The following is a 57,671-nucleotide window of genomic DNA, read 5'->3' on the forward strand; positions in this document are numbered from 1 at the left end:
CCTCTATCAACTTGAAATTTAAATATTAGTATTTGGTTTTTTAAAACGGATTTTTGTGCAAAAAATTATCATATCTCTAAACATTTAAATTAATTTGAAGTAAGCCTAATGAATGTAATTGGAAAAATAAATTATCCACTCTCCTATGGTCAAGAAGCAATGTGGTTTGTTTCCCAAATTGCGACCGAGGGTATTGCCTATAATATTTTTATTACCGCAAAAATTAATTCATGTTTAAATATTGCTGCTGTCAATCGTGTATGGGAAAAAATTATTGAACACCATCCTATTCTCCGAACCACCTATACTATTCATGAAGGCAAACCCGTTCAGCAAGTTAATCAACAGCATAAATTTAATCTTGATGTAGCAAATGCCAGCGATTGGAGTGAAAACCAATTAAAAGAGAAAATATTTGCTATAACCGACCGTCCTTTTAATTTAGAAAAAGATTCAATTTTGAGGGTTAATTTATTTACTCGTTCAACAAAAGAACACATTCTCTTGCTGACAATGCACCACATTGCAGGTGATATGTGGTCTTTTGATTTACTGCTGAGTGAATTTCAAACTTTGTATGCTAAGGAAATTGAGCAAGTTAGTCAAGAGCAGATCCAAACCGCTCCAGATTCTTTGACTGAAAATAAATCTTATCTAGACTTTGTTCGCTGGCAGTCAGAAGTGCTATCTGCTTCTAGAGGAGAAAAACTGTGGCAATACTGGCAAAAACGATTAGCTGGCGAATTACCAATTTTAAATCTGTTTGCAGACAAACCCCGTCCCCCAGTACAGACTTATCAAGGAACAGGATATAGTTTAAAACTAGACGAACAGTTAATTCAAAAACTCAAATATCTAGCTCTAGCTTCTGGAACAAGCCTTTATCAGGTTTTGCTAGCAGCATTTTACGTGCTAATTTATCGCTACACGAATCAAACAGACATCCTCATAGGAAGCCCGATGAGAGGTAGGTGGGGTAGAGAGTTTAAAGAGATTGTTGGCTACTTCGTTAACCTGAACGTTTTACGAGTTTCTGTCCAGGAAAACGCCACGTTCAAAGAATTTCTTGCTCAAGTTAGTAAGACAGTTAGAGAAGCCCAAAAGCATCAAGATTACCCTTTTTCTCTGTTAGCAGAACAACTCCAGCCACAACGAGATATCAGTCGTTCTCCTTTATGTCAAGTTAGTTTTACTTGGCAAGCACACCGTTGGTGTGAACCAACAGAAAATTCTTTGCACAGTGGAGAACAACTGCTTGAGATAAAACCATACTTACTGGGACATCAACGTGGTGCAGACTTTGATCTGAATTTAATGGTGGTGGAAGCTCAGGGAGTATTACAACTCTGCTGGCAATACAATACTGACTTGTTTGAGGCTAGTACAATCACACGTATGGCAGGGCATTTTATGACCTTGCTTGAAGGCATTGTAGCTAATCCTCAAGAGCAGATTTGGCAATTACCTCTGCTGACAGAAATTGAACAACAGCAGTTATTAGTTGAGTGGAATGATACAGGTGTAGATTATCTCCAAAATAAATGTATCCATCAGTTATTTGAGGAGCAAGTAGATAGCACCCCCAATGCTGTAGCAGTGGTGTATGAAAATCAACAACTGACTTACCAGCAGTTGAATTATCGCGCTAACCAATTAGCCCATTACTTGCAATCTTTGGGTGTGGGTGAAAATGTGCTGGTGGGTTTGTGTGTAGAACGTTCCTTAGAGATGGTGGTGGGACTATTGGGGATTCTCAAGGCGGGTGGGGCTTATGTGCCACTTGACCCTGAGTATCCTGCTGAACGCTTAAGCTTCATGCTCACAGACACTCACGTAAAAGTGCTGTTGACTCAAGAGAAATTAGTTGAATCTCTTCCTCAACATCAAGCCCGTGTCGTTTGCTTAGATACCGACTGGCACAGCATTAGCCAAGCAAATCAGGATAATCTCAACAGCACAGTCAGTGCAGAAAACCTCTCTTATGTGATTTACACCTCCGGTTCTACAGGCACACCCAAGGGAGTCGCCGTCACTCATCAGGCCGTCAATCGACTGGTGTTAAACACCAACTATATACAGTTAACAGCTGATGAATGCGTTGCTCAAGCCGCAAATATTGCTTTTGATGCAGCCACCTTTGAGATTTGGGGAGCATTGCTTTCCGGAGCCAAGCTAGTCATTATCACTAAATCTGTATTGCTCATCCCAGAAGAATTTGCTGTCAATATCCGCGAGCATCAAGTCAGTGTCTTATTTTTAACTACAGCTTTATTCAATCAGTTAGCCAGTGTTGTCCCGCAAGTATTTAGTTCTCTACGATATCTATTATTTGGTGGTGAAGCGGTTGATCCCAAATGGGTGCTTGAAGTACTAGATAAAGGCGCTCCTCAACACTTGCTCCATGTCTATGGGCCAACAGAAAATACCACATTTTCTTCTTGGTATTTGGTAGAAGACTTAGCAACGACAGCCACAACTATTCCCATTGGTCGGGCGATCGCAAATACGCAAATCTACATCCTTGACCAAAGCTTACAGCCTGTACCAGTAGGTGTGCCAGGAGAAATATATCTTGGTGGAGCAGGATTAGCACAGGGCTACTTCAACCGCCCTGAATTGACAAAAGAGAAATTCATCCCCAATCCGTTTGAGAAGGCAGGAAGCAGGAGGCAGGATAGCGCAGCGGTAGCGAGTCCGCGAGCGTCGGCAGGAGGCAGAAGGCAGGATAGCGCAGCGTTAGCGAGTCCGCGAGCGTCGGCAGAAGGGAGTAAATTATATAAAACTGGGGATTTGGCACGCTATTTAGCAGATGGCAACATTGAATACTTAGGACGTATTGACAATCAAGTAAAAATACGTGGTTTCCGCATCGAGTTGAGCGAAATCGAAGCAGTCCTGAGCCAACATGGTGATGTGCAAGTATCTTGTGTCATTGTCCGGGAAGATACCCCTGGTGATAAACGTTTAGTCGCCTATGTGGTAGCACATCAGGATTGTAAACCCACAATCAGCGAACTACGGCAATTCCTCAAAGCAAAACTCCCAGATTACATGGTGCCAAATGCAATAGTTATCTTGGAGTCACTGCCGCTTACTCCCAACGGCAAAGTAGACCGTCGTGCCTTACCCACACCGGATTTACATAGCGAACAACAAGATAAATTTGTTGCACCTCGTAACCCAATAGAAGAAATGCTGGCACTCCTTTGGACACAAGTGCTGAGAGTAGAGCTTTTAGGCATTCATGACAACTTCTTTGAACTTGGTGGACACTCGCTACTAGCAACACAATTAGTTTCACGCATCCGCAACGTTTTTAAAGTGGAACTACCATTGCGTGAGTTGTTTGCAAGAGCAACAGTAGCCGAATTAGCACAATTAATTAGGCAGTTACAGCAACAGGACTTAGAACTCTCTGAAGCACCTATCTTACCAAAGGTGAGGGATGCAGAATTACCACTGTCTTATGCTCAACAGCGTCTATGGTTTTTAGATCAGTTAGAGCCGAACAGCGCCTTTTACAACATTCCTATGGCTTTGCGTCTAGTAGGAAATTTGAATCAACCAGCCCTAGAACAAAGCTTACTAGAGATTATTCATCGCCACGAAGCCTTACGCACCAACTTTATTACAGTTGATGGAAAACCTTCTCAAATTATTCAAACGAGAAGGGAACAGGGAACAGGGAACAGGGAACAGGGGACTGTATCAATTGTTGACTTCAAGGATTTATCTACAAACGAGCAAGAAATAGCTTCAAAGCAATTAGCGCGACAACAAGCTATTGAGCCTTTTGACCTGGCAAACGGAGCATTAATCAGGACAACATTACTAGTGCTGTCGGAGACAGAACACATATTGTTAGTGTGTATGCATCATGTTGTCAGTGATGGCTGGTCAATGGGTGTGTTTGTTCAAGAACTAGCAGCGCTGTACGATGCTTATGCTCAAGGTCAGCCGTCATCTTTAGCACCGCTACCAATTCAGTATGCAGATTTTGCTATCTGGCAAAGAGAGTGGTTGCAAGGAAATGTACTGCAAAACCAACTAACTTACTGGCAACAACAACTGGCAAACGCACCATCTCTATTGTCGCTGCCCACAGACCGGCCCAGACCTGCTGTGCAGACTTTTGCTGGTGCATATCAAAAGTTTGCCCTCTCTGCTGAACTCACTGGTAGGTTGACACAACTGAGTCAGAAACAAGGGGTGACTTTGTTCATGACACTTTTGGCAGCGTTTGATACCTTACTTTACCGTTACACAGGTGCAGAAGACATTTTGGTGGGGTCTCCCATTGCTAACCGCGATCGCAGTGAGATAGAAGGGTTAATTGGCTTTTTTGTCAATACTTTAGTCATGCGTACTGACTTAGCAGGCAACCCCAGTTTTAGCGAATTACTGACTCGTGTCCGCGAAATAGCAATGGAGGCATACTCGCATCAGCATTTGCCTTTTGAAATGCTAGTGGAAGCATTGCAGCCAGAACGGGATCTTAGCCATACACCGCTATTCCAGGTGATGTTTACACTTCAAAATGCACCCGTATCAACCGTGGAGTTAAATCAGTTAAGTGTCAGTTCAACGTTGATAGAAGGTACAACTGCCAAGTTTGATCTTACCTTGTCAATGGAAAATACTGTTACTGGAGTAGTGGGCGTGTGGGAATATAGCACTGACTTGTTTGATGCCAGCACAATTGAGCGAATGACGGGTCATTTTGTGACATTGCTTGAAAGTATTATTGCTAACCCACAACAGTCCATTTCTCAATTGCCCCTGTTGACAGAAGTTGAGCAACAACAGTTATTGGTTGAGTGGAACAATACTCAAGCGGATTATCCCCTTGATAAATGTCTCCATCAGTTGTTTGAGGAGCAAGTAGCGCTGACACCCGATGCTGTAGCGGTGGTGTTTGAAAACCAACAACTGACTTACCAGCAGTTAAATTGTCGCGCAAATGAGTTAGCACATTACTTGCAGTCTTTGGGAGTATCCGCAGATGTGCTGGTGGGTATTTGTGTGGAACGCTCCATAGAAATGGTTGTGGGATTACTGGGCATCCTCAAGGCAGGTGGAGCTTATGTACCACTTGATCCAGACTATCCTAGCGATCGCTTGAGCTTTATGCTAGAAGATGCTCAAGTGAGAGTGCTGCTGACACAACACCAACTCAAGGAAAAGTTACCTCAGCATCAAGGGCAGGTTGTATGTTTAGATACTGACTGGCAATTTATTTCTCAGTCAAGTCAGAAAAATCCAATTACTACAGTACAAGCTAGTAACTTGGCTTATGTGATTTACACATCTGGTTCCACTGGCAAGCCCAAAGGAGCAATGAACACGCACTTGGGAATTTGTAATCGCCTGCTATGGATGCAACAAGCTTATCAATTAACAGCACTAGATTGCATTTTACAGAAAACTCCTTTTAGCTTCGACGTTTCAGTTTGGGAGTTCTTCTGGCCATTAATCACAGGAGCGCGTTTAGTTGTAGCTAAACCAGGAGGACATAAAGATAGTGCTTACTTGGTCAACCTAATTTTAGAGCAGCAGGTTACTCATGTGCATTTTGTTCCTTCTATGCTCCAGGTTTTCTTAGAAGAACAAAATCTCGAAAATTGCCGTAGCTTGAAACGAGTGATCTGTAGTGGTGAAGCTTTGCCTGTAGAACTTCAGGAACGCTTTTTTGCTCGGTTAGAGTGTGAATTGCACAATCTGTATGGCCCAACAGAAGCGGCAATTGATGTCACCTATTGGCAATGCTTTCCAAATGGAAATCTTAGGACAGTACCGATTGGTCGTGCGATCGCCAACACACAAATTTACATTTTAGACGAGCATCTGCAACCTGTTCCTGTAGGTGTAGCCGGAGAATTGCATATTGCTGGTGTCGGGTTAGCAAAAGGCTATCTCAACCGTCCCGATCTGACAACCGATAAATTTATCCCCAATCCGTTTAGCAGAGAAGTAGGGGAGCAGGGGAGCAAAGGAGCAAAAATTCTTCCTAATTCCCAGTCCCTAGTCCCCAATCCCCAGCTTTATAAAACTGGAGATTTAGCGCGTTATTTACCAGATGGCACAATTGAATACATCGGGCGAATTGATAACCAAGTAAAAATACGAGGTTTCCGCATCGAATTGGGAGAAATTGAGGTATTACTGAACCAATGTGAGGACGTGCAGGCATCTTGTGTTATTGCCCGCGAAGGTACGACGGGGGATAAATGCTTAGTCGCCTATGTAGTGCCACATCAGCACTCTAAACCCACAACCAATGAACTGCGGCAATTCCTGAAAGCAAAGCTACCAGACTACATGGTGCCAAGTGCTTTTGTAATATTGGAATCAATGCCACTCACTTCTAACGGCAAAGTAGACCGTCGCGCTTTACCCGCACCGGATTTATCCAGCGAAATCAAAGATAAATATGTAGCCCCACGTACTCCAATTGAAGAAATACTGGCGCAAACTTGGTCACAAGTACTGCAACTGCCACAGGTAGGCATACATGATAACTTCTTTGAACTTGGGGGACACTCACTATTAGCAACACAATTAGTTTCACGCATCCGCAACATTTTCAAAGTGGAACTACCATTGCGAGAGTTGTTTGCCGCCGCCACACTAGCCGAATTAGCACGAGAAATTGAACAATTACAGCAACAAGACTTACAACTGTCTGCACCACCTATCTTACCAAGGGCGGAGAATGCACAATTAGCACTGTCTTATGCTCAACAGCGTCTGTGGTTTTTAGACCAATTCGAGCCAAACAGTCCTTTCTACAATATGTCCATAGCCTTGCGTTTAGCAGGAACTGTGGAAGTTGCCGCATTAGAACAAAGCTTCCAACAAATTATTCATCGCCACGAAGCGTTACGTACTAATTTCATTACAGTTGATGGACAGGCAACACAAATCATTCAAACAGAAACGAATTGGACAGTATCAATTGTTGATTTGAAGAATTTATCGACAACTAAGCAAGAAATAGCTTCACAGCAATTAGTGCAACAACAAGCTATTCAACCCTTTGAGTTGGCAACACAAGCATTGGTAAGAGCAACATTAGTAGTGCTATCCGAGACAGAACACATACTGTTAATGTGTATACACCACATAGTCTCAGATGGCTGGTCAATCGGTTTGTTTCTCCAAGAACTAGCAGCACTGTACAATGCTTATTCTCAAGGTAAAAGCTCGACCTTAGCGCCACTGCCGATTCAATATGCAGATTTTGCACTGTGGCAAAGACAGTGGTTGCAAGGAGAAGTACTACAAAGCCAATTGAGTTATTGGCAACAAAAATTGGCTTCGGCTCCAACCTTATTGTCGCTACCCACAGACCGACCAAGACCCTCTGTGCAAACTTACCAAGGGACACATCAAGAGTTTGCACTTTCTGAAGAACTAACTGGTAAGCTGGCAAAACTCAGCCAAGAGCAAGGGGTGACTCTGTTCATGACGCTGTTGGCAGCGTTTGATACTCTGCTTTACCGCTACACAGGTACAGAAGACATTCTGGTGGGTTCGCCAATTGCTAACCGCGATCGCAGTGAGATAGAAGGGTTAATTGGCTTTTTTGTCAATACTCTAGTTATGCGTACTGATTTATCAGGCAACCCCAGTTTTAGCGAATTACTGGGTCGTGTTCGAGAAATGGCAATGGAGGCTTACTCGCATCAGCATTTGCCTTTTGAAATGCTGGTAGAAGCATTGCAGCCAGAACGGGATCTCAGCCATTCACCACTGTTCCAAGTGATGTTTGTCCTCCAGAATGCACCGACATCTGGATTAGAACTAACTGGGTTAACTGTCAGCTCATTGCCAATAAAAGGTACAACTTCAAGGTTTGATTTAACCTTAATCATGCAAAACTCTCCTACTGGGCTGATAGGGGTGTGGGAATACAACACTGACTTGTTTGATGCTAGTACCATTGAGCGAATGACTGGTCATTTTGTGACCTTGCTTGAAGGTATTATCGCTAACCCAGAGGAGCGAATTTCCCAATTACCACTGCTGACACAACTGGAACAACAAAAGTTACTTGTCGAGTGGAACGATACTCAGGTAGATTATCCACAAGATTTGTGCATCCATCAGTTGTTTGAGAAACAGGTGGATAGTACACCCGATGCGATTGCGCTAATCGCACGCTCCGCGAACGCAGTTGTATTTGAAGATCAACAACTGACTTACTATGAATTAAACTACCGCGCTAACCAGTTGGCACACTACTTGCAGTCTTTGGGTGTAGGATCTGATGCCCTAGTTGGTCTGTGTGTAGAGCGTTCTTTAGAGATGGTCATAGGACTTCTGGGGATTCTCAAAGCGGGTGCTGCTTATGTGCCACTTGACCCAGAATATCCGCCTGAGCGTTTGAGCTTTATTTTAGAAGATGCTCAAGTTTCAGTATTGCTAACCCAGCAGTCAATTCTTGACAGATTGCCCCAGCATCAAGCAAACCAAGTTTGTTTGGATACTGACGCTCAACTGATTTCCCAGTGCAGTCAGGACAATCTCATCTCCGACGTACAAGCAAATAACTTAGCTTATATAATTTATACTTCTGGTTCTACAGGTCAACCTAAAGGTATAGCCATGAATCAGCTTGCCCTTAGCAATCTGATCTTGTGGCATCGGGAAAATCTGAAAATTCCTCGTGGAGCAAAAACCCTACAATTTGCTTCGATTAATTTTGATGTCTCCTTCCAAGAAATATTCACTACCTGGTGTTCTGGAGGTACATTGTTCTTAATTGGGGAGGAATTACGCAGAGATACATCAGCTTTGTTAGGTTTTCTCCAACAAAAAGCAATTGAAAGAATGTTTCTCCCCTTTGTTGCCTTACAGCAACTAGCTGAAGTTGCTATTGGTGGTGAATTAGTTAATAGTCATTTGCGGGAAATCATTACTGCTGGGGAACAGTTGCAGATTACTCCCGCTATTTCCCAATGGTTAAGCAAGCTAACTGATTGTACATTGCACAATCACTATGGGCCATCAGAGAGCCATTTAGCCACCAGTTTTACTCTGACTAATTCAGTAGAGACTTGGCCGCTACTTCCTCCCATTGGTCGTCCCATTGCCAACGCGCAAATTTACATCCTAGACAGGTTCTTACAGCCTGTACCCGTTGGTATACCAGGAGAATTGTACATTGCTGGTGTCCTTTTATCGCAAGGCTACTTCAACCGACCAGAGTTAACACTTGAGAAATTTATCCCTAACCCCTTTAAAAGAAGCAGGGGAGCAGGGGAGCAGGGGAGCAGAGGGGAAACCTTTAATTGCGATCGCCTTTATAAAACAGGGGACTTAGCACGCTATTTAAGTGATGGCAATATTGAATACTTGGGGCGTATTGACAATCAGGTGAAAATTCGGGGTTTCCGCATCGAGTTGGGAGAAATTGAAGCAGTACTGAGCCAACTTGATGTGCAGGCATCTTGTGCGATGGCTACGCCCGCCGCAGGCATCGCCCGTGAAGACATTCCTGGGAACAAACGCTTAGTGGCTTACATTGTGCCTCAAAAAGAGCAGAAACTCACAGTCAGCTTTGTGCGTAGCTTCCTAAAGTCAAAGTTACCAGAATATATGGTGCCAAGTGCGATCGTTATCTTAGATGCTTTACCGCTTACCCCCAACGGTAAACTAGACCGACGCGCATTACCCGCACCTGATTTACACAGCCAATTATTGGACAAATATGTTGCCCCACGTAACCCAATCGAAGAAATTCTGTCGCTAATTTGGGCGCAAGTTCTGAAAGTAGAGCAAGTGGGTATACATGATAACTTCTTTGAACTTGGAGGACACTCCCTACTAGCAACGCAACTCATCTCCCGCGTGCGTACTAGCTTGAAAGTAGAACTACCATTGCGTAGCTTATTTGCTGCACCAACCGTTGCGGAATTGTCCCAAAACATTCAGCGATCGCAGCAACAGGATTTAGAACTAATAGCATCACCCATCTTACCAAGGGCAGAGAATGCAGAATTACCACTGTCTTATGCCCAAACACGGCTATGGTTTTTAGACAAGTTAAACCCGAACAGCGCCTTCTACAACTTCCCCATAGCTTTGCGTTTAGTCGGAACTCTTAATCGAACTGCCTTAGAACAAAGCTTACAAGAAATTATTCATCGCCACGAAGCCTTACGCACCAACTTTGTCATCGTTGATGGAAAACCTTCTCAAATTATTCAAACACAAATAAATTGCACACTCTCAGTTGTTGACTTCAAACATTTATCTACAACCGAGCAAGAAATAGCTTCACAGCAATTAGTGAAACAACCCTTTGACTTGGCAAATGAAGCATTAGTCAGAGCAACATTAGTAGTGCTGTCCGAGACAGAACACGCCTTATTAGTGTGTATGCATCACATAGTCAGTGATGGCTGGTCAATGGGTGTGTTTGTTCAAGAGCTAGCAGCCTTGTACAATGCTTATTCTCAAGGTGAGCCGTCACCTTTAACACCACTGCCGATACAGTACGCAGATTTCGCAATTTGGCAGCGAAACTGGTTGCAAGGAGATGTCTTACAAAGTCAATTGAGTTACTGGCAACAACAACTGGCAAACGCACCAGCTTTGTTGTCACTACCCACTGACAGACCTAGACCATCTATGCAGACTTTCGCCGGAGCATATCAACAGTTTGCGCTCTCCAAGGAACTAACTGATAAACTCACGCAACTAAGCCAGCAACAAGGAGTTACTTTGTTTATGACGCTGTTAGCAGCGTTTGATACCTTACTTTACCGCTACACAGGTACAGAAGACATTTTGGTGGGTTCGCCAATTGCCAACCGCGATCGCAGTGAGATAGAAGGGTTAATTGGCTTTTTTCTCAACACTTTAGTCATGCGTACCAATTTGGCTGGCAATCCTAGCTTTAGCGAATTACTAGGTCGTGTTCGTGAAATGGCGATGGATGCATACTCTCATCAGAATTTGCCTTTTGAAATGCTAGTAGAAGCATTGCAGCCAGAACGGGATCTCAGTCACACACCACTGTTCCAAGTAATGTTTGTCCTCCAAAATGCTCCTATATCTCAACAATTGGAGTTGACTGGGTTAACTGTCAGTCCACTGGTGGTAAAAAGTACAACTACCAAGTTTGATCTGACTTTAGGAATGGAAAACACTGCTACCGGACTGGTTGGGATATGGGAATACAACACTGATTTGTTTGATGCATCCACCATTGAACGAATGACGGGTCATTTTCTGACATTACTTGAAGGTATTATTGCTAACCCAGAGGAACGAATTTCTCAACTGCCACTGTTAACAGAAGTTGAGCAACATCAACTATTAGTAGAGTGGACTGATACTCAGGTAGATTATCCGCTAGATAAGTGTATCCATCAGTTGTTTGAAGAGCAGGTTCAGCGTACACCTGATGCTGTGGCAGTTGTTTTTGAAGACCAACAACTTACTTACCACGAGTTGAATAGTCGTGCTAACCAGTTGGCGCACTATCTCAAGTCTTTGGGAGTGTCCACAGATATGCTGGTGGGCATTTGTGTGGAACGCTCAATAGAAATGGTGGTGGGACTACTAGGTATTCTTAAGGCGGGTGGGGCATACTTGCCGCTTGACCCTGAGTATCCGACTGAGCGTTTGCACTTTATGCTAGAAGATGCTCAAGTTTCGGTGTTGCTGACTCAGCAGAAACTCCTTGATAGACTGGCCCAACATCAAGCCAAACTGGTTTGTTTGGATACTGACTGGCAGCTTATTTCTCAGTCAAGTCAGGATAATCTCATCACTGAGACACAAGCAGCTAATTTGGCTTACGTGATTTATACCTCCGGTTCTACAGGTCAACCCAAGGGAGTGCTGATTGCCCATCAAGGATTGCTAAATTTGGTGTTCTGGCATCAAAACACTTTTAAAATCACGACCTTAGACAAAGCCACTCAGCTAGCAGGAACAGCATTTGACGCTGCGGTATGGGAATTATGGCCTTACCTGACCGCAGGAGCAAGTATCTACTTAGTCAAATCTGAGTTCCTTAGCTCGTTAGTGAAGCTACGAGACTGGTTGATTTCCAAGAAGATTACTATCAGTTTTCTGCCAACACCACTGGCACAGGAATTATTGTCTTTGGAATGGCCAACTGAAAGTTTGGCTTTGCGAACCATACTGACTGGAGGAGATAAGCTTCATCAGTATCCATCAGATTTAGTCCCCTTCCAACTAGTGAATAATTATGGCCCAACTGAAAATACTGTTGTTACAACTTCTGGGCTGGTAGTTGCCAAGGAGCAAGATCAGATATCACCGAGTATTGGCAGAGCGATCGCCAACACTCAAATCTATATTCTAGATAGTAATCTGCAACCAGTTCCCATTGGTATCCCAGGAGAGTTACATATTGCTGGTGTTGGATTGGCAAAAGGCTACCTTAACCGCCCCGAACTGACAACTGAGAAATTTATCCCCAATCCGTTTAAAAGAAGCAGGGAAGCAGGGGAGCAGGGGAGCAGAGGAGCAAAAATTCTTCCTAATTCCCAGTCCCTAGTCCCCAGTCCCCGGCTTTATAAAACTGGAGATTTGGCACGTTATTTACCCGATGGCAACATTGAATACCTGGGACGCATTGACAATCAAGTAAAAATTCGGGGCTTCCGCATCGAGTTGGCAGAAATTGAAGCATTACTGGGACAACATGATGATGTGCAGATATGTTGTGTCATTGCTCGTGAAGAAACTCCAGGTAATAAGCGCTTAGTCGCCTATGTAGTGCCACAAAAAGAGGTGACACCCACAACGGACGAACTGCGTCAGTTTCTTGACGATAAACTGCCTGGATATATGGTGCCAAGTGTTTTTGTGATGCTGGAGTCCTTACCCCTGACACCCAACGGCAAAGTAGACCGTCGCGCTTTGCCTGCTCCAGATTTACAACAGGAACTATCAAATTATGTAATGCCAAATACTGAAGTAGAAAGAATCATTGCTGGCATTTGGCAAAAAACACTGGAAGTAGAAAAAGTCGGAATTTACAATAATTTCTTTGAATTAGGAGGTCATTCGTTACTACTGGTACGAATTAATCAGCAATTGCAGGAAAAATTTGGTTTGGAAGTGTCAATAGTTGATATGTTTAATTACCCAACTATACATAGATTAAGCCAATATTTAAGCACTAAACTTAACAAAGAAGATACATTAATAAAACAAAATAATTCTCGCCCTCAATCTTCAATTGAAACTAAAGCTTTCAGAAATCAACAATTACAGCTTAGGCAACAGTATCTTTCTCAAAGGAAGGGTAAAAAATTATGATAAATTCCCTTAATACTAATGATTTCAATAACTCTGAAATAGCAATAATTTCTCTTGCTGGTCGGTTCCCAGAAGCAAAAGATATTGACTCATTTTGGCAGAATTTGCGTGATGGCGTAGAATCTATCTCCAGGTTGACAGATGAAGAATTGATAAGTTATGGCGTTTCTTTAGATATACTGAACAATCCTAATTATGTAAAAGCTAGTGCTGTTTTATCAGATATTGAATTGTTTGATGCAAACTTTTTCGCTTATAGTGCGAAAGAAGCTGAATTAATAGATCCTCAACAACGCTTATTTTTAGAATTGGCGTGGGAGGCAATAGAAAAGGCTGGTTATGATCCGCATACCTATAATGGGTTAATAGGGGTTTATGCTGGTGTTGGAATGAACAGGTATCTTGTCAACAATCTCTACCCTCATCATCAATTATTAGAGACAGTTGATCCACTGCAATTAACAATCTCCAACGATAAAGATTTCTTGCCAACACGAGTTGCATATAAACTCAACTTGACTGGGACAGCAGTGAATGTGCAAACAGCCTGTTCGACTTCTTTAGTTGCTGTTCACTTAGCTTGCCAAAGTCTATTAAATTGTGAATGTGACATGGCTTTAGCTGGGGGAGTTACTCTCAGCATTCCTCAAAAAATAGGTTATTTGCATCAAGAAGGAATGATTCTTTCTCCTGATGGACACTGCCGTGCTTTTGATGCTAAGGCACAAGGAACAATTGCTAGTAGCGGTGCTGGGATTGTGGTATTGAAAAGATTAAAGGATGCGATCGCAGACCGCGACCACATCCATGCAATCATTAAAGGTTCGGCAATTAATAATGATGGTGCGATGAAAGTGGGCTTCACTGCTCCTAGTGTTAGCGGTCAAGCAGCAGTCATTGCCGAGGCTCAAGCTATAGCTGGTGTAGATGCCGAAACAATTTCCTACATCGAAGCTCATGGTACTGCAACACCTTTAGGAGATCCCATTGAAATTGCCGCTTTAACTCAAGCTTTTAATCAAAGTACTGATAAAAAAGGTTTTTGCGCTATTGGTTCGTTAAAAACCAACTTAGGACATTTAGATACAGCAGCAGGTGTGGCAGGTTTGATTAAAACTGTATTAGCACTGCAAAATAAAATGCTGCCTCCTAGTTTGCACTTCGAGACACCAAATCCCAAAATTGATTTTGCCAACAGTCCTTTTTACGTCAATACAACCCTGACGGAATGGAGAACAAATACCACTCCTCGCCGTGCTGGAGTTAGTTCTTTTGGTATCGGGGGTACTAATGCTCATGTAATTTTAGAAGAAGCCCCTATGTTTGAGCAGGGGAGCAGGGGAGCAGGGGAGCAGGGGAGAAATTATCAATTATTGGTACTTTCAGCTAAAACTGCGAGTGCGCTTGAAAAGGCAACAGCTAATTTAATCACGCATTTAAAAGAGCATCCAGAACTGGACTTAGGCGATGTAGCTTATACCCTCAATAGTGGTCGGCGGGGTTTTAATTACCGACGGATGTTGATTTGTCAAGACTTAGAAGATGCTGTCAAAACTCTCAGTAGTTTAGAGGCACAACAAGTTTTTAGCAATTATACAGAGATTACAGAACAGTCTGTTGTCTTTATGTTTCCCGGTCAGGGTTCACAGTACGTCAATATGGCGCGGGAAATTTACGAAACTGAGACAGTATTTAAAGAACAAGTTGATTATTGCTCAGAAGTTCTTAAACCCTTACTAGGGCTAGATTTACGTCACATACTTTACCCCAGTGAAGAAAAGATTGATGAGGCATCAAAGCAACTTCAACAAACAGCGATGTCTGACGACAAGCTGCTTCGCATCTACGCTCAACCTGCTATTTTTGTAATTGAATACGCCCTAGCTAAATTATGGCAGTCTTATGGAGTGGAGCCACAAGCTGCGATCGGTCATAGTATTGGCGAGTATGTAGCAGCAACTCTAGCAGAAGTTTTTTCCCTAGAAGATGCCTTATCTCTGGTAGCAGCACGCGGACAGATGATGCAGCAACTGCCTACTGGAGCAATGCTTTCAATTCCACTACCCGCAGAGAAGATAAAATCCCTACTAGGGCAAGAACTTTCTGTTGCAGCGATTAATCAACCCTCCCAGTGTGTAGTTTCCGGTTCCACAGCAGCAGTAGATACACTACAAAATCAGCTTGCTGCTCAAGGGATTGAATGTCGCCGACTGCATACTTCCCATGCCTTCCATTCTCAAATGATGGAACCAATATTAAAGGCATTTGCCGAACGAGTCAAAAAAGTTACTTTAAATCCCCCAAAACTTCCTTATATCTCCAACCTGACTGGTAATTGGATTACAGTTACCCAAGCCACAAATCCTGACTACTACGCTCAACATCTGCGTTCCACAGTGCTGTTTGCCCAAGGTGTCGAGAAATTATTGGCAACACCAGAGCAAGTCTTACTAGAGGTAGGCCCAGGACACACATTGACTACATTAGTCAAAAGACATCCAGATAAAGCAGCCGCACAAACTGTCTTGACTTCGGTACGCCATCCTCAAGAAAAACAATCTGATAATCATGTTTTATTCAGTACATTAGGTCAACTCTGGCTAGCTGGAGTCAATATAAATTGGTTTGGATTCTATAGTCACCAGGAGCATTACCGCCTTCCCTTACCGACTTATCCCTTTGAGCGCCAACGTTATTGGATTGACCCCCCACAAAAAGCGGCTTTGGGACAGTTAGAAACCTTACCCACAACATCACAATTATGGACATTACTTACACAAGCAGGGCAAAAACAAGCAAATACTAGAAATGCAGAACTCAACGACTTAACATATCAGGAAAACAAACAGTGGTTGGCTCGTTTATGTACAGCCTACATCAACTCTGCATTCAGGCAATTAGGGGCTTTTAGCAATACCGAAGAAAAGTATTCTTTGGAGAATTTATTGGCGCAATGCCATATTTCTCCTCGTTATCAGCAATTGTTTTCTAGATGGTTGCAAATATTAGTTGAGCAAGGACAATTACAGGAACATGAGGGGTTATTTACTGGGCTACTGCCATGTTCACAAGATTATATTAATGAACATTTAGAAGAAGTTAGAGTGAGGTTTGCTACTTCATCTTTAGTAGATTTAGATTTAGTGCAACGCTGTGGTGAAAATTTAGCTGCTATTGTTGTTGAACAAGAACCCTTAGAGATTTTCAATGAACTGGTTTACCCAAAAGAAAACAACGGTTCATATTCAGAATCTCCCTTAAATACTTACTACAACTCTATTTTGCACTCAAGTTTGGGACAGGTGGTCAAATTATTGCCATTGCCTCAAGCTTCTGCATCAGCCGCATTTAGCATAAAATCTAGGCTAGAACAGAATAATCAGAAATCAGAGATTTCATTACAAAGAAAGCCGGATATTTTTCAGCCAGAAAAATTATCTGCACTCCACTCCAGACCTGATTTGCCTAATTCTTATCTAGCTCCCCGTAATGAGATTGAGCAAAGACTTGCCGATATATGGGAAGAATTATTGGGAATTAAACAGGTGGGAATCCATGACAATTTTTTTAAATTAGGAGGAGATTCTTTAATAGCCGTTCAAGTTTTATCCCGAATACGAAATATTTTTTCTATCCGATTATCTGTAGCAAACTTATTTGAGTCACCCACAATAGCTGAAATAGCACCAAAGCTAGAAAAACAAATAGATCCAGATACAAGCTTTGGCGCAAGTGAGAGAGAAGAAATAACAATCTGAGTAACAAATAATTTTAAATTACGAATTACGAATTACGAATTACGAATTAGGCGAATAGAGGTAATGTTTCTGTGAATATCGCACAATTGGTCGTTGATCTTAGTAAACAGGGTGTAAAGTTGTGGGTTGAAGGTGAGCAGTTGCGTGTTAATGCTCCAAAAGGGGTATTGACACTAGAAACTCGTGACTTATTAACTAAAAATAAAGCAGAACTTATCTTCTTGCTGCACGAGAAAAATGCGGACAGCGATACAGATTTCCCCCCGATCAAAGCCGAGCGTCCTCAGAACTTACCTCTGTCTTTTGCCCAAGAACGACTCTGGTTATTAAACCAGTTGGAACCAGATAACCCCTCCTATAATGAACAAGCCGCTTTAAAACTTCACGGTAAATTAAACGTCGTGGCGCTAGAGCAAAGCCTCAACAAAATTATCGATCGCCACGAAGCTTTACGTACTAACTTCCGCACCATCAACGAGCAGCCAGTCCAGGTAATTACTGACAGCTTAAACTTAAATGTGCCAATAGTAGACTTATCAGAATTACCTGAAAGTGAAAGAGAAATCGCTTGCCAACAATTAGCCACAACTGAAGCTAATCGACCCTTTGACCTTGCTAGTTCTCCTTTAATCCGAGCTTCTGTGGTTAAACTCACAGAAGTAGAACACGCTTTGGTACTAACAATACACCACATTGTAGTGGATGGTTGGTCAATAGGCGTATTGATGCGCGAGTTAGCAACCATTTACTCAGCCTTCTGCAATAACTTGTCCCCACAGCTACCTGAGCTACCAATTCAGTATGCCGACTTTGCGATTTGGCAACGGCAATGGTTGCAAACAGAAGTACTCCAAACACAGCTTGATTACTGGAAGCAACTACTCAAAAACGCTCCTACCTTACTAGAATTACCCACAGACAGACCAAGACCAGCGATTCAAACTTTTCGGGGCGAAATTCAATATGGAAAATTTTCAGTTGAACTGAGTGAAGCGATCGCTAATTTCACTAGGCAAGAGGGAGCCACTCTATTCATGACGCTGTTTGCGGCTTATGTCACCTTGCTTTATCGCTATACAGACTCCGATGACATTGTAGTGGGTACGCCCATTGCTAACCGCGATCGCTTGGAACTTGAAGGGTTAATTGGCTTTTTTGTCAACACTTTAGTGCTACGTACCGATTTGTCGGGCAACCCCAGTTTTCAGCAATTGCTAAGTCGAGTGCGGCAACTGACACTGCAAGCTTACGCTCATCCAGACCTGCCCTTTGAGGAGTTGGTAAAAGCATTGCAGCCACAACGCGACCTCAGCCATACACCACTGTTTCAGGTGATGTTTGTCCTCCAGAATGCGCCCATATCTGAAATAGAGCTTGCTGGCTTAACTATCAGTTCCTTGCCAGCCCAAAGCGCAACTGCCAAGTTTGATTTAACTTTATCAATGCAGAATACTGCAACTGGATTGGTGAGTGTGTGGGAGTACAATGCTGACTTGTTTGATGCCAGCACAATCGAGCGGATGAGGGGGCATTTCCAAACATTGCTCGAAGGAATTGTTGCTAATCCTCAAAAGCAGATTTCACAATTGCCTCTGCTAACAGAAATTGAGCAACAGCAGTTATTACTAAAGTGGAATGATACAGGGGTAGATTATCCCCAAGATAAATGTATTCATCTGTTATTTGAGGAGCAGGTTGAACTTACTCCCGATGCTGTAGCAGTGGTGTATGAAAATCAACATCTTACATACCACGAATTAAACTGTCGCGCTAACCAGTTGGCGCACTACCTCAAGTCTTTGGGTGTAAAAGCCGATGTGCTAGTGGGTATTTGTGTCGAGCGTTCCTTAGAAATGGTGGTGGGACTGCTAGGGATTCTGAAGGCGGGTGGCGCTTATTTGCCACTTGCTTCAGACTATCCTACCGAGCGTTTGCGCTTGATGTTAGAAGATGCTCAAGTTTCGGTGTTGCTGACTCAGCAGAAACTCATTGACAGATTACCTGAACATACTGCACAGCGTGTTTGTTTAGATGCTGACTGGCAGGTTATTTCTCAGTTAAGTCAGGATAATTTAATACCTGAGACACAAGCAACTAATTTGGCTTATGTGATTTACACCTCTGGTTCTACAGGTCAACCCAAGGGAGTGCTGATTGCCCATCAAGGATTGCTAAATTTGGTGTTCTGGCATCAACGTACTTTTAAAATCACGACCTTAGACAAAGCTACTCAGCTAGCAGGAACAGCATTTGATGCTGCTGTATGGGAGTTGTGGCCTTACCTGACCGCAGGAGCAAGTATCTATTTAGTCAAACCTGAAATTCTTCTATCCCCAGTAGATTTGCAAGATTGGTTGGAATCGAAAAAGATCACTATCAGTTTTCTGCCAACACCAATGGCAGAGCAATTATTGTCTCTGGAATGGCCAGAAAGTACAACTTTGCGAACTATGCTAACTGGGGGGGATAAGCTTCATCGATATCCATCAGGTTTACTCCCTTTCCAGGTAGTGAATAATTATGGCCCAACTGAAAATACTGTTGTCTCAACTTCAGGACTAGTAGTTTCTAATGGCCGGGATAATAATATCTCACCACCCATCGGTCGCCCTATAGCCAATGTTGAAATCTATATATTGGACTCTTATTTACAGCCAGTACCTGTAGGTGTACCAGGAGAATTGCATATTGGTGGTGCAGGATTAGCAAGAGGCTACCTTAACCGCCCACAATTGACACAAGAGAAATTTATCTCTAACCCCTTCAAAAGAAGCAGAGGAGCAGGGGAGCAGAGGAGCAGAGGGGAAACCTTTAATTCTAATCGGCTCTACAAAACAGGGGATTTAGCCCGCTATTTACCAGATGGCACAATTGAATACCTGGGACGAATTGACAATCAAGTAAAAATACGTGGTTTCCGCATCGAGTTGAGCGAAATTGAAGCAGTATTGAGCCAACATAGTGATGTGCAGTTATCTTGTGTCATCGCCCGTGAGGATACTCCTGGTGATAAACGTTTAGTCGCCTACGTGGTAGCACATCAGGATTGTAAACCCGCAATCAGCGAACTACGGCAAATCCTCAAAGCAAAGTTGCCAGACTACATGGTGCCAAGTGCTTTTGTAATCTTGAAATCCTTACCCCTGACTCCAAATGGCAAAGTAGACCGCCGCGCCCTACCAAAACCAGACTTAGACACCACAATACTAGAAAAATATGTCGCCCCACGCACACCCATTGAGGAGATGCTGGCACTCCTTTGGGCGCAAGTGCTGAAACTAGAGCTTGTAGGCATATATGATAATTTCTTTGAACTTGGAGGACACTCACTACTAGCAACACAACTGGTTTCACGTATCCGCACCTGGTTCAAAGTGGAACTACCATTGCGTGAATTGTTTGCCTCAGCAACAGTTGTCGAATTGGCGCAATCGATTGGGCGATTGCAGCAACAGGACTTAGAACTTTCTACACCATTCATCACACAAAGGGCAGAGAATGCTCAATTACTACTGTCTTATGCTCAACAGCGTCTGTGGTTTTTAGACCAGTTCGAGCCTAACAGTGCCTTATACAACATCCCTTTAGCTTTACGTCTAGTCGGAACTCTTAATCAAGTTGCCCTAGAACAGAGCTTGCATGAAATTATTGCTCGCCACGAAGCATTACGCACCAATTTTGTAACCGTTAATGGAAAACCTTCTCAAATTATTCAAACACAAACGAATTGGACAGTTTCAGTTGTTGGCTTAAAACATTTATCAACAACTGAACAAGAAATCGCTACACAGCAATTAGTGCGACAACAAGCTATTGAGCCTTTTGACCTGGCAAATCAAGTATTAGTTAGGGCGACATTACTAGTGCTGTCCGAGACAGAACACATCTTGTTAGTGTGTATGCACCATATTGTCTCTGATGGCTGGTCAATGGGTGTGTTTCTTCAAGAACTAGCAGCACTGTACAACGCTTACTCTCAAGCTCAACCGTCTCTACGAGACGCTACGCGTAGCTTGCTTCCCCGAAGGGGTACACCTTTAGCACCACTGCCGATTCAGTATGCAGATTTTGCACTGTGGCAAAGACAATGGTTGCAAGGAGGCGTATTACAAAGCCAACTGAATTACTGGCAACAGCAACTCAAAGATGCACCAGCCTTGTTGTCCCTACCCACAGACCGACCAAGACCTGCTGTGCAGACTTTCGCTGGCGCACATCAAGAGTTTGCACTCTCACAGAAGCTCACTCAAGGATTGATACAACTAAGTCAAAAGCAAGGAGTAACCTTGTTTATGACGCTGTTGGCAGCTTATGATACTCTGCTTTATCGCTACACAGGTACAGAAGACATTTTGGTGGGATCTCCCATTGCCAACCGCGATCGCAGTGAGATAGAAGGGTTGATTGGCTTTTTTGTCAACACCTTAGTGATGCGTACTAACTTGGCAGGTAATCCGAGCTTTAGTGAATTACTGACTCGTGTTCGAGAAATGGCAATGGAGGCATACACTTATCAAAATTTGCCTTTTGAAATGCTGGTGGAAGCATTGCAACCACAAAGAGACCTCAGTCATACACCATTGTTCCAAGTCATGTTTGCACTTCAGAATGTGCCTTTGTCTGGAGTAGAGTTGGTTGGGTTACGTGTCACTCCATTGATGCCAGAAAGCAGAACTGCCAAGTTTGATTTAAATTTATTCATGCAGAATACTGCTGATGGACTGGTGGGTGTATGGGAATATAACACTGACTTATTTGATGCCAGCACAATTGAGCGCATGACGGGCCATTTTGTGGCATTGCTTGAAGGTATTATTGCTAACCCAGAACAGCAAATCTCACAATTGCCCCTGCTGACAGAAGTTGAACAGCATCAATTATTAGTGGAGTGGAACGATACAGGAGTAGATTATCCACAAGATTTGTGCATCTATCAGTTATTTGAGGAGCAAGTTCAGCGCACCCCCGATGCTGTAGCGGTTATATTTGAAAACCAACAACTTACTTATTACCAATTAAACTGTCGCGCTAACCAGTTGGCAAATTACTTGCAGTCTTTGGGAGTGTCCGCAGATGTGCTGGTGGGTATTTGTGTGGAGCGCTCCATAGAAATGGTTGTGGGATTACTGGGCATCCTCAAGGCGGGTGGGGCTTATGTGCCACTTGACCCAGACTATCCCCAACAACGTTTGAGTTTCATATTAGATGATGCGGCGCTGCCAGTGTTGTTAACTCAGCAATCATTATTGGAATCTTTGCCAGAGCATACCGCACAGGTAGTATGTTTGGATAGCGATCGCCAACTCATTGAGCAACACAGTCGAGAAAATCCACTCACTGGCAGCAAACCAGAAAACTTGGCTTATGTAATTTATACTTCAGGTTCCACAGGCCAGCCAAAAGGAGTTCAAGTTAGCCACAACTGTGTAGTCAACTTTTTAGCTTCCATGAGTCATTGTCCAGGATTAACTGACTCTGATACTTTCTGTGCCGTTACTACCATATCCTTTGACATTGCGGCTTTGGAACTATATCTGCCACTCATAGTAGGAGCAAAGGTAGTAGTAGTTGGGCGTGAAGTCGCCAGTGATGGCGCTAGGCTGTTACTAGAGTTACAGCACTCAAGCACAACGGTGATGCAAGCGACTCCAGCGACTTGGCAAATGCTGGTAGCTTCCGGCTTATCTACTCAACAGTTGGGAATGAAACTCTTGTGTGGGGGAGAAGCCTTACCACCTCAATTAGCCCATCAATTACTAGAAACTGGTGCCCAAGTATGGAATCTCTATGGGCCGACAGAAACAACAATTTGGTCGAGTATTTGCCAACTTAGGAATGAGTCAACGCAACTAGAAGCTAGAAGTGCGATCGCCTCTGGTGCTGCGCTCCGCGCGATCGCACCCATTGGTCGTCCCATAGCTAACACTCAGTTTTACATTTTAGATTCACACTTACAACCAGTTCCTGTAGGTGTAGCAGGAGAATTGCATATCGGTGGTTTAGGTTTAGCAAAAGGCTACCTCAACCGCCCCCAATTGACACAAGAGAAATTTATCTCTAACCCCTTCAAGAGAAGCAGAGGAGCAGAGGAGCAGGGGAGCAGAGGGGAAACCTTTAATTCTGATCGCCTCTACAAAACAGGGGATTTAGCCCGCTACTTACCAGACGGCAACATCGAATACCTGGGACGAATTGACAATCAAGTAAAAATACGTGGTTTCCGCATTGAGTTGGGAGAAATAGAAGCAGTCCTGAGCCAACATGAGGATGTGCAAGCATCTTGTGTTATTGCTCGTCAAGATAATCCTGGTGATAAACGTTTAGTTGCTTACTTGGTAGCACATCAGGACTGTAAACCCGCAATCAGCGAACTACGGCAATTCCTCAAAGCAAAGTTGCCAGAGTACATGGTGCCAAGTGCTTTTGTCATCTTGGAATCCTTACCCCTGACTCCCAACGGCAAAGTAGACCGCCGCGCCCTACCAAAACCAGACTTAGACACCACAATACTAGAAAAATATGTCGCCCCACGCACACCCATTGAGGAGATGCTGGCACTCCTTTGGGCGCAAGTGCTGAAACTAGAGCTTGTAGGCATATATGATAATTTCTTTGAACTTGGAGGACACTCACTACTAGCAACACAACTGGTTTCACGTATCCGCACCTGGTTCAAAGTGGAACTACCATTGCGTGAATTGTTTACCTCAGCAACAGTTTTTGAATTGGCGCGTTCGATTGAGCAATTTCAGCAACAAGACTTAGAATTAGTTTCTCCACCCATCTTACCAAGGGCAGAGAATGCAGAATTACCACTGTCTTATGCTCAACAGCGTCTTTGGTTTTTAGACCAGTTCGAGCCAAACAGTGCCATATACAACATTCCTATGGCTTTGCGTCTAGTTGGAACACTTAATCAAGTTGCTTTAGAACAAAGCTTGTATGAAATCATTAATCGCCACGAAGCCTTACGCACCAATTTTGTAACCGTTAATGGAAAACCTTCTCAAATTATTCAAACACAAACGAATTGGAAAGTTTCAGTTGTTGGCTTAAAGCATTTATCAACAACTGAACAAGAAATCGCTACACAGCAATTAGCGCAACAACAAGCGATTCAGCCTTTTGATCTGGCAAATCAAGCATTAGTTAGGGCGACATTAGTAGTCCTGTCCGAGACAAAACACATCTTGTTAGTGTGTATGCACCATATTGTCTCTGATGGTTGGTCAATGAGTGTGTTTCTTCAAGAACTGGCAGCACTGTACAACGCTTGTTCTCAAGCTCAAACGTCACCTTTAGCACCACTGCCGATTCAGTATGCAGATTTTGCACTGTGGCAAAGACAATGGTTGCAAGGAGACGTACTGCAAAGCCAACTGAGTTACTGGCAACAGCAACTCAAAGATGCACCAGCCTTGTTGTCCCTACCAACAGATCGACCCAGAGGATCTGTGCAGACTTTCGCGGGTGGACATCAAGAGTTTGCACTCTCAGTTGAGTTAAGCAATAAGCTGACAAAACTGAGCCAGGAGCAAGGTTGTACTCTCTTTATGACGTTGTTGGCAGCGTTTGATACGCTACTTTACCGCTACACAGGTACGGAAGATATTTTGGTGGGTTCGCCAATTGCTAACCGCGATCGCAGTGAGATAGAAGGGTTGATTGGCTTTTTTGTCAATACCTTAGTTATGCGTACCAACTTGGCAGGTAATCCGAGCTTTAGTGAATTACTCACTCGCGTTCGAGAAATGGCAATGGAGGCATACACTTATCAGAATTTGCCTTTTGAAATGCTGGTGGAAGCATTGCAACCACAAAGAGACCTCAGTCATACACCATTGTTCCAAGTGATGTTTGCCCTCCAGAATGTGCCTTTGTCTGAAGTAGAGTTGGCTGGATTGAGTGTCACTCCATTGATGGCAGAAAGCATAACTGCCAAGTTTGATCTTACCTTACTAATGCAGAACACTGGTAATGGACTGGTGGGTGTATGGGAATATAACACTGACTTATTTGATGCCAGCACAATTGAGCGGATGAGTGGGCATTTTGTGACATTGCTCGAAGGAATTGTTGCTAACCCAGAACAGCAAATCTCACAATTGCCCCTGCTGACAGAAGTCGAACAGCATCAATTATTAGTGGAATGGAACGATACTCAGGCAGATTATCCCCTTGATAAGTGCATCCATCAGTTGTTTGAGGAGCAGGTTGATAGCACACCCGATGCAGTAGCAGTTGTATTTGAAAATCAACAACTCACTTACCAGCAGTTGAATAGTCGCGCTAACCAGTTGGCGCACTACCTCAAGTCTTTGGGAGTATCCGCAGACGTGCTTGTGGGTATTTGTGTGGAACGCTCAATAGAAATGGTGGTGGGATTGTTAGGCATTCTTAAGGCGGGTGGGGCTTATGTGCCAATTGACCCGAACTACCCACAAGAGCGGATTCGTTTCATACTGCAAGATTGTGGGGCAAAGGTTTTGCTCACCCATAGTCAACTTAAATTGGGGGCTGGGGATTGGGGATCAGGGACTGGGAATAAAGAAACTTTTCCGCAATCCCCTTCGATACTGTATTTAGATCGCGATAACTTTGCCAACCAATCTACAGAGAACCCCAGTCGGCAAAGTCAACCTGATGATTTAGCTTATGTAATCTACACATCAGGCTCTACAGGGCAACCCAAAGGGGTACAACTACCGCACCGAGGTTTAAGTAATTATTTACATTGGGCTAAAGACTACTACGCAGTAGCACAAGGACAAGGTACGCCTGTGCAGTCTTCTCTGAGCTTTGATGCAACCATTACATCACTGTACCTGCCGCTAATTTGTGGGCGTACCACAATCTTGGTAAGAGAAAAACAAGAGTTGCAGCTTCTAGCAGACATTGTTAAACAAAATAATCATCTATCCCTGGTCAAAATCACACCTTCGCATCTGGAAATCCTGAATCAGCAAATTGAGCCTGAGACCATGCCGAATCGGGTCAATGCCTTTGTTTTAGGCGGTGAGGCATTACACGCTAACCAAATAATTCCCTGGTTGACTCATGCTCCTGATACCCGCTTGATTAACGAATATGGGCCGACAGAAGCGGTTGTCGGGTGTTGTGTCTACGAAGCAACTGGAAAAAGGGATCTGGCGAGTGATTTATTAATCGGACAGCCAATTGCCAATGTACGTATTTACATTTTAGACAACCAAAACCAACTCCTACCTGTCGGCATTCCTGGGGAACTTTGTATTGCAGGTGCTGGTTTAGCCCGTGGCTATCTCAACCGTCCCGAACTCACAGCTGAAAAATTCATCGAACTCGATTTATTTGGTAAAAAAGAACGAATCTACAAAACTGGCGATTTAGCCAGATGGTTGCCTGATGGTAATCTTGAATACCTGGGACGCATTGACAACCAAATAAAAATTCGCGGTTTCCGCATCGAGTTGGGAGAAATTGAGGCATTACTCAACCAACATGATGATGTGCAGGCATCTGTAGTCACTGCCCGTGAAGATACCCCAGGTGATAAACGCTTAGTTGCCTACGTGGTTCTGCATCAGCACTGTACACCTACAATCAATGAACTACGGCAATTTCTGAAAGCAAAGCTACCAGACTACATGGTGCCAAACGCTTTTGTGATGTTGGAATCAATGCCACTCACTCCCAACGGCAAAGTAGACCGTCGCGCCCTACCTGCACCAGATTTACATAGTGAAGGCACAGAAAAATATGTAGCCCCGCGCACTCCGATTGAAGAAATACTGGCACAAATTTGGTCACAAGTGCTGAAAGTAGAGCAAGTAGGCATACACGATAACTTCTTTGAACTTGGGGGACACTCGCTACTAGCAACACAAGTACTTTCACGCATCCGCGATCGCTTTAAAGTCCAACTCCCTTTACACGAATTGTTTAATGCCCCGACCATCGTTGAATTAGCGCCATTAATCGGCAAGTTACAGCAACAAAACTTAGACCTAACTGTTCCACGCATTCTACCAAGGAGCAAAAGATGATGACTGAAGAATTACCCCTATCTTATGCTCAACAGCGTTTGTGGTTTTTAGACCAGTTAGAGCCGAACAGTGCTATATACAACATCCCTTTAGCTTTGCGTCTAGTGGGAAATCTCAATCGGGCTGCCTTAGAACAAAGCTTTCAAGAAATTATCGATCGCCATGAAGCGTTACGCACTAATTTCATTACGGTTGATGGAAAACCTTCTCAAATTATTCAAACACAAATTAATTGGACAGTTTCAGTTGTTGAGTGCGAACATCTGCCACCAAGCCAACAAGAAATCACTACACAGCAACTGGTGCAACAACAAGCGATTCAGCCTTTTGACTTGGCAGAGGGAGCATTAATCAGAGCGACATTAATTGTGCTGTCTAAGACAGAACACATATTGTTACTGTGTATGCACCATATTGTCTCTGATGCCTGGTCATTGGGTGTATTTGTCCAAGAACTAGCAGCACTATACAACGCTTATTCTCAAGGGGAACCGTCACCTTTAACACCACTGCCGATTCAGTACGCAGATTTTGGCATTTGGCAAAGAGAGTGGTTGCAAGGAGAGGTACTACAAAATCAAATCTCGTACTGGCAACAACAGCTAAAAGATGCACCAGCCTTGTTGTCCCTACCTACAGACCGACCAAGACCTGCTGTACAGACTTTCGCTGGCGCAATTCAAGAGTTTGCCCTCTCAGTTGAGTTAAGTAATCAGCTGACACAACTGAGCCAGAAACAAGGGGTGACTTTGTTCATGACGTTATTGGCAGCCTTTGATACCCTACTTTACCGCTACACAGGACAATTAGACATTTTGGTAGGGTCTGCGATCGCAAACCGCGAACACAGCGAAATTGAAGGGTTAATTGGCTTTTTTGTCAATACTTTAGTGTTGCGTACTGACTTATCAGGCAACCCCAGTTTTAGCGAATTACTCTCTCGCGTTCGGCAAATAGCTCTAGGAGCATACTCTCATCAAGAGTTGCCATTTGAAATGCTAGTTGAGGCATTACAACCAGAACGGGATCTCAGCCATCCACCACTATTCCAGGTGATGTTTGTACTTCAGAATACGCCCATGTCTGGAGTAGAACTTGCTGGCTTAACTATCAGTTCTTTGCCACCCCAAAGCACAATTGCTAAGTTTGATTTAACTTTATCAATGCACAACTCAGCTGCTGGACTAGTGGGGATATGGGAATATAACACTGACTTATTTGATGCCAGCACAATTGAGCGGATGAGTGGGCATTTTGTGACATTACTCTCAGGTATTATTGCTAACCCAGAGGAACGGATTTCGCAATTGCCTTTGCTGTCACAGACAGAGCAACAGCAGTTATTAGTTGAATGGAACGATACTCAAGCAGATTATCCTGTTGATAAGTGTATTCATCAGTTGTTTGAGGAGCAGGTAGAGCTTACACCTGATGCTATAGCTGTAGTATTTGAAAATCAACAACTGACTTACCGCCAATTGAATTGTTGCGCTAATCATTTAGCTCATTACTTGCAGTCTTTGGGTATAAAACCAGATACGCTGGTGGGTATTTGTGTGGAACGCTCAATAGAAATGGTAGTGGGACTGTTGGGGATTCTCAAGGCAGGCGGAGCATACCTACCACTTGATCCAGAGTATCCTACTGAGCGTTTGGCTTTCATGTTAGAAGATGCTCAAGTTTCTATACTGTTGACTCAACAGCGACTTCTTGAAAGACTTCCTGAGCATCAAGCAAAACTTATCTGTTTAGATGAAACCTGGGAACAAATTGCCCAAAATAATCAAGATAATCCAACAACTGAAGTCAAAGCTTTTCATCTAGCTAATCTGATTTACACTTCTGGTTCAACAGGTAAACCTAAAGGTGTGATGGTTGAGCATAAGGGATTATGCAACCTAGCTCAAGCTCAGATTCAAACTTTTGGCTTGACTTCGGATAGTCGCGTTCTCCAGTTTGCCTCCTTCAGTTTTGATGCTTCCATCTCAGAAATTTTGATGGCTTTGGGTTCAGGTGCAACGCTGTATCTGGGAACAAAAGACTCTCTACTACCAGGGAAGCCATTAATTGAGCAATTGAGCGATCGCAGCATTACCCATATCACCCTACCACCATCGGCGTTAGCAGTTATGCCTGGGTCGGAACTGTCGGCACTGCAAACAATAATTGTAGCGGGAGAAGCAAGTTCAGCTGAATTAATCAGACAATGGTCTACTGGCAGAAACTTCTTCAATGCCTACGGACCAACAGAAGCTAGTGTCTGTGCCACAATCGCAAAATGCACTGAAGATGACAATAAAATATCTATTGGTAAGGCGATCGCTAACGTCCAGGTTTATATTTTAGATGAATATCTGCAACCAGTACCGATTGGTGTAGCAGGTGAATTGCATATTGGTGGTTTGGGGTTGGCACGAGGCTACCTTAATCGTCCAGAGTTGACAAAAGAAAAATTTATTCCCAACCCGTTTAGGGGAGCAGGAGAGCAGGGGGGCAGAGGAGCAGGGGAGCAGAGGAGCAGAGGAGCAGAAATTCTTCCTAATCCCCAATTCCCAGTCCCCAGTCCCCGACTTTATAAAACCGGAGATTTAGCACGCTATTTACCAGATGGCAATATTGAATACCTGGGACGCATCGACAATCAGGTAAAAATTCGGGGCTTCCGTATCGAGTTGGGAGAAATTGAAGAATTACTGAACCAACATAGCGATGTGCAGGCAGCTTGTGTTATTGCTCGTAAAGATCATCCAGGTGATAAACGCTTAGTCGCCTACGTGGTAGGACATAAACAGCATCCACCTACAATCAGCCAGTTGCGATCGTTTCTTTCTAGTCAACTGCCACAATACATGATACCTCATGCTTTTGTGATGCTAGAGTCTTTACCTCTGACTCCCAACGGCAAGGTAGACCGTCGCGCATTGAAAGCGCCAGACTCTCGTGAGGGACTGGAAATAAGTTTTGTCGCCCCGCGTAGCCCAATTGAAGAAATCCTGACGCAAATTTGGACACAAGCACTGAAAGTAGACCAAGTAGGCATATATGACAACTTCTTTGAACTTGGGGGACACTCACTGCTAGCAACGCAATTAGTTTCACGTATCCGCAACATTTTCAAAGTGGAACTACCATTGCGTGAGTTCTTTGCCAGAACAACAGTTGCCGAATTAGCGCGTTCGATTGAGCAATTGCAGCAACAAGACTTAGAATTGGTTTCTCCACCCATCTTACCAAGGGTAAAGAATGCAGAATTACCACTGTCTTATGCTCAACAGCGTTTTTGGTTTTTAGACCAGTTCGAGCCGAACAATGCCATATACAACATTCCTATGGCTTTGCGTCTAGTCGGAACACTTAATCAAGTTGCCTTAGAACAAAGCTTGTATGAAATTATTAATCGCCACGAAGCCTTACGCACCAACTTTGTGATAGTTGATGGCAAACCTTCTCAACTTATTCAAACACAAACGAATTGGACAGTTTCAGTTGTTGACTTGAAGCATTTATCAACAACTGAACAAGAAATTGCTACACAGCAATTAGCGCAACAACAAGCTAATCAACCGTTTGACTTAACAAACCAAGCATTAGTTAGGGCAACATTAATTGTGCTGTCCGAGACAGAACACGTTTTGAGTGTATGTATGCACCATATTGTCTCTGATGCCTGGTCAATGGGTGTGTTTATCCAAGAACTAGCAGCACTGTACAACGCTTACTCTCAAGGTGAACTGTTACCTTTAACACCACTTTCGATTCAGTACGCAGATTTTGCCATTTGGCAAAGAAATTGGTTGCAAGGGGAGGTACTGCAAACTCAAATCTCGTACTGGCAACAACAACTAAAAGCTGCACCAGCCTTGTTGTCCCTACCAACAGATCGACCCAGAGGATCTGTGCAGACTTTCGCTGGTGGACATCAAGAGTTTGCACTCTCAGTTGAGTTAAGCAATAAGCTGACAAAATTGAGCCAGGAGCAAGGTTGTACTCTCTTTATGACGTTGTTGGCAGCGTTTGATACGCTGCTTTACCGCTACACAGGTACGGAAGATATTTTGGTGGGATCTCCCATTGCAAACCGTAATCGTAATGAAATTGAAGGGTTAATTGGCTTTTTTGTCAATACTTTAGTGTTACGTACTGACTTATCAGGCGATCGCAGCTTTAACGAATTACTTGGTCGCGTTCGATTGATGGCAATAGATGCTTATGCTCATCAGGACTTACCTTTTGAAATGCTAGTAGAAGTATTGCAGCCAGAACGCGATCTCAGCCATACACCACTTTTCCAAGTCATGTTTGCCCTCCAGAATGTGCCTATGTCTGAGATAGAGCTTACTGATTTAACTATCAGTTCTTTGCCAGTAGAAAGCGCAACTGCCAAGTTTGATTTGTTTTTATCAATACAGAACACTGGTAATGGACTGGCGGGTGTATGGGAATATAACACTGACTTATTTGATGCCAGCACAATTGAACGGATGACTGGACATTTTGTGACATTGCTCTCTGGAATTGTTGCTAACCCAGAGGAGCGGATTTCGCAATTGCCTCTGCTGTCACAGACAGAGCAACAGCAGTTATTAGTTGAATGGAACAATACTCTGACGGATTATCCCCGTGATAAATCTATCCATCAGTTGTTTGAGGAACAAGTTGAGCGTACACCCAATGCAGTGGCGGTGGAGTTTGTAGACGAGCGCAGCGAGGCTTCTCGGAGAGTAAATCAACAACTCACTTACCAGCAGTTAAACTGCCGTGCTAACCAGTTGGCGCACTACCTGAAGTCTTTAGGAGTATCCGCAGATGTGCTGGTAGGCATTTGTGTAGAGCGATCGCTACAGATGGTAGTAGGACTACTTGGCATTCTCAAAGCTGGTGGAGCTTATGTGCCACTCGATCCAAACTACCCTCAAGAGCGTTTGGCTTTCATGTTAGAAGATGCTCAAGTTTCAGTGTTGCTAACCCAACATTCACTCCTCGACAGATTACCTCAGCATCAAGCAAGCCAAGTCTTTTTGGATACTGACTGGCAGATGATTTCTCAGTTGAGTCAGGACAATCTTATCTCTGGTGTACAAACTAATAACTTAGCTTATGTAATTTATACCTCTGGTTCTACAGGTAAGCCTAAAGGTGTAGCCTTGAATCAGCTTGCTCTTTGCAATCTGATTCTGTGGCAACTGCAAAATAATACAATTTCCACTGGAGCAAAAACGCTGCAATTTGCTCCTATTAGCTTTGATGTCTCCTTCCAAGAAATATTTACTACCTGGTTTTCGGGAGGCACATTGTTCTTAATTACGGAGGAATTGCGCCGAGATACCTCAGCTTTGTTAGGTTTTCTCCAACAAAAAGCAATTGAGAGACTGTTTGTTCCCTTTGTTGCTTTACAGCAACTAGCTGAAGTTGCTATTGGTGGTGAATTAGTTAATAGTCATCTGCGGGAAATCATTACTGCTGGGGAACAGTTGCAGATGACTCCCGCGATTTCTCAATGGTTAAGCAAATTAAATGATTGTACTTTGCACAATCATTACGGGCCATCGGAAAGCCATGTAATTATCACTTTTACTCTAAATAACTCAGTAGAGACTTGGCCGCTACTGCCTCCGATTGGTCGTCCCATTGCTAACACGCAAATTTACATCCTGGATAAGTACCTACAGCCTGTACCCGTGGATGTAGCAGGAGAATTGCACATTGGTGGTGTCTCTTTGGCGCGAGGCTATCTCAATCGACCAGAGTTAACACAACAGAGATTTATCCCCAATCCCTTTAGCACTGACCCTGATTCACGCCTCTACAAAACAGGGGATTTAGCCCGCTATTTACCAGATGGCAACATCGAATACCTGGGACGTATTGACAATCAGGTTAAGGTGCGAGGCTTCCGCATTGAATTGGGAGAAGTTGAAGCAGTACTGAGCCAGCATGGAGATGTGGAGGGATGTTGTATCATTGCCCGCGAAGACACTCCGGGGGATAAACGCCTAGTTGCTTACGTGGTAGCACATCAGCACTGTATACCCACAATCAGCGAACTGCGGCAATTCATGAAAGCAAAGCTACCAGAATACATGGTGCCAAGCACTTTTGTGATGTTGGAAGAGATGCCACTCACTCCTAGCGGCAAAGTAGACCGCCGTGCATTGCCTGCACCGGATTTACACAGCAGTAATTCAGACAAATATGTTGCTCCACGCAACCAAGTAGAACTGGAACTAACGCAAATCTGGTCAAGAATTTTGAAAGTTGACAAGGTGGGAGTAAAAGATAACTTCTTTGACCTCGGTGGTCACTCTCTTTTAACTCCTTACTTAATGGCTCAAATTAAAAAGCAGTTTGGTAAAGATATTGCGATCGCCAGCCTTTACCAAAATCCAACTATTGAACAATTGGCAACTATTGTACCATTCGATTCAGATTCTAAGAGTGGATCTCCCTTGGTAATACTTCAGGCGCACGGTTCTAAGCCACCTTTGTTTTGTCTTCCAGGGGCTGCGGGCTATCCCTTTTACTTGTATGATTTAGCCCGTTGTCTGGGTTCAGACCAACCATTTTACAGTTTCCAAGCAATTGCTCCTGGTGAAGCAGGAGAACTAATTACCCAAGTTGAGGATGTAGCCGCCCGTTATATTCAAGAACTCTTAGTTGTTCAACCACAGGGGCCGTATTTTTTAGCAGGGCATTCTTTTGGCGGTAAATTAGCCTTTGAAATGGCGCAGCAGTTACTTCGTAAAGGTCATAAGGTTGCTTTAGTTGCCATTCTTGATACTACAGCACCATTTCATCAGAAAAATCTATCAGCTTTTGATTTGGATAATACTAAATGGTTGGCTGAATTAGCAGACACAATCGAAGTTGTTTATGGGAAAAAGATGGATTGTTCTGTTGATACTCTTCAATCTATGGTTTGGGAAGATCAGCTTAAATACGTTCTAGAAAGGTTAAAAAATGCTGATATCTTACCTCCTGACGATGAAATTACGCAGCTTAATAATATGGTGCAACTGCTCAAAGCTAACGCTGTAGTGAATTATGTACCACAAGAGATTTATCCAACCAAAATTACTCTCTTACGCGCCAAGGAGAATATCGTCAAGGTTGATGAATCTAATGGTGAAGTACTTTCTGATATTTTGCAAGATTTGCACTGGGGCTGGAGGAAGTTTTCTGCCGAACCAGTGGATGTCCATTTTGTCCCAGGTAATCATGTGACGATGATGAATCTGCCCCACGTTCAGGTCTTAGCGGAACAGTTGAAAGCTTGTATTGAGCAAGCAGAAGAAGTTAGAGGTGATGGATATAAACCTGAGAGGATGTCTGAAAAGTTTTTTTTGTATACACCTAACCCTTCGAGATCCCCCTAAATCCCCCTTAAAAAGGGGGACTTTAAGAATCTTATTCCCCCCTTTTTTAAGGGGGGTTAGGGGGGATCAACAAATATTTGATACTTTTCAGACATCCTCTGAATTTGATAATCAGATTCGCCCTCTGAAGTTCTTATCTAACCTACATCCTGTAGATATTAAGTGAGTTCATTTGAGTTAAAATTTAAATGTAAGGAATTGTATTATGACTGCTACTTCTAACCAGATTAAATCCAAGGTTTGGGACAAAAAGAAAGAGTATCCCTTAACTCCAGAGTCTTTAAGAATGCTGTTGGAAAACCGAATTCCTTTAATTCGGCTAAAAGAATTTGCTACACCCCAAGAGTGTGAGATGTTAGTCAATCAAGCTGAATTGTTCAACTTTGATTGCTATCAAAATGTCAATCCCAAGATTGAGCGAATTGGTATCACAGTCTTTGAATATAATCGCATTAGTAAAGTAGCTTATTTTCAAGCAGTAGAACGCACAACTAAATTAAGAGACTGCATTATGGCAGCCTCTTTTAATCCATTAGAACGCTTGATGGTGAAAATTCGAGAGTGTACAGGCGCGACTGTACGAATTGCTTCAGAACCACTCTATGGTAGTTATTATGCAGGACTGATCAGAAAAATAGAGCAGGGTACTCAACTTCATATTGATTATGCTCCATTAGAACAATCAAAATGGGAAATTGGTACAGTTATTTATCAACTTTCTTGGAATTTGTACTTGAAATTTTCTCCAAACAATCATGGTCAAACACGCATTTACGATCGCCAGTGGCAACCAGGAGATGAGCAATATAAACTCGATTCCTACGGCTATGGTGATACAGTAATTGCAGATGCAGACGCGATCGCTTTCCAACCTTATGTGGGAGATGTGTTCATTTTCAATACACGCAACTATCACACTGTTGAACCGATGGATGGACAACGTGTGACTTTCACCTCTGCGATCGGATTACTACCTAACGGTGAAATTATTTTGTGGTCTTGAATGTGAGCAGCAGGAAGCAATTTGGTAAATATAGTGAGGAGTAATTCATGCCCTTAGCAGCTGTGATGACTGCACCTAATCAACCAGTTGAAGTCCAACAATTACCAGACCCGATTCTAGAAAAGGGTGGAATCATTCTTGAAACCTTATATTCTGAGGTTTGTGGAACTGATGTACATTTACTACATGGGCGTTTAGAGGGAGTACCGTATCCCATCATCCCTGGACACTTCTCAGTTGGTCGTGTGGTGGAAACAGGTGGAGCAGTTAGTGATGTCAATGGTAAATTAATTCAGCCTGGAGCGATCGCTACTTTTTTAGATGTCCATGAAACCTGTTACAACTGCTGGTATTGTCTAGTAGCCAAAGCATCCACTCGCTGTCCCCAACGCAAAGTTTATGGTGTCACCTACTCAGCCAAAGATGGGTTGCTGGGTGGTTGGTCTGAATTAATTTACCTCAAACCAGGAGTTAAAGTTCTCACTTTACCCGAAGAAGTCTCACCAAAGCAATTCATTGCTGGCGGATGCGCTTTGCCAACTGCATTACACGCTATTGACCGAGCGCAGATTCAAATTGGTGATGTCGTCGTGGTGCAGGGTTGCGGGCCTGTGGGTTTGAGTGCGGCAATTCTAGCTTTGCTCTCAGGTGCAGGCAAAGTAATTGTAATTGATAAATTTGAGAGCCGATTAGTAGTTGCAAAATCCTTCGGTGTAGATGAAACCCTTGCAATTAGGGCTGATGATCCACGACAACATATTGAGCGAGTTTTGGAATTAACTAACGGACACGGTGCTGATGTCACTATTGAAGCCACAGGCATTCCTATTGCTGTCAAAGAGGGCTTAAATATGACCAGAAATGGAGGTCGCTATGTTATTGTCGGGCATTACACAAACACGGGTGAAATTCTCATCAATCCACACTTAGAGATTAATCTAAAACATATTGATATTCGCGGGACTTGGGGAATTGATTTCAGCCATTTTTATAGAATGATTGAATTACTAAAACGTCATAGTGATTCCAGTAAAAATATTGCTTGGTCAAGCATAATTAGTCGTTCATATACACTACAAGAAATTAATCAAGCGCTGGCAGATGTAGAGCAAGGCTCTGTATTAAAAGCTGTGATTCAACCTAATCTATCTTAATGCCAATATATCAAACGACTTAGATAATAGGGAGAAGATATGCTCGAAGATTTACAAATTGCCTTTATCGGTGGTGGCACGATGGGCGAAATGATAATTAGTAGATTGTTATCAACGAAAATTGTTCCAAAAGCCGATCTAATTATAGTCAGCGATCCAGTTTCTGCACGATGTCTTCATTTAGAAAGGGAATATGGAGTACGTACTACAACCTCCAATATAGAAGCGGTTCTTGGCGCATTTATTGTGATATTGGCGGTGAAGCCGCAGGTTTTGACAGAGGTTCTGGGTATGCTTAAGGATAAAATTCCACCTAATGCTTTGGTAATTAGTATTGTGAGTGGAGCGAGTATTTCATCTCTGTGCCAAGGGTTGAATCATCCTGCTGTTGTCCGTACAATGCCCAATATTGCAGTACAAGTTGGTCATGGGACTACAGTGTGGAGTGCATCATCAAGTGTGACAGAGATGCAGCGATCGCATACCCAAATAATTTTACAAGCATTAGGTAAGGAATTTGCTACCCAAAATGAACATTACCTTGATATGGCAACGGCGTTGAGTAGCGCTGGGACTGGATTTGTGTTTCTGTACATCGAAGCGATGATTGATGCTGGTGTTCAGATGGGTTTAACTCGGACACAAGCTCAAGAACTAACATTGCATACGATTGCTGGTAGTGTAGAACTGATGTTTCAGACTCATGAACATCCAGCAGTTTTACGAAACAAGGTAACAAGTCCTGGGGGAGTGACTGCTGCTGGTCTTTACGAGTTAGAAAAAGGTGGTATGCGAACTGTTATTTCTAATGCAGTGCTTGCCGCTTTGAGCCGCACTCAACAATTAGGTAATATCAGTTAAAAATTAGCGCTGATTGGGGTTACTCATTCGGTACTTATGACTGATTATTCAACACTAAAAAGTATTAAAGTTGATAAAAGATTTTAATTTATTTCTCAAATATGCCAACCCAAGTTGTTCAAGCTCAACCCTCAAAGAATGTTTTTTCAGATTTTATCCAATTCTGGGAAAATGCCAAAGCGATCGCTGGGCCTTACTGGTATCCAACAAAGCCAGGACAAAGAGCATTCTCAGACGTAATTCGCGCATGGGGAATGCTTATTCTCCTAATATTACTAATCATCGCATTTGTAGGTGTAACTGCTTTTAATAGTTTTATTAATCGCTACATAGTTGATATCATACTTCAAGAAAAAGATTATTCTAAATTTGTTAATATTATATACTTTTATGCTGCTGGACTTGTCTTAGTAACGCTTTTATTAGGATTTTCTAGATTTGTTAGAAAACAAATCGCTCTTGATTGGTACAAATGGCTTAATAATCAAATTTTAGATAAATATTTAAGCAATCGTGCTTATTATAAAATTAATTTTAAAACTGACATTGATAACCCGGATCAACGCTTATCCCAAGAAATTGAACCAATTACCAGTAATGCCCTCAATTTTTCAGCTACTTTCCTAGAAAAAGTACTGGAAATGATAACTTTTGCAATAATTATCTGGTCAATTTCCCAACAGATTGCTATTGCTCTGATTATTTATACGATTATGGGTAATTTTATAGCTGTCTACTTAAATCAAGAATTAAATAGTATTAATCAAGCGGAAATTGAATCTAAAGCTGACTATAATTACTGCCTAACTCATGTTCGTAATCACGCAGAATCGATAGCTTTTTTTAGAGGAGAAAAACAAGAATTAAATATAATTGAGCGTCGATTTAGTAAGTTGATAACCAACATTAAACGCAAGATTGATTGGGAGAGAAATAGAGACATTTTTAACAGAGCATATCAGGTTGCTATCGAACTTTTTATGCTATTCATACTTGCGCCTTTATATATTAAAGGTGAAATTGATTTCGGACAAGTTGGACAAGCTAGTGTAGCTAGCTTTATGTTTGCTACTGCTTTGGGAGAACTAATAACTGCATTTGGCAGTTCTGGAAATTTTTCGAGTTACGTTGAGCGTTTAGCTGAGTTTTCAAGTGCGTTAGAAGATGTTACCAAACAACCGGAGAATGTAAGCATCCTTAAAATAGCAGAAGAAAACCATCTTGCTTTTGAGAATGTTACCTTACAAACGCCTAACTATGAACAGGTAATCGTTGAAGACTTGTCCTTGTCTGTTCAACCGGGAGAAGGTTTATTGATTGTTGGGCCAAGTGGTCGAGGTAAAAGTTCTTTATTGCGGGCGATCGCTGGTTTGTGGAATGCGGGAACTGGCCGTTTAGTGCGACCTCCGTTAGAAGAAGTTTTATTTTTACCCCAACGTCCTTACATAATTTTGGGAACTTTGCGCGAACAATTGCTCTATCCTAATACCAGTCGTCAAATGACTGATGCAGAACTCAAAGAAGTTTTGCAACAGGTCAACCTACAAAACTTACTGAGTCGAGTCGATGGCTTTGATACAGAAGTTCCTTGGGAGAATATATTATCGATAGGAGAACAACAACGCTTGGCTTTTGCACGACTATTAATTACTCATCCTAGCTTTACTATATTGGATGAAGCAACGAGTGCTTTAGATTTGCAAAATGAAGGAAGTTTATATCAAAAGTTACAATCGACGAAAACAACATTTATCAGTGTTGGGCATCGGGAAAGCCTGTTTGATTATCATCAATGGGTTTTGGAACTTTCACAAGATTCCAGTTGGCAACTTGTGACTGTGCAGGATTATCGAAATCAAAAAGCAATAAATATCCAAAGCGCGCCTAATAATGAGTCGCAAAATCAATCTCAAATATTGACAGAAACAATCACAAGTGAAAAGCTCACTCATAAGGAAATAAGTGAATTAACTAACTATTCCATTAGCACTATTAGAAGTAAGGCAAGCAAAGGAGATTCTATTACTACTAGAGATGGCTTAACGTACCGCTATGACAAGAACTCAAGTGTGTTGAAATGGCTGAGAGTTTAGCGGTTAGACAATCTGTTCAGTCTGTTGAATTATCACCTGTGAAAGAATAGTTTTCTATTTTGATTTGTAAAAATCGTCCTTGCTCAGAACCCCGACTTTTTTAAAAATTGGGGTTTTTGTTGTTCACTAATGACTTATGACTGGTGTGTATAGGAATCTGGTTTATTATTAAATATAATTATGTATGAAAGAAGTTAACAGCAAAGGAAATAGCCAAGAGTAGGAGCGGGTTTAAAAATGCTATTAATTACTAATTATGATCTCGGCGAACCCATCCCTACTTGTTCAATAATCAAATAAAATTACTATGATATTGATTATTTAACTTGATAAGTATTAAATAATTTTTTCTTAACTTTCGTAACTTTATTAACTTTCCTAACTACCTTAAAGCAATTACTTCTTAACTGTCTTAACTGACCTTGAAATTATATTTAATTAATGATATATTTTTACTTGAAAAGGCAATTTACTTTAAGGGAAATTCTATGCCTACAAACACAGTCAAAACAGTGGATGTCGTAGCAATACCATTTTTTGCGCGTTTCTTGGAAGAGCAAGCTACTGAAGGAACAGAGGTTCCTTGGACTTACAAGTATCCTTCAGATTTGGAAGATAGATAATTTATTTACTCTTCTACATCTGAAAGTACCTTTTTGATCGGAAAGATGCCTTGTAACTGGCTTCATCATAGTTTAATGGAATAGCAGTTATCAAATAACTGAAAACTATTCTTAGAGATGCGATGGCGCAAAGCGCCCGCCGCAGGCGATCGCTCTTATGTTACCTTATCCATAACATGGAGGTAATTGCTTTTTTTAGCTCCTAAATTTTTAAAAACTTTTGGGTTATAGAAAGCATTTTTTTGCTATTCCTCAATAGCTACCTCCTAAAATTATCAAAACAATATATTTTATGCACCTGTCTCGTGATGTTGTTTTATTAATCACCCACAGTGGTGATTTCTTCACAATAGATAGAGTGGCAGAAGCCTTATCAAAAAAAGGGGTGCAACCATTTCGTCTAGATACTGATAAATTTCCTCTAGAAGTGCAATTAACCGCACATTTTGATAAGTCTAAAAGCCACCACACTATAGAATTTAACAACCACTCTATCAGCACAGAGCAGGTGCGGGCTGTATGGATGCGCCGTATTTGGGAACCAGAACTGAGTCAAGAATTAGCGCCAAAGTTCCGAGAAGCTTGCGTTAGAGAATCACAAGCAACTTTAGATGGTTTTTGGGACAGTCTCAAGGGAGCTTGTTGGGTAGATAATTTAGAGCAGATAAATTATGCAAGTAACAAGCTGCGTCAACTACGGATTGCGTCTGAAGTAGGTTTTGTTATTCCCCAGACTCTTGTTACCAACAAAGCCCAAGCAGCACGAGAGTTTTTCGGGCAAGTCAACGGCAAAATGGTAAGCAAGCTTTTAACTGCTCTTTCCCGCAGTATGGAAGCTAACTCTTCGTTTTTTCTGTACACCAGCATCGTCAAGGAAGAAGACTTACAAGATGCCGAGTCACTGCGCTATTGCCCAATGGTTTTTCAAGAGCAAATTCCAAAGCAACATGAATTACGGGTGGTGTATGTGAATGGGAATGTATTTGTGGGGGCGCTAAATGCAGATATGTATGCAGCAGCCAAAGTTGATTGGCGTAAACCTGGTGTTGAGGTTGGCGCATGGCAACACCACCAACTTCCTGATGAAGTAGTTAGTTGTCTCAAAGCCTTTATGGGAAAATTTGGGCTGTTGTTTGGAGCGTTAGATTTCATCGTCACACCATCAGGGGAATACGTCTTTTTGGAAATCAACCCTCTGGGGGAGTGGGGAATGCTAGAAAAGGATTTAAACTTACCCATTGCAAGTGCGATCGCAGATGCGCTACTTCAAACAAAGAATTGAACGATCAAAAATTTAATATTTGATATTAGCCTGCGGCAAGCCACCCAAAGGGTGTCTACATACTTCATAATTAATACTTTTTATGACCGTATTAATAGTCACGTTTAGTAAAGACAACGAAAGCATTCCTCTAGTCATCAACGAAATTGAGGCTAGAGGAGAAAAAGCATTTCGGTTTGACACAGACAGATATCCCACTGAAGTCAAGCTAGATATTTACTCCGGTGATACTGAACGGGTAATTATTACTGATGGCGAACAGAAGCTAGATTTGAGTGAGGTTTCCTCAGTTTGGTATCGGCGAATGCGCTACGGACAAAAAATCCCCGACTCAATGAATAAGCAATATAGAGATGCGTCAATTAATGAATGTCGCGCCACAGTCAGGGGAATGATTGCCAGCCTTCAGGGATTCCACTTCGATCAAATGTCCAATGTGGATCGGGCTAATAATAAGCAACTACAATTGCAAGTTGCACGAGAAATTGGTCTTGTAACTCCACGTACCCTGACTTCAAACAATCCAGAAGCAGTCAAGCAATTTGCTCAAGAGTGTAGCCAAGGTATAGTTACCAAGATGCTTTCTTCCTTTGCTATTTATGACGATCGCGGGCGAGAAAATGTTGTGTTTACCACTCCAGTTACAAATGACGATCTGGAGAATATGGAAGGACTGTGTTTTTGTCCAATGACCTTTCAAGAAAATGTGCCCAAGGCGCTGGAGTTGCGGACAACTATTGTTGGACACCGCGTATTTACTGCCGCAGTAGATTCTCAAAGCTTAGAAGGATCTACTTACGACTGGCGCAAAGAGGGGAGAGCTTTAGTTAAAAATTGGCAACCTTACGACTTGCCAGAAGATATTGAGAAAAAACTGCTCAAGCTGATGGCTTATTTTGGCTTAAACTATGGAGCAATTGATATTATTGTCACCCCCGATGGTCGCCATGTATTCCTCGAAGTTAACCCAGTCGGGGAATTTTTTTGGCTGGAGATATATTCACCACACTACCCCATTTCGCAGGCGATCGCAGAAGTATTACTGACTAATAAAAATTAGGGGATGAGCCTTGTATATTTGTATTGTCTTCTATTTTGAAAAGTGTTAGTGAGATTTCACTATTAAGTTTATTAATCTTAAATTACTTATTTAAAATTACGAAATTATTGATATTTGGAGATTAGATCCTTGTGATAAACCTAGTAAATACACAAACAGTTTTGACATTTGATGGGGAAAAGGATTATATAGATTTTGGCAGAAACGATATTGGCGGTGTTTTCGCTCAAGGGAGTTCAGCTTTTACGGTTTCAGGATGGGTAAATCCACATGAACTAACAAATAAAGCCACTAGCTACGGGACGCGCAATGTATTTTTTTCACGTTCTTCAGAGAGATACAGCGATAACTTTGAATTCGGCATCAGTGAAACAGGAAGCCTAGATGTCTACATTGATGAAAGTGTTAGCAAGGGTATCAAAACCTTTGGACAAGGAGAACTAACTATAGGGCAATGGCACTTCTTTGCTATTGTTTTTAATAGTGGTCAGCTAACCGTATATCTTGACGATCGTGAATATAGCGATTCTCTTAGAGGTTCATCTTTAAACAAAGCCACAAGTTCTATAACTCTGGGAGCAACGTTACACAAACAGGTCTATTTCAAAGGACAATTAGCAAATATCAGCGTTTGGAATTATCCCTGTACTCAAGTACAAATCCAGACTCATCGTTGTGGGCTAATAGTCGGAGATGAATCAGGATTGGTGGCTTACTGGAAATTAGACGAAGGACAAGGTACAACTGTAAAAAACCAAACTGGAAAGTCTTATCAAGGAAATTTTCGTGGTAATCCTATTTGGACTTTAGCAGAAATTCCATTCGCAACACAATCATCAAATCCAGTTCCATTTGCAGCAGAATCATTCAATCAAGAAGATATAAAAGAAGAGATCCAAACTGAGACAGCAGTTATTCCTGAAGAAAATATCTCACCACTAACCACAAGTTTATTAGCAGCAACGGTATCGTTAGTAAACGACGACCAAGACCAAGCAAAGGAAATTCAACAGACAGAAACAAACACCGAAGAATCCGAGATTATTCCAACCCCAATTGCTCTCAGTCCACATGATGAAGAAACCAAAACAGACCAAGCTGAAGATCCCGTCAATATCCAACAAGCACAAATATTAACTCAGGAGGAATCGCCAGAAACCATGAATACAAAAGCCCGTCCCAAATATAAAATACTTTCCATTGATGGAGGCGGTATTCGGGGCATTATTCCTGCATTACTCTTAGCAGAAATTGAACGGCGGACACAAAAGCCTATATTCAGTTTGTTTGATTTAATTACTGGCACTTCCAGTGGCGGAATTTTAGCACTTGGACTAACTAAACCCCGATTAAGTCCCGATGCATCTGATAAATTGCCAGTAGCTGAATACACTGCTGAGGCTCTTCTACAGCTATTTATTGAGTATGGGGTAGAAATATTTTATGAGCCGTTGTTTGAAAGACTACTTGGCCCATTAGAGGATATATTTCTCCAACCAAAATATCCTTCTGAAAGCAAAGAAGAAATTTTCAGGCAATATTTTGGTAACACTCCTCTAGAAAATAATCTTAAAGAAGTTTTTGTAACGAGTTACGATATCGAGCAGCGAATTCCGATATTTTTTACAAACAAACTAGAAAAACAGCAAATAGAATCTAAGAATTTTCAGAAGTTATGTGGCGGTTTTTCGCTACTAGATGCAGCATTAGCAACTAGTGCCACTCCGACTTATTTTGCTCCTCATCGGCTTGTAAACCCCCACAATAGTGGCATCGCCTATACTTTAATCGATGGTGGAGTATTTGCTAATAATCCAGCCCATTTAGCTATTTTAGAAGCACAAATTAGTAGTAAACGAAAAGCACAAAAAATCCTCAATACAGAAGATATTTTAGTAGTTTCTTTAGGTACAGGTTCGCTGACGAGTGTCTACCCTTATAAAGAAGTCAAAAATTGGGGACTCTTGCAATGGGGAAGACCGCTTTTAAATATTATGTTTGATGGTAGTAGTGAAGTGGTAGCTGGAGAATTAGAACAGTTGTTTGAACCTAGCGATAAAGAGGCTAAAAGTTTTTATTATCGCTTTCAAACCTTGTTAGATAGTGAATTAGAAGAAATAGATAATACCAAACTTCAAAATACTCGTCAGTTACAAGCTATAGCCCATCGACTAATATCTAACAAAAGTCAACAAATCGATGAACTGTGTAGTCTTTTGTTGGGCTAACTCACATTTCTTACATCTTGCACCAACTAACTGGTGCAAGATGCAAGATTTTTAATTTCTTCACAAAAGAAATTAATAATGACTTTCTTAGTCATGTTTTCACTTTATAAAAATTGTAGGTAAGTACAATGGATGAACTCGTCAAAAAAATTTCTGGTTTAGGCCTTCCTGGTATACTTTTCGTGATCGCAACGAGTGCATCAGGAGGTAATGTCGCCGCCGTTGTCGCTATGCTTTCATCGCTGGGCGGGCCTTTAGGCCTCTTAGGAGGTTTAGGCTTGCTTGGGCTGGTAGCCATTCTAGGGGAATATATAGCGGGATTTGGAATTGAAAACATTCTCAAGCTAATCTATACAGAACGTAGCAAAACTGAATCTATCAGATTTCTTCTCAAAGAAATTCAAGAATTGCCCATTTCAGATGAGTTAAAACTCAAACTGAAACATCATATTAGCCCAGTAGTCGTTACTGAGCCTGACCAAGACCCTTTTCCGAGAACAGTCGAAATTGTTGATGAGGAACCATTGACCTAGTAGTCTGCCAACCCAAAAATGCTAAGTGAGGACTGGGGAAAGGGGAAAGGGAAAAGGGTAAGGGATTTAAACCCTTTACCCCTTCCCCTTTACCCCGCCAATTTCACTTGACGAACTACTAGTGCATTCGATTTTATCCCTCAAGCCCCACGCCAGTTGCTATCCTGCTTTAATGCTGACAGCGTAGCTTGGTTCCCCGTAGGGTACAAGTCGGGAAACCCACTCACAGCGCTGGCTCCCCTTAAAAGGGGGAAAATTTAATTAAATTCCTCCTTAAAAAGGGGAATTTATGGGGATCTACAAATCTCGAATACAACACTATAAAAGTTTTCAGACATTCTCTAAAAGGAAAAATGGCCTTTGAGTCTAACTTGATTCTCAAAGGCCATTTGAAAATTCTTAGTGTAATTAGTAACGGCTACATTTTTAGAATATGCAAACTCCATCTGTGCGTGAGCAAAACACAACAAATCCTTTTTCAGCCTTGATTCAATTTTGGCAGGATGTGAAAGTAGTTGCTCAACCTTATTGGTATCCAACAAAAGCAGAAGGAAGAGCCTTTTCAGATGTAATTCGCTCATGGGGAATGCTCATTGTCTTAGTATTATTAATAGTTGTAATTGTCGGTGCAAATGCTGCAAATAGTTACTGGAATCGCTATGTAATTGATATCGTTATTGAACAGAGAGACCTTGATAAATATAATAGTACTTTATGGCTGTCTAGTCTCATTATTGTCGGGATGGTCTTGTTAGTAACTCTTTTGAGATATGTCAGAAGAAAAATAATTCTTGACTGGTATAAATGGCTAAATATTCATGTTTTAGAAAAATATTTAAGCAATCAAGCTTATTATAAAATCAATTTTAAATCTGATATAGATAATCCAGATCAACGCTTATCCCAAGAAATAGAACCCATTACTAGTATTGGCGTGAGATTCTCATCTTCTTTACTAGAAAAATCTTTAGAAATGGCCAGTGCTTTGATAATCCTCTGGATAGTTTCTTCACAAATTGCAATATATTTAGTTATTTATACAATTATAGGTAATCTAATAGCAGTTTACTTGAATCAAGCAATAAATAAAGTTAACCAAGAAGAACTTGCATTTAAAGCAGATTTTGCCTATTGCTTAACTCATGTTCGTAATCACGCTGAATCAATCGCTTTTTTTCAGGGAGAAGATGAAGAATTAAATATAATCCAGCGTCGATTTAATAATGTTTTAAAAACTGCCGAACGCAGGCTAAATTTAGAGAGGGGACAAGACGCTTTTGGCAGAGCATATCAGTCTGCTATTAGCGTATTCTCAATGTTTATTCTTACACCTTTATTTCTTCAGGATAAAATTGATTATGGGCAAATTAACCAAGCTAGTTTTGCTTGCTTTATGTTTTCTAATGCTCTAGGAGAACTAATATCTGAGTTTGGCATTTCAGGACGATTTTCTGGTTATATAAAGCGTTTAGCAGAGTTTTCAGATGCACTACAGGCTGCTAGTAAACAACCAGAAAACGCGAGTACTATTAAAATTATAGAAGAAGAACGTTTAGCTTTTGAGAATGTCACTTTACAAACGCCAAATTATGAACAGGTGATTGTTGAAAATTTGTCATTTGCTGTTGAGCCAGGCGAAGGGTTATTGATTGTTGGCCCTAGTGGTAGGGGTAAAAGTTCTTTATTGAGAGCGATCGCTGGTTTGTGGAATGCGGGAACTGGCCGTCTAGTTCGTCCTCCTCTAAAAGAAGTATTATTCTTACCGCAACGACCTTATATTATTTTAGGGACTTTGCGCGAACAATTGCTCTATCCTCACATAGACAGGAAAATGAGCGATCGCGAACTTGAACACATTTTGCAACAAGTTAACCTACAACACTTACTTACCCGCGTAGATGGCTTTGATGCTGAAGTTCCTTGGGAAAATATACTATCGTTAGGAGAACAACAACGCCTCGCTTTTGCACGGCTATTAATTATACATCCCAGTTTTACTATCTTAGATGAAGCAACGAGTGCTTTAGATTTAAACAACGAAGATAGTTTATATCAACAGTTACAATCAACGAAAACAACTTTTATCAGTGTTGGACATAGAGAAAGTTTGTTTAATTATCATCAATGGGTTTTGGAATTGTCACAAGATTCAAGTTGGCAACTTCTTCGTGTACAAGATTATCGGTTGCAAAAAGGAAAACAAATTGGCATAAACGCTCCTGAAAAGCCCAAAATCACAATAGATGTTACACCCAATAATAAATCTAAAACCCAACCAGAAATATTGACAGATATAGGCAAAATTGTAGGGCTTTCTCATAAAGAAATGCAAGCATTATCAGACTCTAGTATTAACACCGTCAGAAGCAAGGCTAGCCAAGGCAAGTCTATTACTGCTAAAGATGGCTTTACCTACCGCTATGAGAAAGACCCGGAGGTGTTGAAATGGATAAGAACTTAACGATTTGAGGAGAAACATGAGTAATAGCAACCTTTCTGATATAGAAAGAGAAATTTTACTATTGGGTAAATGGCGTTTTAATACGTTTAATGAAACGATTGTATTTAGACCGCGAATTCTTTTGTCCAGATTTTTCACAAGTAATAAATCTGAAAGTTTAGCCCACTTAAAGCAACTGTCGGCGAAACTTGCTGATGCCAACAGTTAGAAAAACTAATACAAATCCTATTAAAGCTAAAATATTGAGCCCAATTACATCCAAACCAACCCCTTTTAATAAAATGCCACGCACAATAAATATATAATGCCGGAGGGGATTTAATAAAGATAGAAATTGAAACAAAGGGGGCATGGCTTCAATAGGTGCGATCGCTCCTGATGTTTGAATAAGTGGTATATTAATAAAAAAGGAAATTAGGACTACTTGTTGTTGTGAACGCGAGACAGTAGCTAGCAAAATTCCTAAACTAATTCCTACTAATACATACAAACCAGATGCCACCAAAAATAGCCAGAAATTGCCATTAAAGGGAATATTAAATACTATTCTGCCTAAAGTCAGAGCCAATAAAATATCTCCCATTAATAGGACACTTAATGGGAATATCTTGGCTAGTAATATCTCCCAATTCGCCGCCGGAGTCATGAGTAACTGTTCAAGAGTCCCGACATCTTTTTCCTTAACAACTGTAATTGCAGAAACAGATGTGGATATTAATGTCATCACTAAACCCATCACTCCTGGGATAAAAAACCAACTACTTGTAAGTCCTGGATTGTAAAGAAAGACAAATTGAGGTGTGACTGGGAGATTAGTTTGATAACTAACTCGTTGATGATTATATTTTTGGATAATTTGATTAATATAGCCGTTGGCAATACCAGCTGTGTTGGCGTTAACTCCATCAATAAATATTTGTATTGGTGCTGATTTTGTTGCTAAATTACGGTAGAAATCTGGCGGGATGATTAAACCTACATCTAGTTTTCCTTCTTCTACCTGATTGCTTAACTCTTTTTCACTAATTAATACAGATTCTAAATCAAAGGTATGATTTGCTGTGATAGCCTGCAATAGTTCCCAACTTTCGGTTACGTTAGCATAGTCAACAACACCTAATTTTAAGTGTTTAACATCCGGATTGAGAACAAATCCATATAGGATTAGCTGTAAAGTTGGTGGAATAATCAGCATAACCATTAAGGCACGATTGCGCCGAATTTGACTAATTTCTTTTTTGACTAATGTCCAAAATATGTTGTCAAATATTCTGAGGATAAATTTCATATTTTTGCATGATAATTAACCGTTAATAGCTGAGTATGGCGTGTTACAAAAATGTCAGGATTTAAGCGCTAGAGAGAGGAAAAATTAGCCTTAACGCACCGTATGATGGTGGTGCTTAAGCGTTGCTTGAATACACCATACATTTTCTACTGTGGTAGTTGCATTTTTTTCAACATATTGTGGCAGATTCTAAATATTATTAATCCAAATATAGCTAGCATTAATAAGTTAAACCAAGTTCCTCTCCAACCAATTCCTCGTACAAATGCATCACGGGTAATTTCCATGTAGTAGCGTGCAGGAATAATGTTAGGTACAAGTGATATGGGAAAAGGGATATTACTGAGAGGATAAATAAAACCAGAGAGCATTAATGATGTAACAAAACCTATTAAAGAAACTCCTTGAACGGCAGAATTTTGGTCACTGCTACGTATTCCCAAAAATAGACCAAATAACACACTATCTATAAGAAATAGTAGAGTTCCTAGTGATAGATTAATGATGTCTCCGACTAGAGAAATTTGAAAGATTAGTGATGCTATCACTATGACTAATACTGCTTCCGTAATTGCAATTAGTAGGTAAGCTAATCCTTTGCCTAAGAGAAATTCAACTGCACTAATACTAGAAGCATAGGCTTGGATAATTGTACCTCTTTCTTTTTCACGTACCATTGCAATCGCGGTCAACAAAGACGGATAAATCCACAATACTACACCATATACTCCTGGCACAAAAAATAGTGATTCTAAACGACCGGGATTAAACCAGAGGCGGATTTGCGGTTTGATAGTATTGGTTAAAGTGACTAATCCTTGCTCTTGAATAAAAAAGTTATTCACATTTTGAATGCTATTTCTAATTACACGGGCATTATTAACATCTGTAGCATCAATTAATATCTGGACTGTGGTATTTTTATGAGCTTGAATATCGCGGGTAAATTTGGCGGGAATAATGACGGCAGCTTTGGCAATACCACGGTCAATAGCATTACTTATAGAGTCTGCTTGTGTCCATTGTGTCGGCACAAATTGGTTAGTAGCATATAAACGCTCAATGTAAATACTACTAAGATTTGTCCTGTCAAAATCTTGCACAATCAAGGGGATATTAGAGCTTTCTAAACGGAGTGCAAACCCATAAATTAGCAAAGTGATCATCGGTAATAAAAATGCTAACGCCAACGTCAAGCGATCGCGGCGAAACTGGGCTAATTCTTTTTGACACTGGGCAATAATTTTTTGCATATACCAAAATTCGGGACTGGGGATTGGGATTGGGAAGTTTTCTTCCTCTGTCCCTTACCTCCTACTAACTTCGCTGGACTATACCAATAAAGGCATCTTCTAAAGAGAAGGGAATCGGACGCAAGGACTGAACTATGAAATCCTGAGACTCCAGCAATTGCAGTAGTTGGGGAACTTCCTCATCAGGGTGATCAAGCACAATATGTAAACTATTGGCAAAAATCGCCACTCGCCAAGGCTCAAGATGCTGTTTGAGCAAGTCCGATGCGGCTTGGTTTTGTTGGACAGTGATTTCTATAAGTTGTCCGGGTTGGGAGGCTTTAATCTGACTGGGTGAACCTTCAGCAACGGTTTCTCCAGCTACCATGAAACTCATGCGGTTACATTGTTCTGCTTCTTCTAAATAATGAGTTGTAACTAAAATAGCTGTACCGTTACGGGCAAAGTCATTAATCAGCTTCCAAAATTGACGACGAGCCAAGGGATCAACCCCGGAAGTTGGCTCATCTAGAAATAAAATATTTGGTTCGTGCATTACAGAAGCACCAAAGGCTACCCTTTGCTTCCAGCCACCTGGTAGCTGTCCGGTGATCATATTTTCCTGTCCTTCTAACCCACAGGTAGCAATTACCCAATCAATTTTCTCACGTCTGAGTTTGGGAGGAATGCCGTAAACACCACTATAAAATTCTAGGTTTTCTAGAATTGTGAGGTCATCATAGAGGGTGAATTTCTGACTCATGTAACCGATACGTTGGCGGAGTTCCGCACTGCGTAAGTTACCTGTTTCACCACCAAGGGCAATTTTACCGCCGCTGGCTGCTAACAACCCACACAGCATTTTAATCGTGGTGGTTTTCCCCGCACCGTTAGCGCCTAAAAGTCCAAAGATTTCGCCATAACGTACTTCGACATTGACACTTTTGACTGCATGGAAATTTCCAAAGACACGGCTGAGATTATGAGCGAAGATGGCAAGGTTTGAAGATGAGGTAGAATATTTTATCTTATCTCCCTTGTTTTCTTTGTCTCCTCTGCTCCCCTCCTCTCCTGCTCCCCTGCTTCCCATTCCCCTCAATCGAGAACGAGGAAAGGAATAATATGAGGGTGCTAAACCTTGTTGTCTAAGACGGGTAACAAACAGATTTTCTAGGGTGGGTGCAGCAGACTCAACGTTGACGGAGTTTTGTAGTAGTTCTTTAACTTGAGTTTCCCCCAAGGTTACATCTTCTACTAAAATATCCAAGCGATCGCCAAAGGTTTGCACATCGACAATATTACTAGTCTGACTGTGCAATAAAACTTGTTCAGCTAATTCTAAATTGGATGTGTGAACTTCTAAGCGATGTAGACCTAAACTGGAACGCAAGGCTTCAGGGCTGCCAATCTCTTGAATTTGACCACTGTACATTAAAGCTATGCGATGACAGCGTTCTGCTTCATCGAGATAGGGTGTAGCCACAACAATAGTCATACCTTCAGCAGATAGCGCCGCCAATGTATCCCAAAACTCGCGGCGGGAAACTGGATCAATCCCTGTAGTGGGTTCATCCAATAGTAAAATTCGGGGTTGGGAAACCAAAGCACAGCATAGTGCCAGCTTCTGTTTCATCCCACCGGAAAGTTGCCCCGCGAGGCGATCACCAAATTTATCTAAATTCATCAACCGTAAGTATTTATTACGGCGTGCCTGCAACAATTCCTCTGGTACTTGTCGTAATCCCGCAGCGTAGCGCAAATTTTCATCAATACTCAAGTCTAAATACAGAGAAAATTGCTGTGTCAAATAGCCCGTATTCAAACGAGTATCCCGTGCAGATTGACCAAATATTTGCACTTCTCCCGCCGAAGGTGCCATCACTCCACTCAAAACATGAAAAGTGCTAGTCTTACCCGCACCATCAGGGCCAATCAGCCCGAACATTTCCCCCTGATTAACAGTGAAATCAACACCCCGGACAGCCGCTAACTGACCATAATATTTATATAAACCGCGAACAGCGATCGCTTCAACCGATAAGTCAATAGCCATTAGTCATTACTGAATTTACCTTTCCCCAGTCCCTTATTTCCGCAATTTAATCTCCGCATCCCCAGGCATACCAATTTTGGGGCAGGGCAAATCTGAATCTGTGTATGGTTGTTCTGGTTGAAAACAACCGCTTGGGTTTTCGATGCTAATCCGCACTCCAACGACTTGCCTAACTCTATCTTTTTGAAAATAAATATTTTCTGGTGTAAATGAGGCTTGCGGATCGATAGAGATTACTTTCCCTTCTAGCGGTCTTTTGGGAGCAGAATCAAGAAAGATTTTAGTTTGCTGCCCTACTCGTACTTTACCAATATCACCTTCTGGCACAAAACCCCGTAAATATAAAGCTTTGGGATCAACTATTGTGAGAATTTTGGTTTGATTGTTGACTACTGCTCCCGGTTCAGCACTACGGGCGATGACTACGCCATCTAGAGGACTGATCAAATTTAAGTCTTTTTGAGAGTCTTTGATTTGGGTGTAAATTTGTTGTCTGGTGGCTAACGCGTCTCTAACTTTAGCCTGAGCCGATTTGACTTGTGCTTGTGCGGCTTTAATTTGGGCGTAGCTTTGCTTTTTCCGGCTGTAGAGGGCGGCTAATTGGCTATTACGAATGCTGGGGTTCAAGCCTGTGGTTTTGGCTTGAGTGAAACTACCGAGGGTAGCGTTTAATTGTTCACGGGTAGCGTGAACTGTGGCTTGATAGGCGGCGAGGGTGGCTATGGCTGTATCTAAAGTAGTTTGGGCTTGATCGAATTGTTGTCTATTGATAGCACCATCATTAACTAATTGGGCATAGCGATCGCGGTTTACTTGTGCTAACCTCAATTCTGCCTCTGCTTGTGTTACCTGTGCTTGGGCTTGGGCTAGTTGGGATCTAGCAGCCGCCACATTCGATCTTGCTTGCTCAATCTTGCCTTGGGCATCACCAAAAGACTGCTGCAAATTTAATTGAGCTTCTCCAATCCGGTTTTTCATCTCTTCGACTTCACCTATTATCTGCTCTACATTCGAGCGTGCTTGCTCTACATCCGATTGGGCGGATGCAATCTTAGCCTCGGCTGAAAGTAATTGATCTTTTAAGAGTTGATCGTCACTGTCATCAAGTTTGATTAACTGTTGACCTTTTTTGACTGCTACTCCCTCTCGTACACTAATTGATTCAATTCTGCCCGAACGCTTTACCCCAATCTCAGTTTCGTAACCATCAATCCGCCCACTCAGCTTCAGTATATTTGCTGTTTGTTGGGGCTGATTATGCCAGATGATGTAAACAATACCACTTGCTAATATCAGCCCTAAGACCAATATGAGACGAATTGGTTTTTGCCGATGCTCCTGTTTAGAGAATGGCTCTTGAGCCCGATCCTCATTTTCTGTGAATTTCGTGGATATAGATTTAGTCATTATCTATTGAAATCAATAGTTTTATATATTTATAGCAATCCTGATTTTTCAAACTATATCCTACTTTAAATGCAATGCAATTATTATAAGTAGATATGCACAATTAAGCACAAGTAAGTAAAGAAAAATTAAGTTCATCAAACTTTATTTTCATTTAGTTTGAAAGAGGGAATAGCGTAGGGAAGTGACATTTTTATGTTGGGTTGTGAGATTTTTTCGTAAATAGCTGGCTTGAAAAAGAATGTAAGAGCAAGTGTTTTTAGCCTAAATTTGGTTCTACCATTAAAGAGTCGGTAGAATTAATTAGAGACATATTACCTAAACGAATAGCAGGTTTACCTTCTATCATCGTCAGATATAGATAACATCTGCTGGTATCTTCAGCATTCCAAGCATAAATCGGTACTCCTGAACAAGGTGCAGAATCTGTCAGTTGTCCTAATAAATCTTGAAAAGTAAGAGTTTTGTGGAGTTTCCCTAATAGGGGTTGAGATAGTGCTGACACCAGAATAAATAGTGAACCAAGTTCCCCTAAACCTCTATCTTCCAGTGAAATAGTCTTGCCAAATCTCAGGGCATTGATTTCCCCTTCCGATATACTTAACCCGATGCGCTCAATACCTTTTCTAATCGTGGAATTATTCCCTACAATGGATATTCCCTCGGACATATCGCATCTCCTTCTGTATACTAGTCAAATAAATTAATAGAAATCATGCAAACATTAATGTAAATCTTTACTGTTAATTATTTTTGACAATATTTAGTTTCAGTTTTCATAAATTTAGTTAACTTTATGGATCTGTAGAGACGTTAAATTGCCACATCTCTACAGATGCTTATACATCAAACAGATTCAACAGCCTGTTCAAAAGGATCAAAGCTGCTATCTTGAGAGCTGGAATTATATTTTGCAGCCATGTTCATATAGGAACGGAAAAACGAAGGTTCAATAGAGGCTTGAGTTGCAGCATAAGTGCCATTATCTTGCAAAAGTTGGTGAACCTTATGCAATCTGTAACAAGGAACGCCTGGATATAGATGATGTTCCAGATGAAAATTAGTGCCAGCAAACAGGATTGTCATTAAGGGAGAAGTACGACTCCAGGCATTATGAAATGGGTTATCATCAAGACCACCATGATCAAGATAGGCTTGACATCCAGAGATTAGCATCAATGCAAGCATTGGTAGTCCGATAGAAAATAAACCAGCAATGGGATTGTATACAGCTATTCCTAAATAAATCCCAATCCATAACAAAGCAAATACAAAGTTCATCCAACAAAGAATACGCACAGTAGACATCTGAAATGGCATCATGTAAGGAAATGGCCAAGGACGACCTAAAGCAGTATTCAAAGTTATTTTAAAATGATGATAGTTAAGCAATAATCTGGCAAAAAATAATCTTTGCCACCATGTTGTTAAAGGTGTGAGTATTTCAATGTCAGGGTCAGAAGCTTGATTTGTAAATCGATGATGGCTCCAATGTCGCATCATTGCACCCATATCACAATATGTTAAGACTGAAGATGCAAAGAAAAGACCAATTAATGCACTAACAAATTTGTTAGGATGTAGCGCTAGATGAAAGCCATCATGACCAATAAAACCCATCATCTGAATACCATATCCAGTCATGATAGTTAGTGGAATAATTAAAGCTATTTTCAGTGGTAGAAAATCAATTGATGTGACGACCACATAACATAACCATGCTGGGACAAGATACCAAATCAGTCCGTAGAGAATAAACCCAGTAGTTCCTGATATTGTGGGTTTATACCAGTCGGCGGGAATTGCGGGTCTGCGAATTGTTTGTGTTGTTGTCATAAGTATCCTTATTTGTGTGTAAATGCTAGGGGTGTAAGGGGGAAACTTGATATGTTTTTAAGGTAAATATTTTCCTACACTCCCATATCCCTATATTCCTACTAGTCCTTGAAAAGCTTCTAGTGTTTCGTTCATTGAGGTGCTATTTTCCACGTTGAGGGTTTTAGCTTGGTTAAAATTCCGTTTCACTAGTCCTGAGATTGTCTTACCAGGACCGAACTCGATAAAGGTATCCACACCATGATTAACAAGGTGTTGAATAGAGGTCATCCACCGCACTGGTAGGGTGATTTGGTGGATGAGTAAGAAACGGATGTGTTCATCTGTGGTGATGGGTTGGGCGGTGACGTTAGAAATCACTGGGATGCGAGGGGTAGAAATGTTGATAGTTGCTAAGATTCCGGCTAAACGCTTGGCGGCTGACTCCATTAAAGGGGTGTGAAATGCACCGGAAACAGCTAATTGCACTACTTTTGCCGCGCCTGCTTGTTCAGCTAAGGTCATTGCTTGTTCTACTGCCCTAGCATCTCCACCGATGACGGTTTGATTAGGTGCATTGTAGTTAGTCGGTTGACATACTCCTATTGATTTCACCTGCTGACAGATAGCTTCTACTATGTCTGCATTCAGACCGATAATCGCCGCCATCTTGGTATCTCGGTTGATAGAAGCTTCTTGCATAAAGATGGCTCTTTGCTGTACTAAAAAGACTGTATCCTCAAATTCCATCACGCCGGCTGCTACTAGTGCGCTGTACTCTCCCAGACTTAAACCAGCAAGAAATTTTGGTTCAGGGAACTGGGTTTGAGCCGCCGCTAGACAAGCTAAGTTAGTGACAAAAATGGCAGGTTGAGCATTCTCTGTTTGCTCTAACAGTTCTGGGGAACTATCACGACACATTTGCAATAAATCAAAACCGAGTACATTCGAGGCGCGATTGTATAATACTTTGGCTTCGGAGTAGCGATCGGCAATTTCCACACCCATCCCAACATATTGTGCGCCCTGTCCAGGAAATACAAATGCAGTGTTCATGCTACTACCTCTTCCACTGGTACTTGATTGCAAGTTAAACCTTCTGTAAGTTGCGCTCCTTTGTGAATTTGATAGAGAGGAAAAGGAGCGCAATAATACTGCATTTTTTCTTCTTGAAAAATCTCGTGTAGTTTACGTAATCGATAAAATGGACATTCTGGATAAGCGTGATGTTCGACATGGTAAGTAATACCAGCCCAGAGTAAACCTAACCAAAAGTTATTAATAGTAATTGCATTTTTCTGCATATCTCTTTTTTGAGGATCATCACCTTCATAAAGAGTTAAGGGAGCGTGTTCATAACCCCGTGTGATAGGATTAATCACTAAGGCAACAAAGGCTAAAGGAATCCAGAAAATAAACAGTGCTTTTATTCCCATATCGGAATAGATTAAAACGGCATGAATTACTACCCAAAAAGCCAAATTAACTATTTGTTCAATAATCACCGTCCAACTGACTTGTTTGCCATAGCAAGTCAAAGATATCTTGGTATACCATTCATAATATCTCCAAATTCTCAACCAAATTTGGTTGAGTTTGCCAGAAAAATAATATTCATCTGGGTCTCTTTCTGGATCGGAAATAAAATTATGATGACGTTTATGGGTTTCTCTATTGGTTGTAAATGTCATCGTGAATGACAGTGCATAAAGACGACCAAATAATGTATTTAACCATTTGGCTTTAAAGGCACTACCGTGCATACAATCATGATGCAAAATAAATAAGACATAGAGTTGATTGCCTAGCCCAAGCGCTAACAGAAAATCAATCCAAGGATTATCTATGAATAAAATCAGGGAAATTAATCCGAAATACAATACTATATATGGTGAGCCATAAAGTAGATGTAGCCAGCCATTAGCAGCACACATTTTTCTAATTTCTGCCTCCCGTGCTGAGGGAGCGCGTAACCATTTTTGTCTTTTAGGTTTGGAAGTTAATTGTGATTCTATTGCAACACTCATGTCAATTTCCTTGGTATATTTTAATGTCAAGTTGTTGGGATTTATCAGGGCTTTAGCCATGACTACAAACTTTTAGGAATTAACTATCCG

At 41.6% G+C, this 57,671-nt stretch carries 22 protein-coding genes and 1 pseudogene (1 of these 23 running past the window's edge); 14 read left to right on the top strand and 9 right to left on the bottom strand.

Annotated elements, in window-relative coordinates:
• Positions 1-108: 108 nt before the first annotated feature.
• The 14 genes and pseudogenes from G1O98_RS05370 to G1O98_RS05435 all read left to right on the top strand — a co-directional run bounded on the left by G1O98_RS05370 (position 109) and on the right by G1O98_RS05435 (position 47,759).
• The gene (locus G1O98_RS05370; protein WP_163927621.1) at positions 109-13,305 is read left to right on the top strand and encodes a non-ribosomal peptide synthase/polyketide synthase; all 13,197 of its coding nucleotides are present in this window, start codon (positions 109-111) and stop codon (positions 13,303-13,305) included.
• The gene (locus G1O98_RS05375; protein ID WP_163927622.1) at positions 13,302-17,063 is read left to right on the top strand and encodes a type I polyketide synthase; all 3,762 of its coding nucleotides are present in this window, start codon (positions 13,302-13,304) and stop codon (positions 17,061-17,063) included. The genes G1O98_RS05370 and G1O98_RS05375 overlap by 4 nt, the downstream gene beginning before the upstream one ends.
• 71 nt (positions 17,064-17,134) lie before the next feature.
• Positions 17,135-27,088 (top strand): non-ribosomal peptide synthetase, encoded by a 9,954-nt coding sequence (locus G1O98_RS41060; RefSeq protein ID WP_163927623.1) that lies wholly within the window; start codon positions 17,135-17,137, stop codon positions 27,086-27,088.
• Positions 27,085-34,461: pseudogene (locus G1O98_RS41065) on the top strand (amino acid adenylation domain-containing protein); the annotation flags it as partial. The gene G1O98_RS41060 and the pseudogene G1O98_RS41065, both read left to right, overlap by 4 nt.
• A gap of 205 nt (positions 34,462-34,666) precedes the next feature.
• A complete protein-coding gene (locus tag G1O98_RS05390) occupies positions 34,667-35,464 on the top strand; it encodes a hypothetical protein (protein WP_163927625.1) in 798 nt (265 codons plus the stop codon).
• Positions 35,465-35,511: 47 nt separating this feature from the next.
• Complete coding sequence (locus tag G1O98_RS05395) at positions 35,512-36,618, top strand: zinc-binding dehydrogenase (protein WP_163927626.1); 1,107 nt, start codon at positions 35,512-35,514, stop codon at positions 36,616-36,618.
• Between the two features lie 39 nt (positions 36,619-36,657).
• Complete coding sequence (proC, locus tag G1O98_RS05400; RefSeq protein ID WP_163927627.1) at positions 36,658-37,479, top strand: pyrroline-5-carboxylate reductase; 822 nt, start codon at positions 36,658-36,660, stop codon at positions 37,477-37,479.
• 101 nt (positions 37,480-37,580) lie between these two features.
• Positions 37,581-39,572 carry an ATP-binding cassette domain-containing protein gene (locus G1O98_RS05405; RefSeq protein WP_163927628.1) on the top strand — a complete coding sequence of 664 codons (1,992 nt, stop codon included), beginning with the start codon at positions 37,581-37,583 and terminating at the stop codon, positions 39,570-39,572.
• Between the two features lie 488 nt (positions 39,573-40,060).
• On the top strand, positions 40,061-40,195 hold the full coding sequence (locus G1O98_RS05410) for a microviridin/marinostatin family tricyclic proteinase inhibitor (protein WP_163927629.1): 135 nt from the start codon (positions 40,061-40,063) through the stop codon (positions 40,193-40,195).
• Between the two features lie 292 nt (positions 40,196-40,487).
• Positions 40,488-41,477, top strand: a complete 990-nt coding sequence (locus G1O98_RS05415) for an MvdC family ATP-grasp ribosomal peptide maturase (protein ID WP_163927630.1) — start codon at positions 40,488-40,490, stop codon at positions 41,475-41,477.
• 82 nt (positions 41,478-41,559) lie between these two features.
• Positions 41,560-42,537 carry an MvdD family ATP-grasp ribosomal peptide maturase gene (locus G1O98_RS05420; protein WP_163927631.1) on the top strand — a complete coding sequence of 326 codons (978 nt, stop codon included), beginning with the start codon at positions 41,560-41,562 and terminating at the stop codon, positions 42,535-42,537.
• 131 nt (positions 42,538-42,668) lie between these two features.
• Entirely contained in the window at positions 42,669-44,765 is a 2,097-nt protein-coding gene (locus G1O98_RS05425) for a patatin-like phospholipase family protein (RefSeq protein WP_163927632.1), read from the top strand.
• Between the two features lie 128 nt (positions 44,766-44,893).
• Complete coding sequence (locus G1O98_RS05430) at positions 44,894-45,298, top strand: hypothetical protein (RefSeq protein ID WP_163927633.1); 405 nt, start codon at positions 44,894-44,896, stop codon at positions 45,296-45,298.
• 433 nt (positions 45,299-45,731) lie between these two features.
• Positions 45,732-47,759, top strand: coding sequence for an ATP-binding cassette domain-containing protein (locus G1O98_RS05435; protein ID WP_163927634.1), 2,028 nt, complete (start codon positions 45,732-45,734; stop codon positions 47,757-47,759).
• A 166-nt stretch (positions 47,760-47,925) separates the two neighbouring features.
• Here the strand turns inward: G1O98_RS05435 and G1O98_RS05440 are convergent, their stop codons facing one another.
• From G1O98_RS05440 to G1O98_RS05480, 9 genes are all read right to left on the bottom strand, one after another.
• Positions 47,926-49,047 (bottom strand): ABC transporter permease, encoded by a 1,122-nt coding sequence (locus G1O98_RS05440; protein ID WP_163927635.1) that lies wholly within the window; start codon positions 49,045-49,047, stop codon positions 47,926-47,928.
• A 146-nt stretch (positions 49,048-49,193) separates the two neighbouring features.
• Entirely contained in the window at positions 49,194-50,300 is a 1,107-nt protein-coding gene (locus G1O98_RS05445) for an ABC transporter permease (protein ID WP_163927636.1), read from the bottom strand.
• Between the two features lie 64 nt (positions 50,301-50,364).
• Positions 50,365-52,332: an ATP-binding cassette domain-containing protein gene (locus G1O98_RS05450; protein ID WP_163927637.1), complete on the bottom strand. Its 1,968-nt coding sequence runs from the start codon at positions 52,330-52,332 to the stop codon at positions 50,365-50,367.
• A gap of 33 nt (positions 52,333-52,365) precedes the next feature.
• Entirely contained in the window at positions 52,366-53,739 is a 1,374-nt protein-coding gene (locus tag G1O98_RS05455) for an HlyD family efflux transporter periplasmic adaptor subunit (RefSeq protein WP_163927638.1), read from the bottom strand.
• Between the two features lie 259 nt (positions 53,740-53,998).
• Positions 53,999-54,409, bottom strand: coding sequence for a hypothetical protein (locus G1O98_RS05460; protein ID WP_163927639.1), 411 nt, complete (start codon positions 54,407-54,409; stop codon positions 53,999-54,001).
• A 176-nt stretch (positions 54,410-54,585) separates the two neighbouring features.
• Positions 54,586-55,575 (bottom strand): fatty acid desaturase, encoded by a 990-nt coding sequence (locus G1O98_RS05465; protein WP_163927640.1) that lies wholly within the window; start codon positions 55,573-55,575, stop codon positions 54,586-54,588.
• 90 nt (positions 55,576-55,665) lie between these two features.
• Complete coding sequence (gene fabD, locus G1O98_RS05470) at positions 55,666-56,610, bottom strand: ACP S-malonyltransferase (protein ID WP_163927641.1); 945 nt, start codon at positions 56,608-56,610, stop codon at positions 55,666-55,668.
• Positions 56,607-57,641: a fatty acid desaturase gene (locus tag G1O98_RS05475; RefSeq protein ID WP_163927642.1), complete on the bottom strand. Its 1,035-nt coding sequence runs from the start codon at positions 57,639-57,641 to the stop codon at positions 56,607-56,609. Before G1O98_RS05475 ends, fabD begins: the two co-directional genes overlap by 4 nt.
• Before the next feature lie 12 nt (positions 57,642-57,653).
• Positions 57,654-57,671, bottom strand: the 3' end of a protein-coding gene (locus G1O98_RS05480; RefSeq protein ID WP_163927643.1) for an SDR family NAD(P)-dependent oxidoreductase. It continues 5,181 nt past the right edge of the window; only the last 18 of its 5,199 coding nucleotides appear in the window; the start codon falls outside the window, past its right edge; the stop codon is at positions 57,654-57,656.

Origin of the sequence: Nostoc sp. UIC 10630, from assembly GCF_010747425.1 — a bacterium.
Lineage (GTDB): Bacteria > Cyanobacteriota > Cyanobacteriia > Cyanobacteriales > Nostocaceae > Nostoc.

Bases quoted from the DNA above. Each gene is read 5' to 3' on its own strand.
- G1O98_RS05370 (WP_163927621.1), top strand. From the start codon at position 109: ATGAATGTAATTGGAAAAATAAATTATCCACTCTCCTATGGTCAAGAA.
- G1O98_RS05375 (WP_163927622.1), top strand. From the start codon at position 13,302: ATGATAAATTCCCTTAATACTAATGATTTCAATAACTCTGAAATAGCA.
- G1O98_RS05390 (WP_163927625.1), top strand. From the start codon at position 34,667: ATGACTGCTACTTCTAACCAGATTAAATCCAAGGTTTGGGACAAAAAG.
- G1O98_RS05395 (WP_163927626.1), top strand. From the start codon at position 35,512: ATGCCCTTAGCAGCTGTGATGACTGCACCTAATCAACCAGTTGAAGTC.
- proC (WP_163927627.1), top strand. From the start codon at position 36,658: ATGCTCGAAGATTTACAAATTGCCTTTATCGGTGGTGGCACGATGGGC.
- G1O98_RS05405 (WP_163927628.1), top strand. From the start codon at position 37,581: ATGCCAACCCAAGTTGTTCAAGCTCAACCCTCAAAGAATGTTTTTTCA.
- G1O98_RS05410 (WP_163927629.1), top strand. From the start codon at position 40,061: ATGCCTACAAACACAGTCAAAACAGTGGATGTCGTAGCAATACCATTT.
- G1O98_RS05415 (WP_163927630.1), top strand. From the start codon at position 40,488: ATGCACCTGTCTCGTGATGTTGTTTTATTAATCACCCACAGTGGTGAT.
- G1O98_RS05420 (WP_163927631.1), top strand. From the start codon at position 41,560: ATGACCGTATTAATAGTCACGTTTAGTAAAGACAACGAAAGCATTCCT.
- G1O98_RS05430 (WP_163927633.1), top strand. From the start codon at position 44,894: ATGGATGAACTCGTCAAAAAAATTTCTGGTTTAGGCCTTCCTGGTATA.
- G1O98_RS05435 (WP_163927634.1), top strand. From the start codon at position 45,732: ATGCAAACTCCATCTGTGCGTGAGCAAAACACAACAAATCCTTTTTCA.
- G1O98_RS05440 (WP_163927635.1), bottom strand. From the start codon at position 49,047: ATGAAATTTATCCTCAGAATATTTGACAACATATTTTGGACATTAGTC.
- G1O98_RS05445 (WP_163927636.1), bottom strand. From the start codon at position 50,300: ATGCAAAAAATTATTGCCCAGTGTCAAAAAGAATTAGCCCAGTTTCGC.
- G1O98_RS05450 (WP_163927637.1), bottom strand. From the start codon at position 52,332: ATGGCTATTGACTTATCGGTTGAAGCGATCGCTGTTCGCGGTTTATAT.
- G1O98_RS05455 (WP_163927638.1), bottom strand. From the start codon at position 53,739: ATGACTAAATCTATATCCACGAAATTCACAGAAAATGAGGATCGGGCT.
- G1O98_RS05460 (WP_163927639.1), bottom strand. From the start codon at position 54,409: ATGTCCGAGGGAATATCCATTGTAGGGAATAATTCCACGATTAGAAAA.
- G1O98_RS05465 (WP_163927640.1), bottom strand. From the start codon at position 55,575: ATGACAACAACACAAACAATTCGCAGACCCGCAATTCCCGCCGACTGG.
- fabD (WP_163927641.1), bottom strand. From the start codon at position 56,610: ATGAACACTGCATTTGTATTTCCTGGACAGGGCGCACAATATGTTGGG.
- G1O98_RS05475 (WP_163927642.1), bottom strand. From the start codon at position 57,641: ATGGCTAAAGCCCTGATAAATCCCAACAACTTGACATTAAAATATACC.